This is a genomic window from Stagnihabitans sp. (assembly GCF_964946895.1).
Window position 1 is genome coordinate 1 of record NZ_CBBQHX010000010.1, and the last position, 56,102, is coordinate 56,102.

Here is a 56,102-nt window from a genome sequence, read left to right on the forward strand (position 1 = left end):
ATCCCGCCACCGCCGCCGCCGCTCAAGACCTAGAACATCGCCACGCATCACCAGCCTCCGCATAAGACACGTCGCTAACGACGTCGTTATGCACGTGCCTTACCCCGTAACTGACCATTCTGGCAGGCGGTCCCAACCGGGTGATTACCATGTTCCTTGCCACCGCATACACGCTAACGCCCTTGCGTAGCGCCTGCACGGCGTAGAGGTGACGCAAGCTGTACAAGGTGAACTTCTTGTCGAAGGTATTGGTGACGATCTTACCCGCCTCCAGCACAGCGTTGAACTGGTCACCCAGTGAGATAATTTGACCACCGCTGGGCATGACAAACAGATAGTCATTTTGGACTGCACCCTCGGCCTTGCGCCGTGTTAGCACGCGGTCGATCCATGCCTTGCAGTTGACGCGGGGAATCACATCGCGTTCGCCCGTCTTGCCACGCACTACCAACCGATAGTTTTCGCGACCTTCATCGTCTTTGAATGGATGGATATCGCGCAGCTTGAGTCCGTTGAGTTCCCCGACACGCATGCCCGTGTTGGCAAGGATCAGCACGTAGTCTCGCAACATCGTTCGGCTGTCCACCCATGGCCGGTGGTGCACCTCTGTGATGCGTCGGCGCAGCGTCTTGTACAGGGTGGTGTACTCGGCCAATTCAAAGGCCGGGCGGACTATGCGACGCTCGATCTTGAACTGGTATGTGGGCAAGGGCAGCGTACCTCTGTAGCCGCGCTCTGTGGCCCACCTGATCAGGGTCTTGCCATGTGTAAGGTCAAAGGCCAGCGTCTTGTCCTGCGGGTGCAGCTTGGCATTCTTGGGCATAACTTTGAACTTGGAATAGTAGGCTTTGCGCCAAGGGATAAAGTCGGCCAACTCCTTGTTGCCGATTCTGTCGATGCGCAGCTTGCCAGCATACTCGAGCCAAAACTTGTTGACCCGTTTGATCTGGCGCAGCATTGCGTCGCTGGTCTTGCCACGTTGGTTATCCAGCTCACGCACCTTGGTGTATTCGTCGATGACCTGCTTGAACGTGGGTGCTGTGTATTGCTCACCACGTTCCTGCTTGATCTCAAACTCCACCAGCTGCCGACGTGCAAGTTTGCGTGCTTCAGCTTGGCTGCTGGTCTTCAATGACCGGTAAACGTATTGCTGCGGCGCTGTCTTCAGCCGCATGTAGTAGGTGCTCTCGCGCTTGTAGATTGCGAGGTTGTCTTCCAGATAAATCGAACTCATGCCCTAAAATCCTTTTGCTTGGCTATGATCTGTTTGAGACAGACCAAGCTTGGCACGTTGAAGGATGGGCTACGTGTGGACGCATCATCGTTACGGGCACAGATGCTTGATCTGCCTATAACGCATGGTTGGTGCAGCTAGGGGTTGCCTATACTTTGCCTATAAACACGTTACTTTACAGTATTGTGCAGGGTTTGTGCATAGGCAAGAGGCCGGAAAAAATATCCTAACCTATTGATTTTATTGACTTAAGCCAGCTTGCCGTGGCAGTGCTTGAACTTCTCGCCCGAACCGCATGGGCAGGGATCGTTGCGTGACGGATTGCCCCAAGTCGAAGGGTCCGCTTCCACGAAACCTGCGGCTGCTGCGGCCACGGCGGGCGTTGCGACCGCGGCTGCCACAGGGGCCGGCGGCGCTTCGACTTCGGTGGCTGCACGGGCGGCTTGCTGTTGCGCCATCATCTGCGCCATCATCGCCTGCTGCTCTTCCGCCGTCATCGGACGGATCAGCCCCAGCTTTTGCGTCACTTCCTGGCGCAGCGAATTCAGCATCGATTCAAACAGCGCAAAGGCCTCGGTCTTGTATTCGTTAAGAGGATCGCGTTGCGCGTAGCCACGGAAGCCAACAACTGTGCGCAGGTGCTCCAACGTCACCAGATGCTCGCGCCACTTGGCGTCAATTGTCTGCAGCAAAAGCTGCTTTTCGATCGAGCGCATGGTGTCGGGGCCAAAGGCCTCCAGCTTGCTCGCCATCAGCTTGTCGCTTTCGGCGATCAGACGTTCCAGCATGACGCCTTGGTCAACGCCTTCCTCCGCGGCCCATTTGATGATGGGCAAATCCATGTTCATCTTTTCGATGACCGCGGCATATAGGCCGGGGGCATCCCATTGGTCAGCGTAGGATTTCGGCGGCAGGAAGAAGGTCACCAGATCTTCGGCCACTTGATGGCGCATGTCTTGGACGATCTCGCCGAGGTCTTCCGATTCCATGATCTCCAGCCGCTGGCCGAAGATGGCCTTGCGCTGGTCGTTCATCACGTCGTCGAACTTCAAAAGCTGTTTGCGGATGTCGAAGTTGCGGCCTTCCACCTTGGCTTGGGCACGCTCCAGCGATTTGTTCACCCAAGGGTGAACGATGCTTTCGCCTTCCTTGAGGCCAAGGGTAGACAGAACCTTGTCGAGCCGTTCCGACCCGAAGATCCGCATCAGATCGTCTTCCAGTGACAGGAAGAACGAGGACCGGCCCGGGTCGCCCTGACGGCCCGAACGGCCCCGCAGCTGGTTGTCGATTCGGCGGGATTCGTGGCGTTCGGTTGCCAGAACGAACAGACCCCCGGCGGCCAGAACGCGGGCCTTTTCCTCGGCATGTTCGGCTTCGATCTTGGCGCGCACTTCGTCGGGGTGCAGATGCGGGTCGGCGGCGATGGCCTCCAGCACTTTCAACTCGACATTCCCACCCAACTGAATGTCGGTGCCGCGGCCGGCCATGTTGGTGGCGATGGTCACCGCACCAAATTTGCCGGCGTCCGCAACGATCTGCGCCTCTGCCTCATGCTGGCGGGCATTCAGGACGTTGTGGCTGATGCCTGCGGCTTTCAACATGTCCGACAGCGCCTCGGATTTCTCAATCGAGGTGGTGCCGACGAGGATCGGCTGTCCCTTCTCATGCGCGGCGCGGATCGACTTGACGATGCCTTCGTACTTTTCGCGCGCGGTGCGGAAGACCTGATCATGATCGTCAATCCGGCTGACCGGGCGGTTGGTCGGCACTTCGACAACGCCCAGCTTGTAGATTTCCATGAATTCATCGGCCTCGGTGGTGGCCGTGCCGGTCATGCCCGAAAGGCGGGTGTACAGGCGGAAGTAGTTCTGGAAGGTCACGGAAGCCAGCGTCACGTTTTCCGGCTGAACCTTGACGCGTTCCTTGGCTTCGATGGCCTGGTGGAGGCCTTCTGACAGGCGGCGGCCGCGCATCATGCGGCCGGTGAATTCGTCGATCAGCATCACTTCACCGTTCTGGACGATGTAGTGCTGGTCTTTCTGGTACAGTTTGTGCGCCCGCAGGGCTTGCGTGACATGGTGCACGATCGTCGTGCTTTCGGGATCGTAAAGGGATTGGCCGTCAGGCAGCAGGCCAGCGGCGCGCAGGCGAAGTTCGATGAACTCGTTGCCTTCCTCAGTATAGGTCGCCGAGCGGGTCTTTTCGTCCAGCTTGAAATGATCTGCGGTCAGCTCCGGGATCAGCGCGTCGATCTTCTGGTACAGGTCGCTGCGGTCCTGGCTGGGGCCGGAGATGATCAGTGGCGTGCGGGCTTCGTCGATCAGGATCGAGTCGACCTCGTCGACGATCGCAAAGTTGTGGCCGCGTTGGGCCATTTCGGCAATCGAGGCCTTCATGTTGTCGCGCAGATAGTCAAAGCCCAACTCGTTGTTGGTCGCATAGGTGATGTCGGCGCGGTAGGCGGCCATCTTTTCGTCGTCAGGCTGATAGGGATACACTACGCCCGTGGTCAGTCCCAAAGCCGAATAGACCTTGCCCATCCAGCCCGCATCACGTTTGGCCAGATAGTCGTTGACGGTGACGACATGGACACCCTTGCCGGACAGTGCATTGAGATAGGCCGGGAAGGTCGCAACCAGCGTCTTGCCTTCACCCGTGCGCATCTCGGCGATATTGCCTTGGTGCAGGAAAATGCCACCCATCAACTGCACATCGAACGCCCGCAGACCCAAGGCACGGCGCGCGGCCTCACGGCAGTTGGCGAAGGCTTCGGGCAGTACGGCGTCAAGGCTTTCGCCGCCTTCCTGCACGCGCCGCTTCAACTCGGCCGTTTTGGCTATGATGCCGTCATCGCTCAGCGCGGCGAATTGCGGCTCCAAGGCATTGATCTTCGCCACCAAGGGGCGCACCGTTTTGACTGCGCGGTCGTTGGGCGTGCCAAAGACTTTCCGTGCAAGCGTTCCAAGACCCAGCATCATCACTCCGCCCGACCAATTCAATTCCGCCAGCGAGGTGCTGACACGTTCGTGTGAGGCTTGGCCTTGCCCGCACCCATGTCACCCAATAGAAGAGCCGGGCAGGTTGGCCACCCTGTGCCCGGACCATTCCAATGGGACGTGTGCGATTTAAGGTCTGGCTGTGCCATAGTCAACGCTGCGCGGTGCCGCAGCCACATCAGGAGCGTGTGAGATGACAAAACTTTACGGGTTCTGTGCCGCATTGGCACTGACAGCAGCCTTGGCGCTGCCGGCGCGGGCCGAAGATCCAACGGCGGCGACGGTGCTTGCGACGGTCAACGGTGTGAATATCACGCTGGGCGATGTCATCGTCACGCGGGACGGTCTGCCGGCGCAATACCAATCCCTGCCGGATGATCAGCTGTTCAAGGGCATTCTGGACCAACTTGTCCAGCAAGAGGCCCTCAAGCAATCGTTGGGCGATACCCTGTCCAAGAAGGACAACATGGCGCTGGATGGGCTGAAGCGCAGCTATCTGGCCAATGAGGCGATGATCGCCGGCATCAAGGACTCCACTTCGGAAGCGGCGATCCAGAAGGCCTATGACGCCAAGTACAAGGACATGGCCCCGTCGCTGGAATACCACGCCTCGCACATCCTGGTGGACAGCGAAGACAAGGCCAAGGCAATCCTGGCCGAAATTCAGGGTGGCAAGGCTTTCGCGGACGAGGCCAAGGCCAACTCCAAGGACGGTTCAGCAGCCAATGGCGGCGACCTTGGCTGGTTCGGTCTTGGCGCGATGGTCAAGCCGTTTGAAGATGCTGTGGTTGCTGCGCCGGTCGGCAAGGTTGTTGGGCCGATCAAGACGGATTTCGGCTGGCACCTGATCCTTGTGACCGAGACGCGCAACAAAGCCGCGCCGGCTTTGGCCGATGTGCATGACCAGATCGCGCAAGAGGTCCAGAAGGCCGCCATCGCGGACTTCATCAAGGGCGTGACCGATAAGGCCAAGATCACCCGGGCCGACACGACGGGCATTGACCCGGCGATCATCAAAGACCTTACTCTGTTGGACAAGTAAGCGAGGACCCCATGGGCAAGACCGATTGGAAAGCTGAAGCAAAGGCTTTGAAGAAAGAGCTGAAGGCGCTGCACGCAGGCGCCGAGGTGACGGATGCTTCAACACCTGCTCCGGCCAAGAAGGCCAAACTGGTCTCGCCCTTGGCGCCCGAGCGCTTTCCTGACCTGCCCTTGATCCGCGGCGTCGAATTCGCCGCGGTCGAGGCCGGGGTGCGTTATCAGAACCGCAAGGACGTGATGCTGGTCCGTCTTGCCCCAGGCACTGCGGTAGCGGGGGTGTTCACGCGGTCGACCACAAGGTCGGCCTGCGTGCGCGATTGTCAGGCCAAGATTGCGATGAAAGTGCCCGCCGATGTCGGCGCTGCCATCATTGTGAATTCCGGCAATTCCAACGCCTTTACCGGCGCAGTGGGGGACGCCTCTGTGGCCGCCATCACCGAAGGTGTGGCTGCGGCACTTGGCATTCCCGCCTCCCGTGTCTTTTCTTCATCGACGGGCGTCATTGGCGAACCTTTGCCGCATGACCGTATCCTGACGGCCATTCCAGCCCTGCAGGCGGGGCTGCGCGAGGATGCCATCGTGATGGCGGCCCAAGCCATGATGACCACCGACACCTTCCCCAAGGGCGCTGCAGCGACCATTGAGGGCGAGGGTGGCGTGATCCACATCGCCGGCATCGCCAAAGGCTCGGGCATGATCGCGCCGGATATGGCGACGATGCTGGTCTATATCTTCACGGATGCTAAAATCCCCGCCGCCACGCTGCAAAAGTTGCTGTCGCGCAATACCGATGCGACCTTCAACTCGATCACGGTGGACAGCGACACTTCAACCTCTGACACGCTGCTGCTGGCCGCGACTGGCCAGTCAGATGCAGCGCCCCTCAAGGGCGCCATCTTGAAATCCTTCGAATCCGCCCTTTCCGACGTTATGCTGAACCTTGCCCATCAAGTGATCCGCGACGGGGAAGGCGCTACAAAATTCGTCGAGGTCAACGTCACGGGGGCGACTTCCAATACGGATGCCCACAAGGTCGCATTGGCCATTGCCAACTCACCGCTGGTGAAGACTGCGGTTGCAGGACAAGACCCCAACTGGGGCCGCATTGTTGCCGCCATCGGCAAATCTGGGGCTGAGGCGGACCGGGACAAGCTGTCGATCCGCTTTGGGGATATCCTTGTCGCCGAAAAAGGTTGGCGCAATCCGAAGTACCGCGAGGAGGACGGCGCGGCCTATATGCTGCAACCCGAATTGGTCATCTCTGTCGACATGGGGTTGGGCAGTGGCAAGCGCAAAGTCTGGACCTGCGACCTGACCAACCGCTACATCGAAATCAACGCCGACTACCGGTCCTGATTTCCGTCAGGCCGAATATCAAGCGGTCCGGGGAAAGCCTGGATCGCGCAGCCGGAATCGCATCATGAAGATCGTCCTTGTTTCTGCCGTTGCCCTGATCGACTCCGATGGCCGCGTTCTTCTGGCGCAGCGGCCTGCAGGCAAGTCGATGGCCGGTCTGTGGGAGTTTCCCGGTGGCAAGGTTGAACCGGAAGAGACCCCCGAGGCCGCGCTGATCCGCGAACTGCATGAAGAGTTGGGGATCAATACCTGGAAAAGTTGCCTGGCCCCCCTGACCTTCGCCAGCCACGCCTACGAGAGCTTTCATCTTCTGATGCCGCTTTTTGCCTGTCGGCGTTGGGAAGGGATCCCCACGCCGCGGGAAGGTCAGGTGCTTTCTTGGGTCAAACCCGAGCGGCTGCGTGACTATCCCATGCCGCCAGCCGATGTGCCACTGATTCCAATTCTGCGTGACTGGCTCTGACATTCCGCCGAAAACGGATCAGGATAATCTCGTCTTTGTCGATCAAGTATGCTTTTGGATAGGGTCAGATTCGCATTTTGCCGGTATCTTAATCATTTATTTACCCTTAACATTTTAAAAAGTGACACGTTGTTGAGGGAACGGGCCGTGATCGAGAACCATCTCGATCGGAAGCAGTGTCTTCATCCAGGGTACCTTTGTCCGTGACATGAGTGACGGACAGATTGCTGTGCGTGTGTTCAGCGGCACATTTGTCGGTCGCCCGGTAGAGCCCTACAAGGCTCCCGAGCTGGCGAGCGCCTGAATTCGGGGGCGTTCGATCAGATCAACCCGAAACGCTAGCCGTGAAATGGAAAAGGCCGGGCGTTTGCCCGGCCTTTCTGTTCTCAACATTCTGATCAGGCCAGAGTGCGCTGGATTTCCTGACGTTCAAAGATTTCGATCACGTCGCCGGACCGGATGTCTTCGTAGCGTTCGAAGGCCATGCCACATTCCTGACCCATCGTGACTTCCTTGACCTCGTCCTTGAAACGCTTGAGCGTCTTGAGCGTGCCTTCGTGGATGACCACGTTGTCGCGCAGCAGACGGACCCCAGCGGACCGGCGGGCAACTCCTTCGGTAACCAGACAGCCGGCCACGTTGCCGATGTTGGTGATCTTGAAGACTTCTTTGATGGTCGCATAACCGATGAAGGTTTCGCGGATCTCGGCTTTCAGCAGGCCAGAGGCAGCCTTCTTGATGTCATCCACCAGATCATAAATGATCGAGTAGTAGCGCAGCTCGACGCCCTTCTGGGTGGCCGACGCACGCGCCATTGCATTGGCGCGGACGTTGAAGCCGATGATCGGGGCCTTGCTGGCTTCCGCGAGGCTGACATCGCTGTCGGTGATGGCACCAACACCAGAATGCAGCACGCGGACGCGCACCTCTTCGTTGCCGACTTTTTCCAAAGCCTGAACAATCGCCTCGGCAGAGCCTTGCACGTCGGCCTTGACGATAACCGGCAACTCGGCAACCGATTGGTCCGCCTTCGCCTTGGCCATCAGCTGTTCCAGCGTGGTCGCAGCCCCAACCGCAGCACGCTTGTCCTTGGTCGCCTTCTCACGATAGTCGGCGATTTCACGGGCTTCCGCTTCGGTGTTGACCACATTCAGCGTATCGCCGGCATGCGGCGTACCCGACAGACCCAGAACCTCTACCGGAACGGACGGACCGGCTTCGGTGATCGTCTCGCCCTTGTCGTTGATCAGGGCACGGACCTTGCCCCACTGCTCGCCGACGACGAAGATGTCGCCTTTGCGCAGGGTGCCGTTCTGCACCAGAACCGTCGCGACCGGGCCACGACCGGAGTCGAGCTTGGCTTCGATGACGGCACCAGCGGCCTGTCGGTTCGGGTTGGACCGCAGTTCCAAAATTTCCGCCTGCAGCGAAATCGCCTCAAGCAGTTGATCCAGACCCTTGCCGGTCTTCGCCGAAACCTCGACGTCCTGCACGTCGCCCGACATTTCTTCCACGACAATGTCGTGTTGCAGAAGGTCGGTCCGCACTTTCTGCGGGTTGGCTTCGTATTTGTCGATCTTGTTGATCGCCACGATGATCGGAACCTTCGCGGCTTTGGCGTGTGCGATGGCTTCAATCGTCTGCGGCATCACGGCGTCATCGGCTGCGACCACGAGGATCACGATGTCGGTGACATGCGCCCCACGTGACCGCATCGACGTAAACGCCGCGTGGCCGGGGGTATCAAGGAAGGTCACCAGCTGGCCATTCGGGGTTTTCACCTGATAGGCGCCGATGTGCTGCGTGATCCCGCCAGCTTCGCCCGACACCACGTTGGCGTGGCGAATGGCGTCCAGAAGCGAGGTCTTGCCGTGGTCGACGTGACCCATGATCGTCACAATCGGCGGACGCGTGATCAGGTCTTCGGACTTGTCCTTGACCGTGTCGATCGCCTGTTCGACGTCTGCATCGGTCACACGCACAGCGCGGTGGCCGAATTCCTCAATCACCAGTTCGGCAGTGTCTGCGTCAATGGCCTGGTTCATCGTGACCATCATGCCCATTTTCATGAGCGACTTGACAACATCAGCCCCACGCTCCGCCATGCGGTTCGCAAGTTCGGAGACCACGATGGTTTCCGGCAACTGCACATCGCGCACTTGCTTTTCGGGCTTGAGGCCCATGCCGAGGGCCTTTTGACGGGCTTTCTCTTGCTTGCGCTTCATCGCAGCCAGGCTGCGCTGACGGCCACCTTCATCTGCAACGGCGTCAGACAGGGTCAGCTTGCCAGCGCGACGGCCTTCTTCACCCTTGGCCTTGTTGGCGGCACGTTCGCGGTCTTCCCGCTCACGGTCCGTGCGGCGGGGCGGCAGGCCGGGCTTTGCAGAAGCCGGGCCACGCGACACGGCGTCATCCTGCGGCGCAGCCGGAGCCGGACGCCCAGCCGGAGCACGGGCAGAGGTCGCCTGGGATCCATTCTCGTTACGCGGTGCTGACCGCGGCGCGGCGGCCTGCGCCGGTGCCTTCTTGGCCTCTTCCGCGGCCTTGGCAGCCGCTTCAGCGGCGGCTTTCACGCGCTCTTCTTCTTCAGCTTTGGCGCGGGCAGCGGCCTCGGCGGCGCGGGCCTCGCGTTCCTTGGCCTCATTCTCTTCGCGCTTGCGCTGACGTTCTTCCTCGCGCGACCGTTCATCTTCGGCACGCTTGGCGTTGTCTTCTGCTTCGCGGGCCTTGGCGGCGCGCAAGGCGGACAGACGACGTTCCATCTCGGCGTCTGAAATACCAGCCGGGCGCTTGGACGGATCGCCCAGACGCGGCGAGGTGGCCACAGCCGCCCCAGTGCCAGGCGTCGGCGCGGCGCCCTTGTTCGGCACCACCGTCAGCTTGCGCTTGACCTCGACCACGACGCTTTTCGTGCGGCCATGCGAGAAGCTTTGCTTCACCTGACCGGAACGAGGTGCGCCACCCAGGCCGAGGGGTTTTTTGCCGTCTGTATCGCTCATGCGTCCTACATATCCTTCAAGGCGGCATCGTCGCCGCCATCATGCCCGGTGGTCTGCTCCCGCATACCGCCCAGCCTTGCCGCTTCCTCTACAACACGAGTCGTCAGGGTACCAGCCGCAAGCGCGGCGTGTATCGCACGTTCGCGTCCAAAGGACAAACCCAATTCCCTTGCCGTAAGGCAACCAATGAATCTGCCACCAATTTCTGGCGGCCTCAGTTTCGTCTTGCCGCGCTCGGACCCGTCTGATGCCTGAACCAGAACCCGCGCGCGGCCGTCCATCAGCCATTCCTTCACCTTCTCGTATCCCGTCACGGCGGCATTCGCCTTGCGACACAGCGAGATGGATTCCTGCACCCGTTTCAGCAGCAGCAGCTCGACCAGATCGGCCAGGCCATCGGGCACCTTCACGGGTTGCTTGGCAGCGCGGGCAAACAGGCCCTTCGCCGCCGCTTTCTCGATCGCCTTGCGATCCGCCGAGACATAGAAGCCACGCCCCGGCAGTTTCGCCAGAATGTCCGGCGTGACCACGCCCTCAGGGTCCAGACAGAACCTGATCAGTCCCGACTTTGGCTGAACTTCCCCGGTCACAATGCACTTGCGTTCGGGTTCGTCCAGATCGGTGGTGCGGCCGCCGCGGGTCAAAGGCGTTCCGGGGCTAAGTTAAGCCCCGGCCTCCTCTTCTGTGGCGGCTTCCAGCGCGGTTGGGTCAACCCAGCCGAGCATCACACGCGCCGTCATCACCAAAGTCTGGGCTTCTTCCAGGCTCATCTCGAACTTCTCAAGGATCCCTTCATCCTTCTTGCGCTGGCCATTTTCGGTGGTCCAGCCGCCCGACAGTTCCCAGTCGGCGCAAGTCGCGAAGTCTTCCAGCGTCTTGATGCCCTCTTTGCCAAGCGCTTCCAGCATCTGGGGCGTCAGGCCTTCGAAGGACAGCAGTTCGTCCTGAACGCCAAAAGCCTTAGCGTTTTCAAGAGCTTTGTTGTTGGCGGCTTCCAGGTAATCCCGCGCGCGGGCCTGCAACTCGCCAGCCGTACCTTCGTCGAAGCCGTCGATGGACAGCAGTTCGTCGGTTTCGACGTAGGCCACTTCTTCCAGATTGGTGAAGCCTTCCGAGACCAGAAGCTGCGCCATCATCTCGTCAATATCCAGCGTGTCCATGAACAGCTTGGTGCGCTGGGCAAACTCTGCCTGACGGCGGGCCGATTCGTCGGTTTCCGTCATGATGTCGATGTCCAGAGCCGTCAGCTGGCTCGCCAGACGGACGTTCTGACCGCGACGGCCGATGGCCAGCGACAGTTGTTCATCGGGAACCACCACGGTGATCTTGCCGACTTCTTCGTCGATCACGACCTTCGAGACTTCGGCAGGTTGCAGCGCGTTCACAAGGAACGTCGCCTGATCCTGGTTCCACGGAATGATGTCGATCTTCTCGCCCTGCAGCTCGTTCACCACGGCCTGAACGCGCGAACCGCGCATACCAACGCAGGCGCCAACCGGGTCAATCGAGTTGTCATAGCTGATCACGGCGATCTTGGCACGGCTGCCCGGGTCGCGGGCGACGGCCTTGATCTCGATGATGCCGTCATAGATTTCCGGCACTTCCATCTTGAACAGTTCGGCCATGAACTGCGGGTCGGTCCGGCTCAGGAAGACCTGCGGGCCACGGGCCTCGCGGCGGACGTCCTTGATATAGGCGCGGATGCGGTCGTTCGGGCGGTATGATTCGCGGCCGATCTTCTCGTTCCGGCGCAGGATGGCCTCACCGCGACCGATGTCGACGATGATGTTGCCGTATTCCTCGCGCTTGACCTGACCGTTGATGATCGTGCCTTTGCGGTCCTTGAATTCGTCATATTGGCGATCACGCTCGGCTTCGCGGACCTTTTGCAGAATCACCTGCTTGGCCGATTGGGCGGCGATTCGGCCCAAGTCGACTGGCGGAACCTCGTCGATGATCTCGTCGCCGATCTTGGGGTCGACCTTCAGGGTCGCCGCCTGTTTCAGCGTGATCTGCGCGTGGTGATTCTCCAGCAGTTCTTCTTCCACCACGGTGCGGATGCGGGCGAAGGTCGCGCGACCGGTCTTGCGGTCGATCTTCACCCGGATGTCCATCTCGGCGCCGTAACGCGACTTGGCGGCGCGGGCGAGGCTGTCTTCCATCGCCTGGATCACCAGATCCGGGTCGATCATCTTTTCGCGCGCAACGGCCTCGGCGGTTTGCAGAAGCTCCAGCTGGTTGGCAGAGGTAATCGCCATCGGTACTCTCCCGGCTTAGTGATTGGGCTTAGTGTTTGGTGACTTCAGGTTTTGTCTGATCGGCGGAATCTTCTTCCTCGCCGTCGGACTGTTCAATTTCGTCGAATTCGGTCTCATCGATGTCCAGCACTTTGCGCTGGCGCAGCATTTCGGCGATCAGTTCATCGGTCAGGATCAGCTTGGCATCTGCCAGCCATTCGAAGTTGAGGCCGATGGTAACGTCTTGGCCACCCTCCTCAATCTCGATCAGCACGTCGTCGCCTTCAACGCCCATCAGTCCACCCTTGAACCGCCTACGGCCGTCGATCAGTTCTGTCGTCTCGATCCTGGCTTCCCAGCCCTTCCACATCTCGAAATCCTTGAGACGGGTCAGCGGCCGGTCGATGCCGGGGGAGGAAACTTCCAGCACGTAGTTTTCTTCGATTGGATCTTCGACGTCCATCACGGCAGAAACGGCGGTCGAAATGTCGCCCAGTTCATCCACGCCGATGCCACCCTCGGGACGGTCTGCCATGATCTGCAGGATGCGGGTCGCCCCGCCCATCAAGCGAACGCGCACCAGTTCGAAGCCCAAGCCTTCAATCACCGGGGTGATGATGTCGGCCAAGCGGCGGTCCATTGCGGTTTTGGCGATAAGGTCAGACATGCAGGGTGTCCCAAAAACAAAAAACGGGCCGAGAGGCCCGTGTGACGATCGGTAGCTTCAGGTTTGGACCCTGAAACCTCTGTTGAAGGCGATATAGGCGCGATGCCCCTTGGTTGCAAGACAAATGCGCAAGGTCCGGGTGGCGGGTCGGGTCTGGCCCCGTCAGACTGGCCAAAACAGGAGGCCAAGATGCGCTTTACCCCGATTCTGACCCAGACTGTCCGCGCCTATCAATCCGGTGCATTGGATGCCAACGGGCAGATGCCCGAACGGCATGTCAGCGATGGCGATGGCAACCCATGCCGGCATTGTTTGCGAATGATTCCCGAAGGCGCCCCGATGCTTGTCTTGGCCCACCGTCCCTTTCCGGCGCCACAGCCCTATGCCGAAGTGGGACCGATCTTCCTCTGCGCCGAACCCTGCGAGGCCGGCGGCGGGGAGGCGCTACCAGAGGTTCTGAAATCGCCGAGCTACATCCTGCGGGGCTATGGGCCGAATGACCGGATTGTCTACGGCACCGGTGCCGTGGTGGCGACCGACAATCTGCAGGCCGAGGCTCCTGCCCGCTTGGCGGACCCGCGCGTGGCCTATCTTCACGTCCGGTCGGCCCGCAACACCTGCTTTCAGGTGCGCATCGACGCCTAGCGCCGAAAGGGCTTGGGGCGCAGCCCCTGATCCGCGCTGCCCGCGACCTCTGCAATGCGGGCGGCGCGGGTTTCGGCTGTTCTGGCCGTCTTGACCCACTCCAGCGCGCCACGCTTGATGGTTCTGGGGTGGCTTTCCCAGACAGCGCGTGCCTTGTCCGTCAAGGCGGCGTCAAGGTCAGGCGGGATGATCAGCGCCTCGACATCATTCAGGAAATCCCACATGCCGTTGGCCTGTGCCATGGCGATCTTCGCCTCGCCCGCTTCGGTCATGGCCCCTGAGGCGCGGGCGCGTGCGACATGGGCCTTGTTGACCGCGGACCAGGCCGACTTCGGATTGCGCGGCGCAATCAGGATCATCGAGCGATCCGCATCAAGCACCCTGACGACGGAATCGATCCAGCCCCAGCACAGCAGCTCTTCCGTGATCGGACCGGTCGGGCCAAGGAAGTCCGGGTGGTGCTTCTTGTAACTGGCCAACCAGACCGGGCCCGGCGCGCCATGGTTCTGCGCAAGCCAGGTATGCAGGTCCGCCCGTGAGCGGATGGTCACGATCGGCGCAGTGTCGGCAGCACCCATCAGATTGGCCTTTCTCCGCGTGCCAGCATCGCCACGAACTCTTCCAGCTTGCGCGCGCGGGTTTCCGGGCGCTTGGCGGTTGTCAGGCGATAGTAGATGGCAAAACGGTTCTTGCGATCAAGGGTCGGCAATGCCGCTGCCGCCGCCGGGTTCTGCGCAATGGCTTGCAGAAAATCGTCCGGCAGGTCCGCCCCTCGGCCCCCGGAATAGGCGCGTTCCCAGCGCCCATCGGACTTTGCTGCGGCGACATGGGCCAGACCGGCCAAAGTCATCCGCCCCGCCGCGATCAGTTTTTCGGCATGGGCGGTGTTCTTCGCGCTCCATGAAGACCCTGTCTTGCGGGGGGTGAAGCGCTGCATCCACTGAGTTTCGTTTACGGTCTTGCGGATGCCGTCGATCCAGCCATGGGCTATGGCCCCGATCACGGCCTGCTCCCAGTCAATCGAGGGCGGGCCGCCCTTCTTGTGATACAGGACCCAGACCTCCGTCGCATCAGGATGGGCGGCAAGCCAGCGCCACCAGTCATCCGGTGTGGCGAAGGGAAGGGGGCTGGTCATCCCCAGCAACTGCCGTGGGTGCTGACCGTGCCAAAGACCACGTCGTGCATGATCCGTCCCGGCATCAGGGTGAATGCCCCTGCGATCACCAATGCACCCAAAAACAGCAGTTTCATCCCGCGGGCGTGTTGGGCAATCCGGTGTTGTCGGGCGCGGTGGATCGCGAAGGGCAGCGTTGCGAGGGTCAGGATCGACAGCAGGTGGATGATCGAAAAAGGGCCAACGGTACAGATCGTGTGGATGAAGAAGGAAGAGCCCGCAACAACCACCATCAGGATCGCCCAAGCCCAGCCCATCACGCGATGCGATGGGGTGCCTTTGGGACGGTACAACTGGACCGCCCCCAAGACGATGGCCAGCAACGCGGGAAAAGCATGCATGCGAACGGCAAGACCTGCGGACAAAAGCGGGGAAAGCGTCATGCGAAGGGCTCCTTTCCTAAGGGAACGCCAAGAATGGCTCTGACAAAATACCGGGAGCCGAAATCGCGGGCAAGATCCTAGTGGGCCGCAGCCCAGTTAACCCCCTGCCCAGCCTCGACAATCAGCGGAACCTTCAGACTGACTGCCGGGTGTGACGCGCCTTCCATCACGGCTTTCGCCGTTTTGATCAGCACGTCGGCTGCACTTTCGTCAACTTCGAACAGCAGTTCGTCATGAACCTGCAGCAGCATCTTGGCGGGGATGTCTGCGATGGCTTGGGGCATCCGGATCATGGCGCGGCGGATCACGTCGGCCGCCGTGCCCTGAATCGGTGCGTTGATGGCGGCGCGTTTGGCGAAACCGGCACCCGGGCCCTTGGCATTGATCTCTGGCGTGTGGATCTTGCGGCCGAACAGGGTTTGCACGTAGCCATGTTCCTGCGCGAATTTCACCGTCGCGGCCATGTATTCCTTGATGCCGGGGAAGCGCTCGAAATAGCGGTCGATGAAGCCCTGCGCCTCGGCCCGCGGAATGCGCAGGTTTCGGGCAAGGCCGAAGCCCGAGATTCCGTAGATCACCCCGAAGTTGATCGCCTTGGCGCGGCGGCGAATGTCAGAAGTCATCTGGTCCAGCGGCACGTTGAACATTTCCGAGGCGGTCATGGCGTGGATGTCGATCCCATCGCGGAACGATTGCTGCAGAGCGGGGATGTCCGCGACATGGGCCAGAATGCGCAGTTCGATCTGCGAATAGTCCAGCGAGACCAGAAGCTTGCCCTTGGGCGCCACGAAGGCCTCGCGGATGCGGCGGCCTTCTTCGGACCGCACCGGAATGTTCTGCAGGTTAGGATCGGACGAGGCAAGACGCCCGGTCACAGCGCCGGTGATCGAATAGCTGGTATGGACCCGCCCGGTTTCGGGGTTGATGTATTCCTGCAAGGCATCGGTGTAGGTGGATTTCAGCTTGGACAACTGCCGCCAATCCAAGACTTTGCCGGGCAATTCATGCTCGGTCGCCAGGTCCTCCAGAACGTCTGCCCCGGTGCCATAGGCGCCATTCTTGCCCTTTTCCCCACCGGGCAGGCTCATCTTGTCAAACAGGATCTCGCCCAGTTGCTTGGGGGATCCCACATTGAACTTCTCGCCCGCAAGGGTCTGGATCTCTTCCTCCAAGGCGGCCATCTTCTGCGCGAAGGCGCCCGACATGCGGGAAAGCGTCTGGCGGTCGACCTGAATGCCCGCCATCTCCATCTCGGCCAGAACCGGGACGAGTGGGCGTTCAAGCGTCTCGTAGACCGTCGTCACCCGAGCCTTGTGCAAGGTGGGCTTGAACGCTTGCCACAGGCGCAGCGTCACATCGGCATCCTCGGCGGCATATTTGACAGCGGTGTCGATGGCGACCTTGTCGAAGGTCACAGCACTTTTGCCGGAACCGATCAAGTCTTTGATCGGGATGGGTTTGTGATTCAAATAACGCTCGGACAATTCATCCATGCCATGGTTGTGAATGCCCGCGTACATGGCGTAGGACATCAGCATGGTGTCGTCGATGGGTGCCACGTTCACGCCAAGCCGGGCGAAGATCTTGGCGTCATATTTCATGTTCTGTCCGATCTTGAGGACGGCATCATCCTCCAGCAGCGGCTTAAGAAGCGAGATCGCCAAATCGCGCGGCATCTGCCCTTCGGTCACGGTCAGGGCCCCCAGCAGGTCTCCGGTGCCGGTGCGATGAAACAGAGGGATATAGGCCGCCTGACCGGGGTCGACGCACAAGGAAATGCCGACGATTTCCGCCTGCATTTCGTCAAGGCTGGTGGTTTCGGTGTCCACCGCCAGATAGCCGCGTTCGCGGGCGCGGGCGATCCATCGGGCCAGCGTTTCGGCGTCCTGAATGCAGGTATAGGCGGCGTGGTCAAAGGGCATGGCCTGAGTCTCGGGCGCGTCATGGGCGCCTGCCACCTCATAGCCTTTGCCCTCGTCCAATGCTGGCGCTGCGACTTTCAGCTTGTCGGACACGCGGCGGATCAGGGTCTGGAATTCCATCTCTTTCAGGAAAGCCATGACGGTCTCCGGCTCGGGCGCGCGCAGTTCCAGACTGGCAAGGTCCAGATCAATCGGCGTGTCATCCTTCAGCGTTACCAACTGGCGCGACATGCGGATCTTGTCGGCATTGTCCACCAAAGCCTCGCGCCGTTTGGGTTGCTTGATCTCACCCGCCCGGGCCAGAAGCGTATCAAGGTCGCCGTATTCCTGAATGAGCAGCGCTGCCGTCTTCAGGCCGATCCCCGGCGCGCCCGGCACGTTGTCCACCGAATCCCCCGCGAGGCTTTGCACGTCCACCACCCGATTGGGGGCAACGCCGAACTTCTCCATCACCTCATCCAGACCAAGGCGCTTGTTCTTCATCGGATCATGCATGTCGACGCCATCGCCGATCAACTGCATCAGATCCTTGTCCGAGGACAGGATGGTCACCGTCCCACCTGCGGCACTGGCGCGCTTGGCCAAAGTGGCAATGATGTCATCCGCCTCGTATCCCGGCAGTTCAATGCAGGCGACGTTGAAGGCGCGGGTGGCGTCGCGGGTCAGGGGGAACTGCGGGCGCAGATCCTCGGGCAGGGGCGGGCGGTTGGCCTTGTACTCGGGGTAGATGTCATTGCGGAACGTCTTGGCCCCGGCATCGAAAATGACGGCGATATGGGTGGGGGCGTTCTGGTTGCGGGTCGTCGTCAGCTCTCCCCACAGCAGGTTGCAAAAGCCCGCCACCGCCCCGACAGGCAGCCCATCCGACTTGCGGGTCAGCGGCGGCAAGGCGTGATAGGCCCGAAAGATGAAGGCCGAGCCGTCGATGAGATGAAGATGGTGGCCTTTGCCGAACGTCATGGGGGTCTTCCTTGGTCAGAACGAGGTCAATACTGCCACGAACCGGGCGGATCTGCCACTGGCACCCGGGTTGAAGGTGGCAACACCCTAAGGCTTGGACAATCCGGCCGCCTTCATCAGATCGGCCGTGAGCGGCGCATGCAGGATCGTGGCGTCAGGCTGCATCAGTTTGTCGCCATCTTCGGTCGACAGTGTTGCGGCGTCCGTCGACAGCGCCGGGGCGAGAAGCTTGGGGTCAAAGGGGCACCGGGCATAGGACATAGCAAAGGCGCCATCTGCCTGCCCCGTGGCGGAGTACTGGTTCGCATGGGCCACCGTATCGAACGTGGTGGTCTTGATGAAATCCGGCGTGATCTGGTCGATCACGTCATGCAGGAAAGAGCCGACATCCGGCAAGATCCCGTTCAGCGTGCTGCCGCAGGTTTCAAGCCTGTGCGCCGCGTCGTAGGTGCACTGCCCCTTGTCCATGACCAGATAGTGCAAGGATTTGCTGGCCTTGAACGCCTCCAGGTCCACGACGTAGAAGATGTAAGAGCCCGACTTGTCCTGCGTGAAAAAGCTCAGGGCACAGCGGGTAAGATCGTCGGGGCTGGGTGCCGCTGGCGTGCCCGCCGTGGTGAAAGTGCCAGTGAAAGGATAATCATCGGCCTTTGCCGGCACCGTCAAGGCCATAGCCACCCAGAAAGCCAAACTCGCAGATCGAATGAAGTGCATGGCCAAATCCTTTTTGCTGCCGTCGTCAGATTGGCACAATCGGGATGGCCGGGCTATGGTTTCAGTGGTCGCTGTGGGCGTGGGCGCGGTCGATTTCAAACCGCTTGTCGCAGTAGCCGCATTCAACGAAACCTGTGTCCTCGGGAATGGTCAGCCAGACGCGGGGATGCCCCAAGGCCCCTACACCGCCATCGCACGCGACTTTCCAAGAGGTCACCAGTTCGGTTTTCGGCGCGGCTTGGGTCATGGACTTATCCCGGATCATGTTGTCGACCTTGCCATTCTAACCGCTGGAACGCTGGCCACAAGGCCCGGTGATCCCCCGCCCGTCATCGGCAGGATCCCGTCTTGGGGTGGGCTTTGCTGTGTCGGACAGTTGCCGTCGGTCCTGCTTTGTGTCAGTCGCACACTTTCGCTTCACAACGATCACAAAGACGATGACACACATGCTTCTTTCCACCGAAGACCAAGCCATGCTGATGAAGGCCCTGCAAAGCAAATCCGCGGATGTCGTGCAGGCCCGGATGGCCAACGCCCTGCTTCTTTTGTCCGATGGCCTGTCGGTCGAGGATGTGGCCGGGCTGTTGTACCTGACCGAGGATGTTGTGGCGGGCTGGCAGAAGATATTTGCCAAACGGATCGGGAAGGCCGCCTGATGGCGCAGTTCCTCGTCACCCATTCCGGCGGATTTCATGCGGACGAACTGATGTCCACCGTGATCCTGACCCGGCTTTACCCGGCGGCGCGCGTGGTTCGCAGCCGCGCGGCAGAGTGGATCACGCCGGCCAGCGACCGCATCATCTACGATGTGGGTGGCAAGTATGATGCGGCGGCGCGGATTTTCGACCATCACCAGCGTGGCGCGCCCCTGCGGTCGGATGGCCAGCCGTTCAGCTCTTTCGGATTGATCTGGAAGCACTTTGGCCGATCCTATCTGGTGGCCTCTGGCGTGCCAGATCCGCAGGTCGAGGCGATCTGGGCCTCGTTCGACGCCAGCTTTGTCCTGCCGGTGGATCTGGTGGACAATGGCGCTGTCAGTCTTTCCGTCGCAGGTCCCTTGGCCGGTATGACCCTGCCCGGCCTTTTGGAAACGCTGAAACCCGATTTCGACGAGACCGACCCCGAGGCGGAGACGCGCGCCTTCCACTCGGCCCTGACCATCGCCCGCGCCTTCGTCGAGGCGCGCGTGTCGCGCAGTGCCGCCAAGTTGCGTGCCGAAGGTGTGGTCCATCAGGCCATCGTGACGGCAGGCGCTGGCCGTGTGCTGGAATTGCCGATGGGCATGCCCTTCCGCCCGGCAATCGTGAAGTCCGGCGCCGATCATCTGCTGTTCGTTGTTCACCCCCGCGACAAGGACTGGTGCCTCACCGGCATCCGCCGTGCGGATGATGGGTTTGAACTGCGCGCGGATTTGCCCCTCACCTGGGCAGGGCTGACCGGGGCCGACCTTGAGGCGGCCTGTGGCATTGCGGGCGCCATCTTCTGCCACAACGGCCGTTTCATCGCCGCGGCAAAGACACGCGAAGCCGCTTTGGCGATGGCTGACCTTGCGGTGGCCGAGGCTGTCGGGCGCGCCGCCTAAGCGCCCATATACAGGCGGCGGCTGATCTGATCCTCAAGGCTCAGCCAGCGCCGGCCAATCTCGCCACTGGCGCGGTGATCGGCGGCAGTCCGGCGCAGGGTGTCAAGGCGGTCTGGCGGCAGAGATTGCGCGGCATCCAATTCCTCGGCGATAGCGATGAAGGTTTGCGCCGCCTCCAGCCCGCCCAGGCGGGGGGCGGCGTCCTGCGTGACGAAATCCTCAAACGTCAGGCTTGGGGTCCAGCTGAAGCGGGCAAATGCCAGATAGGACAGTTCTACAGTGGCCTGATAGGGCGAGGGCTCGCCCCAGATCGTGAGGCCATTCATCCCGGTCCTGTCACAGACCCGTGCCATGTCAGCAAAGACGCGGGCGTTCAGGGCGTAGCGCTCTGACCTTTCATCGCCGTTCCACTGACTGGCAAACTGGCAGCGCAGGACATTGGGCTGCGTGGGCAGGCTTTCGACATAGCCGCGCTTCAGGCCTTGCTGGATGCGCGACCAGTAGCTGCGGTTGGTCGTGTGCTGGTAGATACCACCCTTGGGCAGGCGGCGCTGCGCTTCGTGGGCGACAGGGTCCAGCAGGTTATCCCACTGGATTTCCGAGTAAATCCACAGGTCCGGCTTGATCGCCTTGGCGGTGCGGTACAGCCTTGGAAAGTTGTCGGCCATGTCGGTGTGGGACCAGTAGTCGCCATGCACCTCCCGCCGCCGCGCCGCCTCGCGTTCATTATCCCGCCGCGCCACGCAGCGGGCACAGCCGCAGACGCCATAGTCGCCAGCCTCGATGTTGATGCCGCCGATGTCGAAGGTCTCGGTCAGCCAAGCTACGCCCTCCTCCATCCAAGCCATGGTCTCGGGCGCGGAGGGGCAGGCGGAGAGGGTGTAATCCGACTTCGGGAAGTTGAGCGGGAAGGCGAGGTCGGCGATCTGGAAGCCCACGCCCTTTTCCAGCGTCGCTGCATGCTGCGGGTTCTGGCGCAGCCAGGTGGCGAGGTTGTATTTGCTGGCGCCCTCCCAATAGACCCCGCCATAGGATCCAATCGCAATGCCCGGCAGGATGCGCACGCCGCGCTCGGTGGCGTAGCGGCAAAGCTCCTGCGCGGCTTCAACGCCTCCGTGCGGGTCGCGCAGGAATCCGTAGATCACGATGGCGGCGATCTTGTTCCGGCTGCAGAAATCCACGCAGCGCTTGTAATCGCGCAGGAAGCCCGAGGGCGGCTTGCCATAGGGGTTGAAGACGCCGATTTCCTGCTGGCCAATCTGGGACAACTCCCAGTTGGTCGAATGATCCCAGGTCCAGAAGGTGCGGTAGGTCAGGCCGGGGGTCTGATCGGTCTGGGTGACGGTCAGGCGGGCGGGGTTCTCGCCGCCCTTGGCGATCAACTCCTCCACCCCGAAGATGACGCCCGAGAAGGGGCCGCCGGTCACCGTGACCTCTGGCCCGTTCACGGTGATGCGGAAACTGCCTTCGGGGCGGGATGGGTCCGTCTTCAGATGCAGTGCTGCCCGCCCGCTGGCCTGCCCTGACTGCCAGTCCAGACCCGGAAACGCTTCCGTCAAGCGCCGAAAAGCATGCGGAGACTGGCCAACCCCGCTGACGATGACCGTTCCTGACAGAGCCTGTTCCATTCAGATCCCTCCGGTTCTGTCGGAAGGCTAGGACGGGTTCGGGCACCTGTCCAGTTCAGTGATCGTCGTCGTCCTCGCTGCGCAGCAGCCCCATGATCTCGCGTTTCATGGCGATGAAGGCGGGGTCGAGGACGATATCCCCAACGCGCGGCCTTGGGAAATCGACCGTCAGCACCTTGCGGATTTGCCCAGGACGGCCGGACATGACGAAGACGCGGTCGGCCAGCAGGATGGCTTCCTCGATGTCATGGGTGACGAACAGGACCGTCTTTTGGCTGTGATCCCAGACCCTCAGCAGCAGACGCTGCATGGTGTGGCGGGTTTGGCTGTCGAGCGCGCCGAAGGGTTCGTCCATCAACAGGACGGCCGGGTCATTGGCCAGCGCCCGCGCAATCGCCACGCGCTGTTTCATGCCGCCGGAAAGCTGCGCGGGGTAGTGGTTGCGGAAGGTGGCAAGGCCCACCTCCTCAAGATAATGATCCACAAGCTTCTTGCGATCCGCCTCTGCAAGGCCGCGACGGCGTGGCCCGTATTCCACATTCTGCGCCACGGTCAGCCAGGGGAACAGGGTATAGCTTTGGAACACCATCCCGCGGTCTGGTCCCGGTCCGGAAATGCCTTTCCCGTCAACGGTGATCGACCCGCCCGTCCGCGTCTCAAGTCCCGCGATCAGGTACAGCAGGCTCGACTTGCCGCAGCCCGAAGGCCCGACGATCACGGCAAACTCGTTGGGCTTCACGTCCAGTGAAATGCCGTCCAGCGCCAGAACGGTCTTTGCGCCGCGGCCATAGCGCAGCGTGACATCGGAAATGGTGATATCGGCGGAAGTGGTCATGTCAGGCAGCCCAAGGGGCGATCACCCGGCGCAGCAGACGGAAGCCCTGATCGGTGATCAGCCCCAGAATGCCGATCATGGCGATGGCGAGGAAAATGATATCAACCTGAAAGCCGCGCATGGCTTTCAGGCTCATGTAGCCCAGACCGGCCTTGGCGGCGACCAGTTCGGCCACGACAAGATAGGTCCAGGCCCAGCCGACCGTCACGCGCAGGATGTCCAGAACGGCGGGCAGGGTGGCTGGAAAGACAATGTGGCCCACCGTGGTCGACCGTTTGGTGCCCAGCGTATAGGCGGCGTTCACCAGGTCTCGCGGCACCGAACGCGCCGCGTCGGCAATCATCACCAGCTGTTGGAAGAAGGTGCCGAAGATGATCACCGCCACCCGCTCGTTCAGGCCAATCCCGATCCACAGGATGAACAGCGGCACAAACGAGGTCACCGGCAGATAGCGGATGAAGTTCACCAGCGGGTCCAGCGCGGCCTGCACCGCCTTGTAGGTGCCCATGTAAAGCCCCAGCGGCACCGCCACGATTGACGACACCACAAAGCCTATCAGCACCACCTGTGCAGAGGCGATCGTGTTGTCCCAAAGCGAACCGTCCGCGGCCAGCTTTGCTGCGGTTTCCAGCACTTTGCCGGGGGTGGGCAGGAACATCGACGGCACATGGTCGCCATCGGCCAGAAACATCCAGCCGCCGATGACCAGACACCAGACCAGCGCGCCCAGCGTCACCGACAGGCCCGCAGAAATCGGGTGATACGGCACGAGGGCCGCAGAAAGTGCGGATTTTTCAGCCACTTGTGGCACCTTGTGTGAAAGAGCCGGGGTCAAGGCCCCGGCACCCTGTCATTTCGCCAGGAAGGAGGTATCGACGAGATCGTCGTATTTCACATCCATGTGCAGCTTGCCAAGCCCGCCCCAGATCTCGCTGCCCAAGGCCACCAACTTGCCGGATTCGCCCGTGGTGCCGTCCTTGAAGAACGCGGCATTGCGGTCCTTGCCGTAGAACGCCACCCCGGCGGCAGAGGCCGCGAAGTCCTTCGGGTCTGACAGCCAGCCACCGACACCCTTGGCCATGATCGCATAGGCCTTGTCCTGATTGGCCAGAAGGTATTCGTGAGCCTTCTCCAGCCCGGCCACCAGCGCCTTCACATCATCCGGATGGTCCTTGATGGTGTCACAGCGCAGCGCGATCACGTCCACGATCAGGCCCGGGGTCTTGTCGGAAGAAATCAGCACCTGGCCCACGTGTTGATCCTTGGCCAGCGTCAGATGCGGCTCCCAGGTCACGGCGACCGGAACCTGCCCGGCCATGAAGGCGGCGGCGGCATCGTCGGCGGTCATGTTGACCACGTTGACGTCCTTTTCCGACATTCCGTTTTGTTTCAACAGGATGTTGAACCAGAACTGGCTGACCGAGCCTTCGTTCATCGCCACATCCTTGCCCTTCAGATCGGCGAAGGTCTTCACATCCGTACCGGCCAGAATGCCGTCACCGCCGTGGCTGTCATCCAGCGCATAGACGGCCTTGAAGCACATGTCGGGGGTGCGGTACTTCATGATCTCGTCAATCGTGGCGGCGGTGCCCTGCAACTCGCCACTGGCCACGCCCGCCATCGTCAGAGAGCCTTCCTCGATGATCTGCGGATCGACGGTCAGGCCCAAGTCACTGAAATAACCCAGTTCTTTTGCCAGAAAGATTTCGCCATAGCCGACCCATGTCGTCATGCCGAGCTTGATTTCCCCAGCATCCGCCGCACCCGGCAGGGCCATCAGGCCCGCCAGCGCCACGCCGGACAGAAACGCGGATTTGGTCATCCTAAACTCCCTGTTCATCGCATCCTTGCGACGCATTCGTTGGCGCAGAAAGCAAACATGCTTCCTTGCAGGACACAATGACGGAATTTCACCCCGATGATAAGGCTTTTCCTTCGCAGGAGTTTGCCCGAAAATTAGGCAGACGCTGGGGTGGAGCGTCTTCCGGCGGCCCGCAAGACCCAAGGCTGCGCAACACCCCGGTACGGGGCGCAAGGGCTTGCGGACGCTGGATTAATCGGCATGATTTGGGGGGAAAACGCTGTCTTCTTTGCGTCTTCCTTCTGTCTTCCTTCCGTCTCTACGCGCGGAGGGGGTGGGGTGTGTTAACCATGATTGGCGAATCGGGGGAGAACATGGATTTGAGGGTCCGTCTGTTTCAGCTTTTCGGTAGGGTCGGGCGCCAAGATGGCAAGTTAGTGCTGTGCTGCGCTTTTCTTTCCTGCCTTTGGCTTTCTGTCCTTTCGGGACTTCTTCCAAAGGCGAATGCGTACACGTCCCGGCCAGTTTCTGAGGCTCCGGAAGGGCCGCAATTTCTTTGTGCATTTGTCATCAGCGATATGATCAAGATTGACGCCAGACTTGGCATCATGGGGGAGTGTCGCAAACCTGAGGCGCAGGTCGTCAAGCTTTCGGACTCTCGGATCGACGTTGAAATGTCATTTCAAAGTACCGATTGGCGCACCAGTCCACTTGGGTTCACAGGAGAGTTGACCAAACCCTCGTCCGATTTCCCGGCCATCTCCGACGATCTCAACTCGGTTTTGGAATGCTTGCGTCGGCCCGTTTCCAACTGCCAGCAGAAGTCATTTCCCGCAGAAGCGGTTGCGTTTCTGGAGCGTGCTTCGCAAGGGCCGGATTTCGTTTCGCATCTGACCGGGACGGTGGACAAAGACGGGAAAGTTGCCTCAGACATCACTCTGAACGCTTTTGTCTACTTAACGGATGCAGGGAGCGCCGTTCTAATCCCCATGGAACCCATTCAGGTTGGTTCGTACGCTTCACGCCCCTACTGGCTTTTCATCAAGAGCCGCTTGAAGGTTGGGTCTTAGCATTGATGGCACGGCGTGATGTCGACCGCCGAACAGGCGGTCACCGAACCCCCTTCCGCTTGCCTTGAAACCCTCGCAAGATGCCTCCGGAGGTGATCCATGTCGCAACTTTTCTCACTCTCGGGGCGGGTGGCTTTTGTGACGGGGGCCAGTCGGGGGCTGGGGGCTGCCATGGCCTTGGGGCTTGCCGAGGCGGGGGCGGATTTGATTTTGACGGCGCGGAGTTTGGCGGCGTTGGAGGGGACCACCGCGCGGATCAGGGCTTTGGGGCGGGGGGTGAGGTGCCTCGCGCTGGATCAGGCGGAGGTGGCGGCGATTGGGCCGGCGCTGGAGGGGCTGGAGGTGGATATTCTGGTCAACAATGCGGGGGTGGAGGAGGTGATGCCCTCCACCGAGGTGACGCCGGACTTGTGGGACAGGATTGTCGATACCAACCTGAAGGGCGCGTTTTTCACGACGCAGGCGGTGGGCAAAGGGATGCTGGCGCGGGGGCGGGGGGCGGTGGTTAATCTGGCCTCGCTCACCTCGTTCGTGGGGGTGCCGACGGCGGTGCCTTATGGGTCTTCGAAATCGGGGATCTTGGGCATGACGCGGGCTTTGGCTGCAGAATGGGCGGGGCGGGGGGTTAGGGTCAATGCGATTGCGCCGGGGTATTTCCGGACGGATTTGACAGACGTGTTTTACCGGGACGCGGCCTGGGCCGAGGCGATGCTGGGCAAGATCCCGCAGGGGCGCTTTGGGCAGGGGCAGGATCTGGTGGGGGCGGTGGTGTTCTTGGCCTCTGACGCATCGGCCTATATCACCGGCCAGTGCATCGGCATTGATGGTGGTTATCTCGCCTCGATCTAGGGGCTTTGCGGGGGAGGGTGCGAACATGGTGCAGGTCAATGTGGTGAAGCTGGCGGGGCTGTCAGCCGAGGGGCGCGCGGCCCTGCTGCGCCGGTCGGAAACCGATCTGAGCGGGTTTTTCGATACGGTGCGCCCGATCATCGCGGCGGTGCGGGCCGAAGGTGACGCAGCCCTCGCCCGCTTTGGCCGCGATCTGGACGGCGCAGAGGGGCTGACCGCTGCCACCCTGAAGGCCTCGGAGGCGGAGTTTGACGAAGCGTTTGCGCTTCTGGAGCCGGACCTGATCGAGACGATCCGCTATGCCCTGACCAACATCCGCAGCTTCCATCAAGAGCAGCTTCCGGACCCGATGGTCCTGAAGGAAATCCGCCCCGGCGCTTTTGCGGGGGACCGTTTCACGCCCTTGCGGTCGGTCGCGCTGTATGTGCCGCGCGGCAAGGGCAGCTTTCCCTCGGTCACCATGATGACCTCGGTTCCCGCTGTGCTGGCAGGGGTGACGGATGTGGCGATCTTCACGCCACCAACCTCGGATGGAAAGGTGGATGCCGCGACGCTGGTGGCGGCGCGGTTGGCGGGGGTGAACACGGTCTACAAGGTGGGTGGCGCGCAGGCCGTGGCGGCGGCGGCTTACGGGACGCAGACGGTGAAGAAGGCGATCAAGATCGTCGGGCCCGGCTCGCCCTATGTCGTGGCGGCCAAGCGGTTGCTGTCGGATGTGATCGACCCCGGCCTGCCGGCGGGGCCTTCCGAGTGCATCATCTTCGACGATGGCACGGTGCATGGTGGATTGGCCGCGCTGGACCTGCTGATCGAGGCCGAACATGGCCCGGATTCCTCGGCCTGGCTGGTGACGACGTCGCAAACCGTGGTGGCGCAGGCGCTGGAGGCGCTGCCGGCCCATTGGGCGCAGATGACCCCGCAGCGCCAGTCATTCTCGCAGACGGTTCTGACCGGGCGGTCCGGGGGGATCATTCTGGCGCCCTCGCTGGCCGAGGCTTACGCGTTCATCAACGACTATGCGCCCGAGCATCTTGAGGTGCTGTCCACCCGTCCCTTCGAACACCTTGGCGAACTGACCGAGGCTGCCGAGATTCTGCTGGGGCCGCATACCCCGGTGACGGTGGCCAACTTCTGCCTTGGGCCCAACAATGTGCTGCCGACCTCTGCCGGTGCGCGCAGTCACGGCCCGCTGTCGGTCAGCGATTTCATGAAGCGCAGTTCGATCGGCTATGTCACGGCCAAAGCCTGGCCGGAATTGGCGTCACACGCCCGCAAATTGGCCGAGTACGAGGGGTTCCCCGGCCATGCCAATGCCGCCGGCCCGATGCGGACGCCTTATCTTGGGCAGGGGTGAGGCTGTTACAAAACCTTCACTGGTGCAGCGCCCGCAGGCTTCTATGGTCGGCGCATGACCACGCAACCTGACAGCGGACTGCGCGCCTATGCGGCGGTGACGGCGGCCTATTGGGCCTTCATGCTGTCGGATGGCGCTTTGCGGCTGCTGGTCTTGCTGCAGTTCAACGGCCTGGGCTTCAAGCCCGTGCAACTGGCCTGGCTGTTCGTGCTGTATGAACTGGCTGGCGTGGTGACCAATCTTTATGCGGGCTGGATCGCGGCGCGCTTTGGCCTTGCCGCCACGCTTTATGGCGGTCTGGCCCTGCAAATCGCCGCCCTTGTGGCCCTGGCGCAGCTGGACCCGGCGTGGAGCATCCCGGCCTCGGTCGCGTTCGTCACGGCGGTGCAGGGCGCCTCGGGGGTGGCGAAGGACTTGGCCAAGATGTCCTCCAAATCCGCCGTGAAAGTTCTGGCCCCGACGGGAGAGGGTGCGCTGTTTCGCTGGGTTGCGGTGCTGACCGGGTCCAAGAACGCGGTAAAGGGGTTGGGCTTCTTCCTTGGTGCCTCTTTGCTGGCTTTGGCGGGGTTCAAGGCGTCCGTCTGGGGCATGGCCGGGGTCTTGGCCCTGATCCTGCTGGCGGTGGTGGTCTTGTTGCCCAAGGGTCTGCCCCCGGGCCGCAAGGCGGCGAAAATTGCGCACATCTGGTCAAGCGACAGGCGGATCAACCGGCTTTCCTTGGCCCGCATGTTTCTGTTCGCCGCGCGGGATGTTTGGTTCGTGGTTGGCATCCCTGTGTATTTTCAGGCGGTTCTGTCAAACGGCACGCCTGAAAGCCAGCGGACGGCGTTCTATCTGATTGGCGGGTTCATGGCCGTCTGGACCATCGCCTACGGCGCGGTTCAGGCCGCCGCCCCGCAGCTTTTGCAGGCCAAGGGCAGGCCCGAGGCGGCGATCGTCGCCCAAGCCGTTCTTTGGGTGGCGCGCCTGACGCCGATTCCTGTGGTGTTGGCGGCCCTGTCCCTGGCCGCCCCCGCCGCTTGGTTCACCCTGACTTTGGTGCTGGGCCTGTTGGCGTTCGGATTTGTCTTTGCGGTGAACTCCTCGGTCCATTCCTACCTGATCCTCGCCTTCTCGCGGTCCGAACGGGTGACGATGGACGTGGGCTTTTACTACATGGCCAATGCGGCGGGACGGCTTTTGGGCACCGCGCTGTCGGGGATCAGCTATCAGGTCGGTGGGTTGCCGTTGTGCCTTGCCACGGCCGGAGGGATGGCCGCGGCAAGTTGGGCAGCGATGCGCCGGCTTTAAAGCCCGTTGGCCTTGGCGATGAAGTCGGACAGATGCGGCACGTAATCCTCTGCCCCATCCCCGCCCGTCGCCATCGCCAAAGCGTAGGAATTCTTCACCGCACTGGCCATCGGCGTGGCCACGGTATTGGCGTTGGCCATCGATTCCACATAGCGCATGTCCTTGTAGGCATTGGCCAAGGTAAACCGATGCGCCTCGCGGTTGCCTTCCAGGGCGTAGCCCATGAAGGTCTGATAGAAGCCGCAATCCATCCGCCCGCCACGGATCACCTTGTCGAACTCGGACACCGGAATGCCTACCTTGCGCGACAGGGCCAGCGCCTCGGAGTAGAGCGCGGCGTAGCCCAGGGACAGGAAGTTGTTCAGAAGTTTCATCTTGTGGCCATCGCCCACCGCCCCGATGTGGACGATCTTGCCCGCCCATGTCGCGATGATTGGCTGCACCCGGGCGAAGACCGCGTCCGACGCCCCCACCATGCAATCCAGCATCCCGGCCCAAGCCTCTTTCGGTGTCCGGCTCAGCGGGGCGTCAATGAAATCCACCCCAACCTCGGCCAGTTCGGCCGCCAACCGCAGCGTGATGGTCGGATCAGAGGTGGAGCAATCGACGATCAGCGCCCCCTTGGCCAGCCCCGGTTTCAGCGCGGCAACGGCGGCGGCCACCTCGGGCGCGCCGGTGAGGCACAGAAAGATCACGGTGCAGGCCTTGGCCATCTGGTCCAGCGAAGCGACCTCGACAGCGCCCCTTGCGACCAGATCCTCCACCGCTTCGCGCTTGCGATGCGCGATGACGGTCAGGGGGTAACCCTTTTCCACGATGTTCTTGGCCATGCCGTGGCCCATCAGGCCGGTTCCGATAAAGCCTATGCGTTCAGTGGTCATGATGGGTCTCCGGGTCAGGCAGGTTGAAACGATGGCGCAGGTCGGCCAGTTGGGCCGGGGTCAGGGTGCGCAGGGCGTGGTTTTGCAGCAGAAGGAACAGCTTGGCGGTCTCCTCCAGCTCTTCTGTCGCATATTGCGCGTTTGCCAGCGAGGTTCCAGCCACCACCGGCCCGTGATTGGCCAAAAGCACCGCGTGGTGACGGCTTGCCAAGGCGCGCACGGCATGGGCGAGGTCGGGATCACCGGGCGCAAAATAGGGCACCAGCGGAAGGCGGCCCACGCGCATGACGTAATAGGCGGTCAGGGCGGGCAGCACATCGCCCGGGTCCGCATCCCGCAAGATGCTGACAGCGGTGGCGTGGGTGGAATGCAGATGCACAACCGCCGCGGCGTCCGGCCTTTCGCCATACATGGAAAAGTGCAGGACGGCTTCCTTGGTCGGCGCATCCCCCGACACCAGCCGGCCCTTGGCGTCAAACAGCGACAGCCTGACCGGGTCGAGCGCGCCGAGTGAAGCATTGGTCGGTGTCATCAGCCAGCCCCCGTCCGGCAGGCGGACCGAGATGTTCCCGCTTGACCCCGCCGTCAGGCCCCGGTCGAACAGCGAGGCGCCAACGCGGCAGATTTCGTCCCGTGCCTTGGTGACGTCAGTCATCTTCGGTCTCCAGCAGCGACCAGGCCTTCAGCAGGAAATCCGGCCCGCCGAAATTGCCCGATTTCAGCGCCAGCGCCAGATCTGGTCCGCCGATGGACCGCGTCCAGGGCACCCCGGGGGAAATCTCTGGCCCGATCTGCAACTGGCTCACGCCCAACGCCGCCACCACCGCCCCCGAGGCTTCGCCACCGGCGATGATAAAGCGTTCAAAGCCCCGCGCGTTCAGCATCTGCGCCACTGTGGCCAGGGTGGCTTCGACCAGACTGCCGGACTGCTGCGAACCAAGCCGGGCCTGAATGGCTTGCAAGACGGCAGGTTCGACGCTGGAATAGATCACCGGGGTGCTGTCGGAGGGCTGTGCGTTGACCCAATCCGCCAGATCCGCAGCGCTTTGCCGCCCTGCCGCCAAGGCCTCGACCTCCAATGCCAGCGTTGGCAGGCCCGCCGCCTTGGCCGCAGCGATTTGCCCCCGGGTCGCCTGCGAGCAGGACCCCGCCAAGACCGCTGCACGGCCCCGCGGCGCGCGCATCCGGGTTTGCGGCGGGGTTGGCTTGGCCACGAACTGCGGCGCAAGACCAAGGGCAATGCCAGACCCGCCTGTCACCAGCGCCATATCGGAACAGGCGGCCCCAAGACTGCGCAGATCGTCATCCTCCAACGTGTCGACGATCAGGATGCGCTGTCCGGCATCCCGCGCGGTGGCGAAGGCGTCGCGCAGGGCGGCCGGCCCTTTGCGGATCGTGGCAATCGGCACCAGTCCGACGGCAAGGCGGGTCTGCCGCCCCAGCACCCGCACCAGGTTGGCGTCGCGCATCGGGTTCAGCGGGTGGTCCTTCAGCGGGCTGTCCGACAAAAGCTGGTCGCCGACAAAAAGGTGCCCCCGGTAAACCGTCCGCCCCGCCGCCGGGAAAGAGGGGCAGGCGATGGTCAGCGTGGTGCCCAACAGGTCCATCAAAGCCTCGGTGACGGGGCCTATGTTGCCGGCGTCGGTGGAATCGAAGGTCGAGCAGTATTTGAACAGGATCTGCACCGCCCCCGCCGCCTTCAGCGCCCGTGCGGCGGCGACCGACATCGCCACCGCCTCTGTCGCGGGAATCGAGCGGGATTTCAACGCGATCACGATGGCGTCGGCCTTGGGGAAAGGCTGATCGGCCTTGGGCACGCCCATGATCTGCACAGTGCGCAGCCCGGCCCGGGACAGCATCAGGCACAGGTCGGTGGCCCCGGTAATGTCATCGGCAACTGCGCCAAATCGCATGGCTTTTCCTCAAGCTCCGACGAAAGCCTTGCTTTCCGGTCCCAAATCCGATGGCAATGCCGACAGCCCTCCATTGTCAAGCGGGCACCTCTCAGACTGGAAAGCCGAGGCCTGACATGACCGCCCCTTTGAAGATTTGCGTGATCGGTCTGGGCTCGATGGGGTTCGGCATGGCGGCCTCGTTGCTGCGCGGCGGCTTTGCGGTGACCGGAGTCGATGTGAATGCCGAGGCCATGGCGCGGTTTGCCGCCTTGGGTGGGGCGGTTGCGACCCATCCGGCAGAGGGCGCGACGGGGGCGGATGTGATTTTGTCGGTGGTGGTCAACGCCGCGCAGACCGAGGCGGTGCTGTATGGTCCGCAAGGCGCTGCAAGCGCCATGGCACAGGGGGGTGTGATCCTGTCGTGCGCCACCATGGCACCCGACGCGGCGCGCGGTTTTGCCGGGCGGGCCTTGGCTTTGGGTCTGGGCTATCTGGATGCGCCGATCAGCGGGGGCGCGGTGCGGGCGGCCGCGGGAGAGCTGACCGTCATGGCCTCGGGTGCGCCGCAGGTCTTTGCGCAGGTCCGCCCGGTGCTTCAGTGCATCGCGGCCAAGGTCTACGAACTGGGGGACGAGGCGGGGACCGGGGCGGCGTTCAAGATGGTCAACCAGTTGCTGGCCGGCGTCCATATCGCGGCAGCCTGCGAGGCGGTGACCTTTGCCAAGGCGATGAATCTGGATCTGGAAAAGGTCTATGAGGTGATCACCGCCTCGGCGGGGAATTCGTGGATGTTTGAAAACCGCGTGCCGCATATTCTGGAGGGCGACTATACCCCGCGTTCGGCGGTGGATATCTTCACCAAAGACCTTGGCATTGTCACCGACATGGGGCGCGGGATGAAGTTTCCCACGCCGATCGCGGCGATGGCGCTGCAGATGTTCGTGATGACGGCGGCGGCGGGGATGGGGCGCGATGACGATGCCTCGGTTGCCCGGATGCTGGCCGGGTTGGCGGGGCTGGACCTGCCACAGAAGGAGTAAGCCATGCCGCGCTTTGCCGCCAACCTGTCGATGATGTTCACCGAAGTCGATTTTCCCGAGCGCTTCGCTGCTGCCGCCAAGGCGGGATTTGACGCGGTGGAATATCTGTTTCCCTATGCCCACCCGCCCGCCCAGATGGCCGAGGCGTTGCAAGCCAACCACTTGACGCAGGCCCTGTTCAACCTGCCCCCCGGCGATTGGGCCGCCGGAGAGCGCGGTCTGGCCGCACTGCCCGACCGCATCGACGATTTTCGCGCTTCGGTCGCAACGGCGCTGGCCTATGCGGCGGCGACGGGGGTTGGGCGGGTCCATGTCATGGCCGGGATTGCCGAACGGTCTGACCCTGCGGCGCAAGGGGCCTACCGCGAGTCCCTGAGATTTCTGTGTGACAAGGCCGGGACGGCCGGGCTGGATGTGGTGATCGAGCCGATCAACCCGCGGGACATGCCGGGATATTTCCTCAACGATTTCAAGCAGGCCACCGATCTGATCGCCGATCTTGGCCTGCCGAACCTGAAGCTGCAGTTCGACATCTACCACCGCCAGATCCTGCATGGCGATGTTCTGAAGGGTCTGCAGGCGTTGATGCCGGTGATCGGCCATGTCCAGATCGCCGCCGTTCCGCACCGGCACGAGCCCGGCACCGGAGAGTTGGACGACCAGCGCGTCCTGCGGGCCTTGGATGACCTTGGCTACATGGGCTTTGTCGGCTGCGAATATCGCCCGGCTGCCGAGACGGTGGCAGGCCTTGGCTGGTTGCGCCCGTTCCGCCGTTAGGTCCTGCCAAGACCGAAGCGCACCACCCGGGTGATTTCGCGGTTCAGCGCCTCAAGGTCCATCGGCTTGGAGACATAACCATCCATCCCCGCCTGCAGATAGACCAGACGGTCGCGCTCCGAGGCGTCTGCGGTCATGGCGATGATGGGCCGAGGGCGGGTGCCGGGCGACGAGGCCCGGATCCGGCGCAGCGTCTCGATCCCGTCCATCTGCGGCATGTTGATGTCGAGCAGGACCAGATCAATGTCTGATCGGGTGGCTAGAATGTCGAGCGCGGCTTCCCCGCTGCTGGCCTCGACGGCGCGGCAATGCAGCAGTCCCAGATACGAGGCCGCCACCAGCCGGTTGGTGCCGATATCGTCGACGATAAGGACGGTCCGCCCCTTCACCGCCTCGTCCACGACCAGCTCGGGCTGCCGGGCCGCCTGATTCGAGGGCGCCTCGACCGGAACCCACAGCTGAAACGCGGCCCCTTGCGCCCGGCGATCTGCGGTGATGTCGCCCCCCATCCGGCGCGCAATGGCGCGGCAGATCGTCAGGCCCAGACCATAGCCCTGCGGCGCCTTGGTCGCCCGTTCGTAGCGGTTGAAGATCGTTTCTTCGTGACCCGGGGGAATGCCGCTTCCGGTATCTTCCACCACGATCCGCAAAAGATGGGGCGCCTCGAATCCGACGTGCAGGGTGACCTGACCGACCTGCGTATGTTTCAGCGCATTCGAGACGAGGTTTGACAGGCATTGCCGCAAACGGTCGAAATCCAGACAGGCCGATCTTGGCAGCGCCGGATCGAACAAAAGGACAAGACCCAGTCCTGCGGCTTCCGCCTGTGGCCGGAACAACGCCACGGCAAGGCCAATTTCTTCGCGCAGTTCGGCCTGCCGGGCGCGCAGGGCTATGCGGCCCTCTTCGATGGCCGAAAGATCCAGCACATCGTCCAGCACCAGACCCAGTCCCTTGGCCGATGTCACCAGCACGCCAAGCTGCTGCTTCACCGCCGCGTCGGGCACTGCCTGATAGGCCGAAAGTCCCATGCCGATGATGGCGTTCAGGGGCGTGCGCAATTCGTGGCTCATCTGTGACAGGAAATGGCTTTTTGCCTCGCTGGCCCGTTGCACGGCCATCCTGCCAAGGGCGGCCTGCTGCTGCTGGCGGTGGTTTTCAACAATGGCCGCAACCACATAGCCGATCGAGACGACGGCGATGACCGAGGTGAAGGCAAATCCGGCGACGTTGCCGGCGTGCAGCCAGTAATAGCTGTTCGAAACAGAAATCAGCGTCGCGATGGCCGCGGTTCCGGCAAAGCCGGTGACCGGATGGATTGAGCGAATGGTGGAAAGTCGCATCAAGGCCGCCGACATCACCCCCACCGAAATTGCCTTCGAGAAGGCATCCTCGACCTGCCAGATCAGGGCGGAGGGGACGGAATAGAAGACTTCGCCCAGATAGACCGCAAGCAGGGCCCCCCGGTAGGCGGGCGGTCGTCCGGTGGTGCCAAGCCCCTGCCGGAACAGCCGTGCTTCGACGCGGTCGCAGACAAAGACCCCTGCCGCCCACAGTGCGACAAAAACCGGCGGCAGGTACAGCAGGAAGATCGCCGCCAAAAGCGCGATGACGATGATGCGGATCGGGCGCTCCCGTCCCAGCGCGTCAAGTTGGGCGCGCACCTCGGACAGGCGCAACTGTGCCTGCTGATCCGGAGTCGGCACCAGATCCTGCGAGCGGATGCCATAAAGGAACGACGCTGCCGCTTTGGCCCCGGTCCGGGCGACAAGGACCCAGTGGCCGACAGAGTGCGGTGGACGTCTCGACATGGCCAACGGTCCTGCGGGCGACGCCCAGACCAAAATGCTCCGGGCGCGGTGGTGACTGTTTCCAGCGGACAGGCAAACCCGACCGGCCAGAGACTTTTGGATACCCTATCAAGAGGCTATTGCGTTTGTCCTCACAAGGGTTCTGTTCGCGTCGGGTTGCGGCGCTGCCGGGGGCAACGCGCGAAGCGGTGAAACGGCGGGAGTCTAGACCACCTCTTGCCAGAACGAGGATTTGCGGGCGTGCAGGGTTCGCAGATGGCCAAGGTAGGCGGCGTGGCTTTCTGCCGTGCCGTAGTCGGCGATGTGGGCATCCAGCCGGGCGCATTCGGCAAGGTGGCGGGCCGCGTGGCCATAGCGGCTGGACCGACCCTTGGTCAGGGTGAAGTCGATCAGGCAGCGCAGGACCCGCACGGCAGACAGCGGATACCGATCGGCCAAGGCCTCGGCTGCCGGGGTCAGGATCTCGAAGTGATCGCCGTCAAGATCGCTGGTCCTTGCGTTGACCAATGCCGAGGCGTTGGCGAGCGCGGGCCAGTTGGTGAAGAACCACAGCGCCAACGTGGCACTGGGATAGGCGGCGGCCAGCGCCATGGCGCGTTCTTCGGCTTCGACATCGTCAAAATCGGGCAGGCGTTTGAGGTAAGCGCGCAGCGGCACGATGGCGAGGCTGCGGGAAAAGCATTGCCAGCGAAAGGCTTGCGCCTCTTGCGTGCGGCCAAGCGCCTCCAGCGCGGTCAGACGTGCGTCATGCCAATCGTCCGGCACCCGGGCGTCCAGACTGGCGGCGTCAAGGGCGGTCAGCGCCTCGGCTGCCCGGCCGACGGCCAGCAGGCGGGTGGCGATTTCGGTGGCGACGGCGGGCAATGTGCGGGCCGCAGGGGCGTACCCGGCGATGAAGGCATCCACGTCGCCCTCCGCATCGGCAATGTCCTTCAGCGCCATCTCAATCACCTGACGGCGATGGCGGTCCTCCAGCTGGTGGGCGTAAACCGGGCCGCCCAGACCCAGGCCGACCTTCTGCCACTCGGATTTCGGCGGGGGGATCACCGTCTTTGCGGCAAGCGCGTGAACCAAGGCCTTGAGATGGCTCAGCCCCTCGGCCCCAAGGGTGGCGGAAAGGGCGGCGATCAACCCATCAAACTGGCCATAGCCGTTGTCCAGCAAGGCGTCGAGGCTGCGGTCCGCCAACCGGTCAACCGCGACACCGGCCGCCGCCGCCAGCGGGCCGATCTGGGTGCAGGCGTCGCGAAACAGGCCAATCAGCGCGCCGCTGCTGTCCTCGCAGCGGTCAAACACCGGATTGGCCAGCGTCAGGAACTGCCAAAGCAGGTCCAACGCCTCGGCCGGGTCGGCGGGGGCGATCTGCTCGACAATGGCGCGGTGCTGGGCGGCAAGATCATTGGTCAGCGTCTTGCGCTGCCGCCAGCCAACCCGCGCCCGGGATTTTGCGAGCGTGATCAGGCGTTTGCGCACCTCGGCCGCCGCCTCTTTCGCCCCTTGCCCGCCCGCCAGCGCCAACCGCAGGCGACGCTTGGCGGCAGCGTTTCCGGCGCTGACCTCGATCAGCAGTTCAGCCAAGGCCGGAGCCCCAAGCGTTTCAAGGTTCTTGGCGTTGAGGGTGGTCTTGGAGGCCATCTGCTTGTCCTGCTTGTGTCGCAGCGGACCGTAGCGGCGATGCGGGCGATGGTAAACCGCAAGCCCCCGGGGCTGCCCGCCACGCAATTAAGGCGATTTGCCGCAATCATGAAGAATTGCCTTGGGATTTCCACGTTTGGGTCGCGACAGAGCCCGGTTTGGGGCGGAAATCCTTAACGGAAGTTTGGGAACATCCGCGATGGCATTCTCTTGGTCCAGTCTTTCGACGTTTCCGGTCCGCAGGGTCGGCCGCCTGCTGGCGGTCTTGGCGATTGCCATTGCTGCGGGCCATCTGGTGCAAACGCTGGCGGCCCGGCAGGGGCGGCCTCAGGTGGCGGCGGCCAGCCTGCCGACCAAGATTGTGCAACTCTCGGCCTCTCCCGATGACAACGGGGTGACGACGGCGCCTGCGCTCGATCTGTCCAAGCCATTGCCGCAGAACCATATTATCAGTCTTGTTCCCCTGGCGCCGCCGGCCGAAGGCACGGAAGCGCGCGATTGTCGTCCGGCCCTGAAGGCCGCCGAGGGCGCCGGCGCCGTGGTGACCTTGACCCTGCGGGCGCCCTGCGATGGCGGCGCGCGGGTCGTGCTGAGCCATGCCGGGCTGACGGTGACCGGGCGTCTGGCGGCGGATGGCGGTTTGTCGGTGACGATTCCCGCGCTGGATCAGGCTGGCCGATTCGAGATTCGATTCGCCGATGGTCGCACCGTTGAGGCCGTGCAACCGGTGCCCGAGCTTGCCACGATGCGCCGCTTTGCCGTGCAATGGCTGGGGCCGGACGGTTTCATCCTGCATGGCTTTGAAAACGGGGCCGATTTTGGCCAGCCCGGCGATGTTTCCCCCCAGCAGCCCGGTTCTGTGCCAACGGGTGCGGCGCGCGGTGGCTGGCTTGGGGAGTTGGGCGACCGCAGTGTTGACAACCCCTTGCTGGCGCAGGTCTACACCTTTCCCCTGCAAGGCACGGCAGATGTGGTGGTTGAGGCGCCGGTGACCGCAGGAAATTGTGCGCAGGACATGCTGGGGCAAACGGTCAGCAGCGTCGAAGGGGTGGCCCAGGTGGTTGATCTGACGCTGGCCATGCCCGATTGTTCTGCGGTCGGTGATTTTCTGGTGTTGAAGAATCTCGCTCAAGACACGAAAGTCGCCACCAAGTAGGAACGGCGGGTTAAATGGCTTGGATGGTGTGGCGCGCGGCGGTTTTCGCCGCGTTTGTGTTTCCGGGACTGGCAGCGGCGCAGGATGTCACCCTGACCTCGCGCGATGGGGCGCTGTCCATTTCTGGAACGCTGTCCGGTTACGACGGAGAATTCTTCCGGATTTCATCGACTTACGGGCCCTTGACCATCGACGCGCAGGGCGTTGTCTGTGACGGGCCGGCCTGCCCGGACCTGACGGCCCCCAAGGCGCTGATCACGATCACCGGGGCCTCGGATGCCGGGGCCAAGTTGTTGCCGCCCTTGCTGGCCGCCTTTGCCAAGGCCAAGGGACTGACGCTGCAAGCCGGACAGCCGACGATTCTGGCCGATCCAACCTCGGGCGAGACCTTGGCGGAGGTGTCTTTCACCGCCTCCTCCCCGCAGACGGCGCATGATGCCTTGCTGGCGGGCGGGGCGACGCTGGCATTTGCCTCGGCCACCGAGCCGGATCTGGGCGCGCAATCGGTGGCTTTGGACGCGATGGTGCCGATCGTGGCGCGGGACAATCCCTTGCCGCGCATCTCGACCACCGATCTGGCGCGGGTTCTGTCGGGCGACGTGACGAACTGGAAAGAGGTGGGCGGGCCAGATATGCCGTTGATTCTGCACGGTTTGGCGGCAGACAGCGATGTGGCGCGGGCCTTGAAGGCGCGGTTGGGCAAGGACCCGGCGGTGACGGTACCGCATGAAACCCTGGCCGAACTGGCGGCGGCGGTGGCCAAGGACCCCTGGGCGATCGCGGTGACCGGGCGGTCTGTGACCGGCGCGGCCAAGCTGTTGCCGCTGACGGACAGTTGCGGCTTTCCCCTGCTGCCCTCGCGGTTGGCGGTGAAAGCGGCGGATTACCCGCTGACGCTGCCGGTGTTCTTTCTGACTCCACGGCATCGGCTGCCGCTTATGGCGCGGGAATTGCTGGATTTTCTGTCCACGCCCGAGGCGCAGGCGGCGGTGGCCGGGGCGGGCTATATCGACCGCAGCGTGGAACGGCAGCCGATGACGGCTGATGGCTTGCGGCTGATCAATGCGATCAAGGGGGCCGGGCAGGCGACCTCGCTGGAGGATTTGCAGCGGCTGGTGGGGGTGATGGATGGCGCGGACCGGCTGTCTTTGACCTTCCGCTTCGAGGATGGCACCAACACGCTGGACGCGTCCAGTCAGGACAATCTGGCCGATCTGGCGCAGATGCTGGAGGCCGGGATGTTCAAGGGTAAGTCTTTGACCTTGGCCGGTTTTTCCGACGGGCAGGGTGACGCCGCGGCGACGATGGCGCTGGCGCAGGTGCGGGCGGATGCGGTGCTGGCGGCGCTGAAGGCGCTGGTGCCGGGCATGCCGCTGGACCAGTTGCCGGGCGTTGCGGCCTTTGGCGCGGCATTGCCGATTGCCTGTGACGCCGTGCCGGCCGGGCGACGGTTGAACCGGCGGGTGGAGGTCTGGCTGAAGCCGGTTTTCGGCGGCGACAGCCCTACAAATAGCCTTGTGCCTTGAAGGAAAGCTCTCTCGACTTGCCGATGATCAGGTGATCATGCAGAACGATTCCAAGGACTTGCGCGGCGTCCTGCACCTGGATGGTCATGGAAATATCGGCCTCTGACGGCGTTGGGTCGCCGGAGGGGTGGTTGTGCACGAGAATGATGGCGGAGGCGTTGAGTTCGAGGGCGCGCTTGACGACTTCGCGTGGATAGACGGGGACGTGATCAACGGTGCCCTTGGCTTGCTCCTCATCCGCGATGAGGACGTTCTTGCGGTCCAGGAACAGGATGCGGAATTGTTCGGTTTCGCGGTGCGCCATGACCGTCTGGCAATAATCCAACAGGGCGTTCCACGAGGACACGACGGGACGGTTGAGGACCTTGGCGCGCATCAGGCGGCCTGCAGCCGCCTCGACCAATTTCAGTTCGATAACAACGGCTTCGCCGACGCCTTTGACCATCTGCAGGCGCTGCGGCGCGGCAGAAATCACGCGGTTGAAATCGCCGAACGTGTCGAGAAGCAGGCGGGCAAGCGGTTTGACATCCATCCGGGGAATGGCGCGGAACAGGATCAGTTCCAGCAGTTCGTAATCTGGCAGCGCCGCCGCCCCCCCCGCCATGAAGCGGTCGCGCAGGCGTTTTCGGTGGTCGGCGATGTAGGAGGGCAGCTTGGCAGGAAGGCCGGGTGAAACCGCCTCATCCTCGTCCCCGGGGGGGGCGAAGAGGGGGAGATGCGAGTCCTGAAAGCCCTTCTGTGCCATGGGGACAGATTGCCATGGGGTTGGTGAAGGAAGGGTTAACGGGATAGGGCGCTGCGGCGCGAATCGGGGGGATTTTCCGGGGTTAACTGGGGAAAACAGCGGGTTGGGGGTGTATGTTTTCCGTATTTTCCGCGTCGGTTTTGCGTAAGTTTTCTGTAACGACAGACCGTGCCGGGGGGATAGGTTAACGCAACGTTCTGTCACTGCGCAGGACGCGATGCTGCGCGCGATCGGGAAGGGGATATTTGGCCTGCCGATCGGCGTTTTGCTGGTCTGGAGCCTGTTTCCGCTATGGTATGCGGTGGTGGCACTGTTGTGTCGGCACACGCCGCAGGATCAGCCTTGGGCGACGCTGATGGCGGCCTGCGTCGTGCTGACGCTGCCCGTGGCGGGGCTGGTGCTGCTGTTTCAGCGGCGGATTGTGGTGATGCTGGGGTGACGGAGGATGGGCAGATTGCCCATCCTGCGGGTCATGCCCGGCGGGGTCAGCTTTTCATGCCGTCCCAGAAGCCTTTGACCTTGGCGAAGAAAGAGGAGCCTTCGGGGTTGTTGTCCTCGGCCTCAAGCTTCTCGAACTCGCGCAGGAGTTCCTGTTGGCGTTTCGAGAGGTTGACCGGGGTTTCGACCGCCAGTTCGATCAGCATGTCGCCCGAACCGCCGCCGCGCAGGGCGGGCATGCCCTTGGCGCGCAGGCGGAGTTGCTTGCCGGTTTGCGTGCCCGGCGGGACTTTGACGCGGGACTTGCCGCCGTCGATGGTGGGGACCTCGACCTCTCCGCCAAGCGCGGCGGTGATCAGGGACACCGGGACGCGGCAGAACAGGTTGACGCCGTCGCGCTGGAAGATCGGATGTTCGCGGGTTTCGATGAAGATGTAGAGGTCGCCCGCCGGGCCGCCGCGCATGCCGGCTTCGCCTTCGCCGGCGAGGCGGATGCGGGTGCCGGTTTCAACGCCTGCCGGGATGTTGACCGAGAGGGAACGCTCCCGCTCGATCCGGCCGGCGCCGGCGCAGGATTTGCAGGGGTTCTTGATGGTCTGGCCCGCGCCGCCGCAGGTGGGGCAGGTGCGTTCGACCGTGAAGAAACCTTGCTGGGCGCGGACCTTGCCCATGCCCGAGCAGGTGGGGCAGGTGACGGGTTCGGCGCCGCCTTCCGCCCCGGTGCCGTGGCAGACATCGCAGGCGACCGAGGAGGGGACGGTGATGGTCTTCTGGACGCCCTTGAAGGATTCTTCGAGCGAGACGCGCAGGTTGTAGCGCAGGTCCGATCCGCGCTGGGCGCGGCGGCGGTTGGCTTGACCACCCTGACCCCCGCGACCCATGAAGTCGCCGAACAGGTCTTCGAACACGTCCGAGAAGGCCGAGGCGAAATCGGCGTTGCCGCCGCCACCACCGCCATTGCCGCGACCGCCTTCGAAGGCGGCGTGGCCATAGCGATCGTAGGCGGCCTTCTTGTCGGCGTCTTTCAGGACGTCATAAGCCTCGTTGATCTCTTTGAACTGGGCTTCGGCTTCGGGATTGTCGGAATTGCGGTCGGGGTGCAGCTCTTTGGCCTTGGTGCGGTAGGCTTTCTTCAGCTCTTCCGCCGAAGCGCCTTTGGCAGCCCCCAAGACGTCGTAATAGTCACGCTTAGCCATGGCAGGACCTTCTATCGAGAACGCGTTTGGGCGACCCCATCACAGGGCCGCCCAGTTCAGGTTCCGCGCGGGTTACTTGCGCTTGTTGTTGCCAAGGTCTTCGAAATCGGCGTCGACGATATCATCGTCGACATCGCGCGGGGCATCTTCGTCCTTGCCTTCGGACGCCGAGGCTTGGGCTTTATAGATCGCCTCGCCCAGCTTCATGGCGGCGTCGGTCAGGTTCTGGATGCCGCCCTTGATCTTGCCGGCGTCTTCGGTCTTGAGCGTGTCTTCCAAGGCCCCCATCGCCAGTTCGATGACTTCGACCGTCGAGGGATCGACCTTGTCGGAATGTTCGGACAGCGACTTCTTGGTCGAGTGCAGCAGGCTTTCGGCCTGGTTCTTGGCTTCGACCAGTTCCTTGCGGGCCTTGTCGGCGTCAGCATTGGCTTCGGCGTCCTTGACCATGCGTTCGATTTCGGCGTCGGACAGACCGCCCGAGGCCTGGATCGTGATCGCCTGTTCCTTGCCGGTGCCCTTGTCCTTGGCCTTCACGGTGACGATGCCGTTGGCGTCGATGTCAAAGGTGACCTCGATCTGCGGCATGCCACGGGGCGCTGGCGGGATGTTTTCAAGGTTGAACTGGCCGAGCATCTTGTTGTCAGCCGCCATTTCGCGTTCGCCCTGGAAGCAGCGCAGGGTCACCGCGTTCTGGTTGTCTTCGGCGGTCGAGAAGATTTGCGACTTCTTGGTCGGGATCGTGGTGTTGCGGTCGATCAGGCGGGTGAAGACGCCGCCGAGGGTTTCGATCCCGAGGGACAGCGGGGTCACGTCCAGCAGAACCACGTCTTTCACGTCGCCTTGCAGAACGCCGGCCTGAATGGCGGCACCAGCGGCCACGACTTCATCGGGGTTGACGCCCTTGTGGGGGTCTTTGCCGAAGAACTTGGTCACTTCCTCGATCACGCGGGGCATGCGGGTCATGCCGCCGACCAGAACCACTTCGTCGATGTCGCCGATGGTCACACCAGCGTCTTTCAGGGCGGCCTGGCACGGCTTGATCGAGCGCTTGATCAGATCGTCGCAGAGGCTTTCCAGCTTGGCGCGGGTCAGCTTGACCACGAGGTGCAGCGGCTGGCCCGAGTTGCGGTCCATGCTGATGAAGGGCTGGTTGATTTCGGTCTGGGTGGCCGAAGACAGCTCGATCTTGGCCTTTTCCGAGGCTTCCTTCAGGCGCTGCAGGGCCATCTTGTCCAGCGTCAGGTCAACGCCATGCTCTTTCTTGAACTCATCCGCGAGGAAGTTCACGATGCGCATGTCAAAGTCTTCGCCGCCCAGGAAGGTGTCGCCGTTGGTGGATTTGACTTCGAACAGGCCGTCGTCGATTTCCAGAATGGTGATGTCGAAGGTCCCGCCGCCGAGGTCATAGACCGCGATGGTTTTGGTTTCTTTCTTGTCGAGACCGTAGGCGAGGGCAGCCGCCGTCGGCTCGTTGATGATGCGCAGCACTTCGAGGCCGGCGATCTTGCCCGCGTCCTTGGTGGCCTGGCGCTGGGCGTCGTTGAAGTAGGCCGGAACGGTGATGACGGCCTGGGTGACGGTTTCACCCAAGTAAGCTTCAGCCGTTTCCTTCATCTTTTGCAGGATGATGGCGGAGATTTGGCTGGGCGAGTACTTTTCACCGCGGGCTTCCACCCAAGCGTCGCCGTTCGGGCCGGGCACCACCTTGTAGGGCAGGTTCTTGAGGTCTTTGGCGATCAGCGAGTCGTCGGCGCGGCGGCCGATCAGACGCTTGACGGCGTGAATGGTGTTGGTGGAGTTGGTCACGGCCTGACGCTTGGCGGCCTGACCGACAAGACGCTCATTCTCGGTGAACGCAACGATGGACGGCGTGGTGCGCGCGCCTTCGGAATTTTCGATGATGCGGGGTTGGCTGCCATCCATGATGGCGACGCAGGAGTTCGTGGTCCCGAGGTCAATGCCGATGATCTTGGCCATATCTGTTCCCTTTTCTTAGGCGATGTTGTGGGGCGGACCCAATCAGGCATCCTGCCCCGATCCCAAACTGAACCATCCGGCTGGCCCTTGCGGGCGTCCTCTTCTGGCTTCGCAGGGTATATAAGGGGGGGCAATCCGTGCTGCAAGCGGCGTGGTTGCGGGAAAGATCAAGGATTGTGATGAAAGCTGCAGATTTTCCCCGAGGCGGTGAAAACCCGCCGGTCAGCCGCGCGCGCCCCAGCTGAGCGAGGCGTATTTGCGGGTGAAGGTGTCGCCCATCAGCCCGATGATGATCAGCCCGAAGGTCACCAGGACCGGGTAGAGGATCGAGCTGTAATGCGGGTGGTAGTTGAGGAAGACGAAGCCGCGGGTCTGGTCGATGATGTGGAACAGCGGGTTCCACCAGAACCACGCCAGTTTCGAGGTGGGCATGGCATTGGCCAGAAACATCTTGCCCGACGCGATCATGTTGGCGCGGGTGTAGACGGTGTTGGCGACATGCATGAAGTTTGGCGCCCAAGGCGTTGCCGCCTTGAACACCATGCCGATGCCGATGCCCGAGACCCAGGCGATCAACAGCATGCACAGCGCCATGACCGGCTGTTCGATGGTGATGCGGTTGAAGACGGTGTTGTAGAAGAACATGATCACAAGGATCGACAGCACCTGCTGATACAGCGTGGCCAGCGACTGCCCGACGATGGAAACGATGGTGTTCATCGGCGCGTGTTTCATCATCGACGAGGTGGGGCCTTCGGCTGCGGCGACGGCTTTGATGGTCTTGATATGCGTCATGTACATGAAGATGCCGGACATCGAGTAGACCATGAAATCGCCGCGCACCGCCGAGCCGCGCATCTTGAGCACGGTCATCATGAACCAGAAGAACAGCACCATGACGACCGACTGCATCATCGACAGGATCAGTCCCATGATGGCGTTGCCGTGGTTCTTGCGGATGTCGCGCACCGCGACGTGGAAGATCAACTCTCCGGTCGCGATGAGGCTGCCGACGTGCGACTTGGGGACGGTGGGTTGGAACATGACCGAGGTCTCTGACGCCTTTTGGGGTGATCCCCTTCTACGACGGGAAATCTTGCTGTTCCCTTTATCTTTCATGATAAGGGCGGAAACATGGTTGTTCAATCGCGGGACGCGGGAAATTCCCGGCCCACTTAGGAGATTGCATGGATTTCGACCGTCTTGTGCCCGTCATTCGCCGCCTTGCCCTGCAGGCCGGGGATCGAATCATGCAGGTCTATAATGGGCCCGATTTCGCGGTGAAGTCGAAAAGTGACGCCAGCCCGGTGACCGAAGCCGACGAGGCGGCCGATGCCATCATCTCGGCCGGTTTGCGCGCGGCCTTTCCGGATGTGGTGCTGATCACCGAGGAACAGGCATCCAGCCATGCGCTGACGGCGGAGACCTTCCTGATCGTTGACCCGCTGGACGGCACCAAGGAGTTCGTGCAGCGGCGCGGCGATTTCACGGTGAACATCGCCTATGTCGAGAAGGGCGTGCCCCTGCGCGGGGTGGTCTATGCCCCGGCGCAGGACCGGCTGTTTTACACGCTGCCCGATGGCACGGCGGTGGAGGAGCTTGGCGCTTTCGACAAGGATGTGGTGGGGACGCTGAAGCGGATCGGCGTGTCCAGGCCGGACAACGCGGCCCTGATGGTGGTGGCCTCGAAAAGCCACCGGGATCAGGCGACGGACGATTATATCGGCAAATATGCGGTCAAGGACATGACATCGGCGGGGTCGAGCCTGAAGTTCTGTCTGGTGGCGACCGGCGAGGCGGATCTGTATCCGCGGCTGGGGCGCACGATGGAATGGGATACGGCGGCGGGCGACGCGGTCTTGCGTGGCGCGGGCGGCCACATGGTGCGGTTTGATGACCATTCGACCCTGGCCTATGGCAAGGCGGGGTGGGACAACCCGTTCTTCATCGCCTATGCGCCCGGCGTGGAGTTGAAGGCATGAGCGTTCTGATCGCAATCCCGGCCCGCTATGCCTCGACCCGGTATCCGGGCAAGCCCTTGGTGGTTCTGAAGGGACCGGATGGGGAAAAGACACTGATCCGCCGCAGCTGGGAGGCGGCGACGGCGGTGCGGGGTGTGGATCGGGTGGTGGTGGCCACCGATGATGCCCGCATCCGTGACCATGCCGAGGGGTTTGGCGCAGAGGTGGTGATGACCTCTTCGGAGGCGCAGAACGGGACCGAGCGCTGTGCCGAGGTGGTGCAGAAGCTGCCGGGCTTTGAGGTGGTGGTGAACTTGCAAGGCGATGCGCCGCTGACGCCTGCGTGGTTTGTCGAGGATCTGGTGGCAGGACTGCTGGCGGACCCGGCGGCGGATATTGCCACGCCGGTGCTGCGCTGCGACGGGCGGGCGGTGGCGGGGTTCCTGGCGGACCGCCGCGCCGGGCGCGTCGGCGGCACGACGGCGGTGTTTGGGGCGGGTGGACGCGGGCTGTACTTCTCGAAAGAGGTGATCCCCTACACCGGCAAGACCTATGACGATGACGAGCCGACGCCGGTGTTCCACCATGTCGGCGTCTATGCCTATCGTCCGGCGGCGCTGGCGGCCTATCCGACCTGGCCCACCGGGCCGCTGGAAAAGCTGGAAGGGTTGGAACAACTGCGCTTTCTGGAGCAGGGCCGCCAGGTCCTGTGCGTGGAAGTTGCGTCACAGGGGCGGCAGTTCTGGGAGCTGAACAACCCCTCTGACGTGCCGGTCATCGAGTCGATGATGCGGGCGATGGGCTTGCCCCGTGTTTAGGCTTTGCCACAATTTTGGCGGATTTCTGCCTTCAAAGCGTACAGGGCCTATTCGAAGGTATATAAAATTGTGCAGATTTGCACGGTACTAGCGCCTTGGGCAGAAGCATGTCACCCAAAGATCTGTTAACCTGTCATCTACTAAGTCTGAGAACGGCGAAAAAATCCGAGTGGTTGAGATGGCAGAGATCCTGAGACGCAAGATCAAGAAGGTCACCAAGGCGGTGTTCCCGGTGGCTGGCATGGGGACGCGGTTTCTTCCCGCAACCAAGTCGATCCCGAAAGAGATTCTGACGCTGGTGGACCGGCCCTTGATCCAATACGCCATCGACGAGGCGCGGGCGGCCGGGATCAAGGAGTTCATCTTCGTCACGGCGCGCGGCAAATCGGCGCTGGAGGATTATTTCGACCACTCCCCCGAACTGGAAGCCAGCCTCAGGCGCAGCGGCAAGGAAGACTTGCTGGAGATCTTGCGCGAAACCAACATGGATTCGGGGGCGATTGCCTATGTGCGGCAGAACCGGGCCCTGGGTCTGGGCCACGCGGTCTGGTGCGCCAAACGGCTGATCGGCAACGAACCCTTTGCGGTTCTGCTGCCCGATGACGTGATTGCGGCGGAAAAGCCCTGCCTGCAGCAGATGGTGGAAGCCTACGAGCAAACCGGCGGCTGCATGGTGGCCGCGATGGAAGTGCCGGTGGAGCGGACCTCGTCTTACGGCGTGCTGGATGTGGCCGAGGACATGGGGTCCATCGTTCAGGTCAAGGGCATGGTGGAAAAGCCGAAATCCGACCCGCCGTCGAACCTTGCGGTCATCGGGCGCTATATTCTGACGCCGCAGGTGATGACGAACCTGAACAAGATGAAGCAGGGCGCGGGCGGCGAAATTCAACTGACCGACGCGATCGCCGAAGAGGCGGCGACGCCGGGGCAGGTGTTTGGCTTCCGGTTTCGCGGGCAGCGCTATGACTGCGGCAGCAAGGCGGGGTTCTTGCAGGCGACGGTGGCGTTTGGCCTGAGCCGGCCTGATCTGCGCGACGAATTCTCGGCCTATATCAACGATATGGTCGCCATGCAGAAGGCGGCGCAGTAGCAATTGGCGTTTTGGGATCGGTTGCGTGCGGGGGCGCGGCGGATCTGGGGGCCGATCTGGGGGCCGGGGCAGTTGCCGCATGCCGTGGGGCCATGCGAGCTGGCGCCGGTGGAAATCTCGATCATGGCGATGTGGCGCGCTTACCGGCTTCGGCTGCGACGGCGCGCCTTTTTGCTGCGCGCCTATGCCAAGCGGCGGGAACTGAGCCGGGTGGCGGACCGCAGCGGCCAGATTGCGCCGGGTTCGGTGCTGGCCTTCATGACGGTGCGCAACGAGGCGCTGCGGCTGCCCTATTTCCTGCAGCACTATCGCAAGCTGGGCGTCGGGCATTTTCTGATCGTCGACAATGCCAGCACCGACGGCACGGCAGAGATGCTGAGGGATCAGCCGGATGTCTCGTTGTGGCGGAGTGCGGCGGGGTACAAGGCCTCGCGGTTCGGGCTGGACTGGTTGACGTGGTTGATGCGGCGGCATGGCGCGGGGCATTGGTGCCTGACGGTGGATGCCGATGAGTTGCTGGTCTATCCCTATTGGGAAACCCGCCCGCTGCCGGCGCTGACCGCGCGGCTGGAGGCGGAGGGGCGGCGGTCGTTCGGGGCGATGATGCTGGACCTTTACCCCAAGGGGAAGCTGCAGGATCAGAGCTATGCCGCGGGGCAGGACCCGGTGGAGGCGCTGGGCTGGTTCGATGGCGGCAATTATGTCGTGCAGGTTCAGCCCAGAATGCGCAACCTGTGGATTCAAGGCGGGGTGCGGGCCCGGCAATTCTTTGCGGCGGACCCGCGCCGGGCGCCGACCTTGAACAAGGTGCCGCTGGTGCGGTGGCGCAAGGGCTATGCTTACGTGAACTCGACCCACGCGGTTCTGCCGCCGCAGTTGAACGCGGTGTTTGACGAGATGGGGGGCGAGGTGCTGTCGGGCATCTTGCTGCACACCAAATTCCTGCCAGTCATCGTGGAGAAATCGGTCGAGGAGCGCGAGCGGCGCGAGCATTTCGCGAACTCGGCCCTGTACGACACCTATTATGCCGGCCTGAGCGCCAACCCGGATCTGTGGAGCCCCACCTCGTGCCGCTATGGCGGCTGGCGGCAGCTGGAGGCGCTGGGCCTGATGTCACGCGGGGGCTGGGTGTGACCCCGGGCCCGAGGCTTGGCGGCCAACCGCGCAGAACTGTTGTGAATTTAGGCATAAAATGCTGGAAACCGCCGTCTTTAGGCCCCAAATATAACCTAAATGGCAGGTGTCCGGACGTCTTGGGAGGAGTCGGGGCAAGACGCATCAAGGCTTCTTCAAGCTTTGGGGCTTATGCAAGAAGAGGGCCTGCCACGCCGCAGGCCAGCGGAGACGTCGGGTGAGCATTCTGGGGGCCATCAAGCTGAGGGCGCGGCGGCGGCGGGCGCATTGGCGCGCGTTCCGCAAACGCCGCGAGTTGACGGTGGTTCAGGATCACACGGACCGGCTGACGGGCGATGCGATCATCCTGCTGTGCACGCTGCGCAATGAACGCGTCCGACTGCCATTCTTCTTGCGGTATTACCGCGATCTTGGCATCGAGCATTTTCTGTTCGTCGACAATGACAGCGATGACGGCAGCCGGGACTATCTGGCGGGGCAGCCCGATGTCTCGTTGTGGACGACCAAGGCCAGCTACAAGGCCTCAAGGTTTGGGGTGGATTGGCTGACGCATCTGCAGCGGCGGTTCTGCCACGGCCACTGGTGCCTGACCGTCGATGTCGATGAATTCTTCGTCTATCCGTTCTGCGAGACGCGGCCGTTGCGGGCCTTGACCGACTGGCTGGATGCATCAGAGGTGCGGTCTTTTGCAGCGATGATGCTGGATATGTATCCCAAGGGGTCGATTCACGCGCGACCCTATCAAGAGGGGCAGAATCCGTTCGAGATTGCGCAGTGGTTTGACAGCGGCAACTACACGATCCACCGCAATGCCGGTTTCGGCAATTTGTGGATTCAGGGCGGGCCGCGGGCGCGGGTGTTCTTCGGCGACAAGCCGGAGATGGCGCCGGCCCTGAACAAGGTGCCGCTGGTCAAGTGGCACCGGTCCTATGCCTATGTCAGTTCCACCCATATGCTGCTGCCGCGCGGGCTTAATCTGGTCTATGACGAATGGGGCGGGGAAAAAGCGTCGGGTTGCCTTCTCCATGCCAAATTTCTGGATACATTTGCAGTGAAGGCGGCCGAGGAGATGGCGCGCGGTCAGCATTATGGGGCGAGTGCCGAATACAAGGCCTATCAGGAAAGTCTGGCGAAACACCCTGACATGTGGTGCAAGTTTTCCGAGAAGTACATCAACTGGCGTCAGCTTGAGATCCTTGGGCTGATGTCGAAGGGCAACTGGGCCTGAGGAGGGCGGGGTGACTGCAGGCTTCGTCATGTTGTGCCACACCGCGCTGGAGCGTGCCGCTGAAGTGGCGCGCCACTGGGCGGAACGCGATTGCCCGGTGGTCATCCATGTCGATGCCCGCGTGAAGGCGCCGGCCTATGACGGGCTGGTGCGGGCGCTGTCGGATCTGGGCAATGTGCGCTTCTCGGGGCGCTTTGCCTGCGAGTGGGGGACTTGGGGCATCGTGGCGGCGACGCAGGAAGCCTCGGCCCTGATGCTGAAGACGTTTTCGGCGGTGCGCCATGTTTATCTGGCCTCTGGGTCCTGTCTGCCGTTGCGCCCGGTGGAGGAGTTGGTGGCCTATCTGGACAGCCGCCCGCGCGTCGATTTCATCGAAAGCGTGACGACGCAGGATGTGGGCTGGACCGTGGGCGGATTGAATCTGGAGCGGTTCACGCTGCGGTTTCCGTTCAGCTGGCGCAAGCAGCGGGCGCTGTTTGACGGCTATGTGCGGCTGCAACGCCGCCTGAAGATGCGCCGCAAGATCCCCGACGGACTTGTGCCGCATCTGGGCAGCCAGTGGTGGTGCCTGACACGGCAAACCCTGTCGGCCATTCTGGAAAGCCCCGACCGGGCCGAGATCGACCGCTATTTCCGCAAGGTCTGGATTCCGGACGAAAGCTATTTCCAGACCATGGTGCGGCAGGTGTCGACCAACGTGGAAAGCCGCTCGCTGACGCTGTCGAAGTTCGATTATCAGGGCAAGCCGCATATCTTCTATGACGATCATCTGCAGCTTCTGCGGCGGTCTGATTGCTTTGTGGCGCGCAAGATGTGGCCGCAGGCGGACAAGCTGTATGACAGCTTCCTGCGCGGCGCGGGGCCTGGGCAAGTGGCGGCGGAACCCAATCCGGGCAAGATCGACCGGCTGTTTTCCAAGGCGGTGGAGCGGCGGACCAAGGGCCGCACCGGGCTTTACATGCAAAGCCGGTTTCCCAATGCCAATTGGGGCCATGGCCGGACGGCCGCGCCCTATTCGGTGTTCGAAGGCTTCTCGGAGGTGTTCGAGAATTTCGAGGCCTGGTTGGGCAAGGTGGCGGGAACCCGCGCCCATGGCCATCTGTTCGCGCCCGGCCGGGTGGAATTTGCCGGCGGCGAACGCGTGTTCAGCGGGGCTTTGTCAGACAGTGCGGCGCTGCGCGACTATGCCCCGAAGAATTTCCTGTCGAACCTGATCTGGAACACCCGGGGCGAGCGGCAGTGCTTTCAGTTCGGGCCGCATGATCTGCAGGAGTGCAGCTGGATGATGGCCTGCGATCCGAATGCGCAGATCTCGGTCATCTCGGGGGCGTGGTCGATTCCGCTCTTTCATGCGAACCAGAACTTTGGCGACATCCGCCGCGAAGCGGCGCGGTTGCAGAAGATCGAGGCGGATCATCTGGCGATATTGCGGTCGCATCACGCCAAGGCGCGCATCCGGATCTGGACCTTGGCCGAGTTTGTCGAAAACCCGATGGAGCCGTTGCAAAGCATCGTCGACGAGATCAGCCCGCGCAGCCTGCGCCGGCTGACCGAGGCGCCGACGCTGACGGACCTGAAAGGCTTTGGCCAATTCCTGCAGAACCTGCGCAATCAGGGCATGCAACCCGTTCTGATGGGCGATTTCCCGACCGGGGAGGGGGTGACGCCTGCCGCCTCGCGGCGTGGGCGACCCTATCTGGTGAAGTAAAGGACTGATCTTTTGGCCAAATCCCGGTTCCAATCCTTTGTCGTCTTTGCGGAAATGCGGACGGGGTCGAATTTTCTGGAAGCCAACCTGAACGCCATTCCCGGTGTGATGTGCTATGGCGAGGCGTTCAATCCGGCCTTTGTCGGATCAGAAAAGAAGCAAGAGCTGCTGGGGGTGTCGATCCACCAGCGCGACCTGTCGCCGGATGCGCTGCTGAAGGCGATGAAGCGGCAGACCGAGGGGTTGCCGGGCTTTCGCTATTTCCACAACCATGATCCGCGGGTGTTCGAGCTGGTGGTGGACGATCCGACCGTGGCCAAGGTGGTGCTGACGCGCAACCCGCTGGAAAGCTACATCAGCTGGAAGATCGCCAAGGAAAGCAACCAGTGGCGCACGACCTCGGCGGCCAATATCAAGACCGCGCGGCCGAAGTTTGATCTGGCGGAGTTTCGGGACCGGATCGACGAATGTCAGGCCTTTCAGGTGCAGTTGCTGAACCGGTTGCAGGTTTCGGGGCAGACGGCGTTCTATATTGATTACGACGATGTGCTGGATCTGGCGGTGATCAACGGGCTCGCGGCGTTTCTGGGGGTGGAGGGGCGGCTGGAAAAGCTGGACCTGACGATCAAGAAGCAGAACCCGGAGCCGCTGCGCGAAAAGGTCTGCAATCCGGCGGACATGGTTGCCGGGTTGGGCAAGATTGATTTCTTCAACATCGCCCAGACGCCGAGTTTTGAGCCGCGCCGGCAGGGAGCGATCAACACCTATGTGGCAAGCATGGCGGTGGGGTTGCTGTTCCAGCCGATCCGCGCCTCGGTCGAGCAGCCGGTGCGCAAGTGGTTGCAGGGCTATGGCGGGGTGGAGAACGCCTTTGACCGGCAAAGTTTGAAGGCGTGGCGGCAGGATCGGCCGGGGCATCGCAGTTTTACCGTGGTGCGGCACCCTTTGACGCGGGCGCATGCGGGGTTTTGCGATTATCTGGAAAAGGACTGGATGGCGGAGCTGCGCGGCCATCTGAAGCGGGTGCACAAGGTGGAATTGCCGGCCAAGGGCAAGGGTTATCCTGATGCGGCGGCCCATCGTGCCGGGTTCCTGAAATGGCTGGAGATGGTCAAGCATCTGCATGCCGGCCGGACCGAGTTGCGGACGCCGCCGCATCTGGCCTCGCAACTGGCGACGGTGACGGGCTTTGCGCAGTTGCAGGCGCCCGACCATCTGCTGCGGGAAGAGCGGTTGGAAGAGGGGCTGGCCTTCGTATGCGCCGAGGCGGGGATGGCGATGATGCCGTTGCCGGTGGTGCAGGACAAGGAGCCCTTCGTCCTGGCCGAGATTTACGGGCCTGACCTGGAGGCCGCGGCGCGCGACGCCTATGGCAAGGACTACGTGGCCTTCGGGTATGGGGATTGGCGGTAGGCCATCAGGCGCGATTGCCCGCGTTGGACGATGGTGCCGTGCTGGTTTTCAACCGCGATGGCAAGGGTCAGCAGGCCCTTGTCGGCAGCGTTGCGCTTGGCCGTGACGGTGAGCTTGGCGCGGATGCGGTCACCGGCGAAAACAGGGGCGCGGAAGCTCCAGTCGTAGCCGAGGCTGGCGAAGGTGTTGATTTGCGCGGGGGCGGTGGATTTGAGGCCCTCGATCAGCGACAGGATCAGAAGGCCGTGGGCGACGCGTTTGGGGAAGCCGTGGGCTTTGGCGCCTTCGTCTGACAGGTGGATTGCGAAGCGGTCCTGGGTGAGGGTGGCAAAGGTATCGATGGTTTGGGGCGTGATTTCGGCCCAGTTGGTGACGATTTCGTCGCCAATCGCCAGCGCGTCGAATTCGTGCAGGCCGGGGGGCAGCATCAGTTGAGGCCGGTGCGTGCGACCGTCCAATCGGGGTTGAGCAGCAGAAGGTCGTTCAGGCTTTGGCCGATGATGAAGGGATTGCGGCCGATCACCCTGGCAGGGATGGTGGAGGCCATGCGCAGGGCGGCGGCGGGGTCAATGTGCAGGACGTTGATCAGGCGGGCGACGCTTTCGGCCATGGTGATGTGGGCCCCGGCGAGGGAGCCTTCGGCGTTCACAAGGCGGCCGTTCACGAGGCGGATTTCTTGGCCGTAGAGCGTGAAGTGGTCTGAGCCGCCCACGGTGGACATGGAGTCCGAGACGAGGAAGGTCCGGTCCGGAACAGGCCTGGCGCGCAGCGCCAGCGCGACCATCTCATCCGCCACGTGGATGCCATCGCAGATGATGCCGGAGAAAGCGGTGGAGTTGATGCAGGCGCCGGTGACGCCAGCCGTGCGGTTCAGCATCGGCGACATGGCGTTGAAGAGGTGGGTGAAGCAGGTGGCCCCCTCGGCCAGGCAGGCGCGGACGTGTTCCGCTGTGGTGTCGGAGTGGCCGAGCGAGACGATGGCGCCGGTTTTGACGAGGGCGGCGATGTCGCCGGGCGCAACGCCTTCTGGGGCGACGGTGATCATGACCGGGACGCCGGCGGCGCGCAGGCGTTGGACGATGGTCAGGGTGCGTTGGTCGAAGGGGCGGATGTAGCGGGCAGCGTGGGTGCCGCGGCGGGCGATGGAAAGGTGCGGGCCTTCGATATGCAGGCCGAGGATGCCGGGTTGGCCGTGGGCGGCAAGGGCGGCCTCGGCGGCGCGATCGAGGATTTCCGGCGCGTCGGTGATGACGGTGGGCAAGACGGCCACGGTGCCGAAGCGGCGGTGGGCGGCTGCGATGGTTTGCATCGCGGCAGCGGTGGGGGTGGTGTTGACCAGCGCATCGCCGCCGCCGTTGACCTGCAGGTCCAGGTAGCCGGGGGTGATGGTGCCCTTCAGGCGCTGGGCGTCGGGGGCTGCATCAACGATGGCGGTGACGGTGCCGTTTTCGATGGCAAGGACGCCTTGGCGCAGGCTTTGGCCGTCGAAGATCTGGTCGGGGTGCAGGTATGTCGTCATGGCTCATCCCTTCCGCTGCGGTGCGGCGTGGCGGCTCTATCGGGGAAAGCGGCGGCGAAAGGAAGGGGAGTCATGGATTGGCCCCCTCAAGATAGGCGGCATAGGCGGCCCCGCGTGCGCCGGTGGTGTCGCCGCCTTGGGCGAGGAGGAGCGGCGGATAGGGGAAGCCGGGCAGGGCGGTGTGGGTGAGGGCCTCTTGCAGGTCTTGGATGAGGCCTTCGGCGCGGGACAGGCCGCCAGCGAGGACGATGCAAGCGGGGTCGACTGTGAGGGTCAGGGTGTGGATCAGTTCGGCGGTCAACTCGCACCAGATGGCCCAGCATTTGGCAATGTCAGGGTCTGTTTGGCGCAAGCGCACGATGTCTTCGGGCGGGAGGGTGCGGTTGGTGATGTGGGTGACGATGCGGGCAAGGCCGGGGCCGGCGATGAGGGTCTCGGTGCAGCCCATGCGGCCGCAGCCGCAGCGGAGGATGGGGAGGTTATGTTTGGCGACGGTCGGGGCGGGGAGGGTGAAGTGGCCGAATTCGCCGCCGAGGCCGGAGGGGCCTTGCAGGAGGCGGCCGTCGACCACAATGCCGCCGGCGAGGCCGGTGCCGAGGTTGAGGGACAGGGCGGTGCGGTAGCCGATGGCGGCGCCGAATTGCGCCTCGGACAGGGTCTGGGCGCGGCAGTCGTTGACGTAGGTGATCTTGCGGCCTGATGCCGCCTCGATGTCGGCGGGGAAGGGTTTGCCGGTGGCGGGCAGGTTGGCGGTGAGGGCGAGGCCGGTGGTGGGGTTGATGAGGCCTGCGGCGGCGACTCCGATGGGGAGGTTTGCGGTGTGGCTTTCGACCCATGCGATTTGGGTGGCCATGGCGGCGACGAGCGCTTCGTAGGTTTTCGGGGTCGCTGTGCGGTGGGATGTGACCCGGTTCCAGCCAGAATCGAACAGCTGCGCCTCGATCTTGGTGC

50 protein-coding genes (1 of these 50 running past the window's edge) are annotated in these 56,102 nt (G+C 62.8%); 22 read left to right on the forward strand and 28 right to left on the reverse strand.

Annotated elements, in window-relative coordinates; all coding sequences use genetic code 11:
* Positions 1-22 precede the first annotated feature (22 nt).
* The gene (locus AC1Y2B_RS08435) at positions 23-1,234 is read right to left on the reverse strand and encodes a tyrosine-type recombinase/integrase (RefSeq protein WP_482252634.1); all 1,212 of its coding nucleotides are present in this window, start codon (positions 1,232-1,234) and stop codon (positions 23-25) included.
* 248 nt (positions 1,235-1,482) lie between these two features.
* Positions 1,483-4,209 carry a preprotein translocase subunit SecA gene (secA, locus tag AC1Y2B_RS08440; RefSeq protein WP_482252763.1) on the reverse strand — a complete coding sequence of 909 codons (2,727 nt, stop codon included), beginning with the start codon at positions 4,207-4,209 and terminating at the stop codon, positions 1,483-1,485.
* Positions 4,210-4,423: 214 nt separating this feature from the next.
* Here secA and AC1Y2B_RS08445 point away from each other — a divergent pair, with 214 nt between their 5' ends.
* The 3 genes from AC1Y2B_RS08445 (at position 4,424) to AC1Y2B_RS08455 (ending at position 7,090) form a co-directional block, all read left to right on the forward strand.
* Complete coding sequence (locus AC1Y2B_RS08445) at positions 4,424-5,272, forward strand: peptidylprolyl isomerase (protein WP_482252635.1); 849 nt, start codon at positions 4,424-4,426, stop codon at positions 5,270-5,272.
* Between the two features lie 11 nt (positions 5,273-5,283).
* The gene (gene argJ, locus AC1Y2B_RS08450; RefSeq protein WP_482252636.1) at positions 5,284-6,627 is read left to right on the forward strand and encodes a bifunctional glutamate N-acetyltransferase/amino-acid acetyltransferase ArgJ; all 1,344 of its coding nucleotides are present in this window, start codon (positions 5,284-5,286) and stop codon (positions 6,625-6,627) included.
* A 64-nt stretch (positions 6,628-6,691) separates the two neighbouring features.
* A complete protein-coding gene (locus tag AC1Y2B_RS08455) occupies positions 6,692-7,090 on the forward strand; it encodes a (deoxy)nucleoside triphosphate pyrophosphohydrolase (RefSeq protein ID WP_482252637.1) in 399 nt (132 codons plus the stop codon).
* 398 nt (positions 7,091-7,488) lie between these two features.
* Here AC1Y2B_RS08455 and infB read toward each other — a convergent pair whose 3' ends face one another.
* From infB to rimP, 4 genes are read right to left on the reverse strand one after another with little or no spacing between them, the layout of a single operon-like run.
* Positions 7,489-10,089 carry a translation initiation factor IF-2 gene (gene infB / locus AC1Y2B_RS08460; protein ID WP_482252638.1) on the reverse strand — a complete coding sequence of 867 codons (2,601 nt, stop codon included), beginning with the start codon at positions 10,087-10,089 and terminating at the stop codon, positions 7,489-7,491.
* Between the two features lie 5 nt (positions 10,090-10,094).
* Positions 10,095-10,733: an RNA-binding protein gene (locus AC1Y2B_RS08465; protein ID WP_482252639.1), complete on the reverse strand. Its 639-nt coding sequence runs from the start codon at positions 10,731-10,733 to the stop codon at positions 10,095-10,097.
* Positions 10,734-10,751: 18 nt separating this feature from the next.
* Positions 10,752-12,347 carry a transcription termination factor NusA gene (nusA, locus tag AC1Y2B_RS08470; RefSeq protein ID WP_482252640.1) on the reverse strand — a complete coding sequence of 532 codons (1,596 nt, stop codon included), beginning with the start codon at positions 12,345-12,347 and terminating at the stop codon, positions 10,752-10,754.
* 28 nt (positions 12,348-12,375) lie between these two features.
* Positions 12,376-12,993: a ribosome maturation factor RimP gene (gene rimP, locus AC1Y2B_RS08475; protein ID WP_482252641.1), complete on the reverse strand. Its 618-nt coding sequence runs from the start codon at positions 12,991-12,993 to the stop codon at positions 12,376-12,378.
* A gap of 189 nt (positions 12,994-13,182) precedes the next feature.
* On the opposite strand from rimP, the gene AC1Y2B_RS08480 reads away from it, so the two are divergent.
* Positions 13,183-13,638 (forward strand): DUF1203 domain-containing protein, encoded by a 456-nt coding sequence (locus AC1Y2B_RS08480; RefSeq protein ID WP_482252642.1) that lies wholly within the window; start codon positions 13,183-13,185, stop codon positions 13,636-13,638.
* Here the strand turns inward: AC1Y2B_RS08480 and AC1Y2B_RS08485 are convergent.
* From AC1Y2B_RS08485 to AC1Y2B_RS08510, 6 genes are all read right to left on the reverse strand, one after another.
* Positions 13,635-14,216 (reverse strand): YdeI/OmpD-associated family protein, encoded by a 582-nt coding sequence (locus AC1Y2B_RS08485; protein WP_482252643.1) that lies wholly within the window; start codon positions 14,214-14,216, stop codon positions 13,635-13,637. The two genes, AC1Y2B_RS08480 and AC1Y2B_RS08485, sit on opposite strands and share 4 nt — an antisense overlap.
* Complete coding sequence (locus tag AC1Y2B_RS08490; protein WP_482252644.1) at positions 14,216-14,773, reverse strand: YdeI/OmpD-associated family protein; 558 nt, start codon at positions 14,771-14,773, stop codon at positions 14,216-14,218. Before AC1Y2B_RS08490 ends, AC1Y2B_RS08485 begins: the two co-directional genes overlap by 1 nt.
* Positions 14,770-15,195 carry a DUF2306 domain-containing protein gene (locus tag AC1Y2B_RS08495; protein WP_482252645.1) on the reverse strand — a complete coding sequence of 142 codons (426 nt, stop codon included), beginning with the start codon at positions 15,193-15,195 and terminating at the stop codon, positions 14,770-14,772. The genes AC1Y2B_RS08490 and AC1Y2B_RS08495 overlap by 4 nt, the downstream gene beginning before the upstream one ends.
* Positions 15,196-15,272: 77 nt before the next feature.
* Positions 15,273-18,077 (reverse strand): DNA polymerase I, encoded by a 2,805-nt coding sequence (gene polA, locus AC1Y2B_RS08500; RefSeq protein WP_482252646.1) that lies wholly within the window; start codon positions 18,075-18,077, stop codon positions 15,273-15,275.
* A gap of 87 nt (positions 18,078-18,164) precedes the next feature.
* Positions 18,165-18,791, reverse strand: coding sequence for a hypothetical protein (locus AC1Y2B_RS08505; protein WP_482252647.1), 627 nt, complete (start codon positions 18,789-18,791; stop codon positions 18,165-18,167).
* A 61-nt stretch (positions 18,792-18,852) separates the two neighbouring features.
* Positions 18,853-19,038, reverse strand: a complete 186-nt coding sequence (locus AC1Y2B_RS08510) for a zinc-finger domain-containing protein (protein WP_482252648.1) — start codon at positions 19,036-19,038, stop codon at positions 18,853-18,855.
* 199 nt (positions 19,039-19,237) lie between these two features.
* On the opposite strand from AC1Y2B_RS08510, the gene AC1Y2B_RS08515 reads away from it, so the two are divergent.
* The gene (locus tag AC1Y2B_RS08515; protein WP_482252649.1) at positions 19,238-19,447 is read left to right on the forward strand and encodes a hypothetical protein; all 210 of its coding nucleotides are present in this window, start codon (positions 19,238-19,240) and stop codon (positions 19,445-19,447) included.
* Positions 19,447-20,373: an MYG1 family protein gene (locus tag AC1Y2B_RS08520; protein WP_482252650.1), complete on the forward strand. Its 927-nt coding sequence runs from the start codon at positions 19,447-19,449 to the stop codon at positions 20,371-20,373. The genes AC1Y2B_RS08515 and AC1Y2B_RS08520 overlap by 1 nt, the downstream gene beginning before the upstream one ends.
* Here the strand turns inward: AC1Y2B_RS08520 and AC1Y2B_RS08525 are convergent.
* The 4 genes from AC1Y2B_RS08525 to AC1Y2B_RS08540 are packed head-to-tail and all read right to left on the reverse strand — an operon-like array spanning position 20,370 to position 24,658.
* Positions 20,370-22,001, reverse strand: coding sequence for a hypothetical protein (locus tag AC1Y2B_RS08525; protein ID WP_482252651.1), 1,632 nt, complete (start codon positions 21,999-22,001; stop codon positions 20,370-20,372). The two genes, AC1Y2B_RS08520 and AC1Y2B_RS08525, sit on opposite strands and share 4 nt — an antisense overlap.
* A 55-nt stretch (positions 22,002-22,056) precedes the next feature.
* Positions 22,057-22,836 (reverse strand): ABC transporter ATP-binding protein, encoded by a 780-nt coding sequence (locus AC1Y2B_RS08530; RefSeq protein ID WP_482252652.1) that lies wholly within the window; start codon positions 22,834-22,836, stop codon positions 22,057-22,059.
* Between the two features lies 1 nt (position 22,837).
* Positions 22,838-23,638, reverse strand: a complete 801-nt coding sequence (locus AC1Y2B_RS08535) for an ABC transporter permease (protein WP_482252653.1) — start codon at positions 23,636-23,638, stop codon at positions 22,838-22,840.
* A 48-nt stretch (positions 23,639-23,686) separates the two neighbouring features.
* On the reverse strand, positions 23,687-24,658 hold the full coding sequence (locus tag AC1Y2B_RS08540; RefSeq protein ID WP_482252654.1) for an ABC transporter substrate-binding protein: 972 nt from the start codon (positions 24,656-24,658) through the stop codon (positions 23,687-23,689).
* 329 nt (positions 24,659-24,987) lie between these two features.
* Here AC1Y2B_RS08540 and AC1Y2B_RS08545 point away from each other — a divergent pair, with 329 nt between their 5' ends.
* The 4 genes from AC1Y2B_RS08545 to arsJ all read left to right on the forward strand — a co-directional run bounded on the left by AC1Y2B_RS08545 (position 24,988) and on the right by arsJ (position 29,200).
* Positions 24,988-25,707: a hypothetical protein gene (locus AC1Y2B_RS08545; RefSeq protein ID WP_482252655.1), complete on the forward strand. Its 720-nt coding sequence runs from the start codon at positions 24,988-24,990 to the stop codon at positions 25,705-25,707.
* A gap of 99 nt (positions 25,708-25,806) precedes the next feature.
* Positions 25,807-26,556: an SDR family NAD(P)-dependent oxidoreductase gene (locus AC1Y2B_RS08550; protein WP_482252656.1), complete on the forward strand. Its 750-nt coding sequence runs from the start codon at positions 25,807-25,809 to the stop codon at positions 26,554-26,556.
* Between the two features lie 25 nt (positions 26,557-26,581).
* A complete protein-coding gene (gene hisD, locus AC1Y2B_RS08555) occupies positions 26,582-27,910 on the forward strand; it encodes a histidinol dehydrogenase (RefSeq protein WP_482252657.1) in 1,329 nt (442 codons plus the stop codon).
* Between the two features lie 54 nt (positions 27,911-27,964).
* Complete coding sequence (gene arsJ / locus AC1Y2B_RS08560; protein ID WP_482252658.1) at positions 27,965-29,200, forward strand: organoarsenical effux MFS transporter ArsJ; 1,236 nt, start codon at positions 27,965-27,967, stop codon at positions 29,198-29,200.
* On the opposite strand, the gene AC1Y2B_RS08565 is transcribed toward arsJ, so the two are convergent.
* Genes AC1Y2B_RS08565 through otnK form a run of 3 tightly spaced genes read right to left on the reverse strand, consistent with a single transcriptional unit; the run spans position 29,197 to position 31,994 of the window.
* A complete protein-coding gene (locus AC1Y2B_RS08565) occupies positions 29,197-30,081 on the reverse strand; it encodes an NAD(P)-dependent oxidoreductase (RefSeq protein ID WP_482252659.1) in 885 nt (294 codons plus the stop codon). The genes arsJ and AC1Y2B_RS08565 overlap by 4 nt on opposite strands.
* On the reverse strand, positions 30,071-30,736 hold the full coding sequence (gene otnC, locus AC1Y2B_RS08570) for a 3-oxo-tetronate 4-phosphate decarboxylase (RefSeq protein WP_482252660.1): 666 nt from the start codon (positions 30,734-30,736) through the stop codon (positions 30,071-30,073). The genes AC1Y2B_RS08565 and otnC overlap by 11 nt, the downstream gene beginning before the upstream one ends.
* Positions 30,729-31,994 carry a 3-oxo-tetronate kinase gene (otnK, locus tag AC1Y2B_RS08575; RefSeq protein ID WP_482252661.1) on the reverse strand — a complete coding sequence of 422 codons (1,266 nt, stop codon included), beginning with the start codon at positions 31,992-31,994 and terminating at the stop codon, positions 30,729-30,731. Before otnK ends, otnC begins: the two co-directional genes overlap by 8 nt.
* A 116-nt stretch (positions 31,995-32,110) precedes the next feature.
* On the opposite strand from otnK, the gene ltnD reads away from it, so the two are divergent.
* Together ltnD and otnI are read left to right on the forward strand one after the other, a co-directional pair.
* Positions 32,111-33,016 carry an L-threonate dehydrogenase gene (ltnD, locus tag AC1Y2B_RS08580; protein WP_482252662.1) on the forward strand — a complete coding sequence of 302 codons (906 nt, stop codon included), beginning with the start codon at positions 32,111-32,113 and terminating at the stop codon, positions 33,014-33,016.
* A gap of 3 nt (positions 33,017-33,019) precedes the next feature.
* Entirely contained in the window at positions 33,020-33,793 is a 774-nt protein-coding gene (otnI, locus tag AC1Y2B_RS08585; protein ID WP_482252663.1) for a 2-oxo-tetronate isomerase, read from the forward strand.
* On the opposite strand, the gene AC1Y2B_RS08590 is transcribed toward otnI, so the two are convergent.
* Both AC1Y2B_RS08590 and AC1Y2B_RS08595 read right to left on the reverse strand, forming a co-directional pair.
* Entirely contained in the window at positions 33,790-35,604 is a 1,815-nt protein-coding gene (locus AC1Y2B_RS08590; RefSeq protein WP_482252664.1) for a response regulator, read from the reverse strand. The two genes, otnI and AC1Y2B_RS08590, sit on opposite strands and share 4 nt — an antisense overlap.
* 204 nt (positions 35,605-35,808) lie before the next feature.
* Positions 35,809-37,239, reverse strand: a complete 1,431-nt coding sequence (locus AC1Y2B_RS08595; protein WP_482252665.1) for a DUF6880 family protein — start codon at positions 37,237-37,239, stop codon at positions 35,809-35,811.
* 199 nt (positions 37,240-37,438) lie between these two features.
* Here AC1Y2B_RS08595 and AC1Y2B_RS08600 point away from each other — a divergent pair, with 199 nt between their 5' ends.
* Together AC1Y2B_RS08600 and AC1Y2B_RS08605 are read left to right on the forward strand one after the other, a co-directional pair.
* A complete protein-coding gene (locus AC1Y2B_RS08600; RefSeq protein ID WP_482252666.1) occupies positions 37,439-38,395 on the forward strand; it encodes a hypothetical protein in 957 nt (318 codons plus the stop codon).
* A gap of 14 nt (positions 38,396-38,409) precedes the next feature.
* Complete coding sequence (locus AC1Y2B_RS08605) at positions 38,410-39,921, forward strand: phosphate ABC transporter substrate-binding/OmpA family protein (protein ID WP_482252667.1); 1,512 nt, start codon at positions 38,410-38,412, stop codon at positions 39,919-39,921.
* Here the strand turns inward: AC1Y2B_RS08605 and radC are convergent.
* The gene (gene radC / locus AC1Y2B_RS08610; RefSeq protein ID WP_482252668.1) at positions 39,899-40,666 is read right to left on the reverse strand and encodes a RadC family protein; all 768 of its coding nucleotides are present in this window, start codon (positions 40,664-40,666) and stop codon (positions 39,899-39,901) included. The genes AC1Y2B_RS08605 and radC overlap by 23 nt on opposite strands.
* Positions 40,667-40,883: 217 nt before the next feature.
* Between radC and AC1Y2B_RS08615 the strand changes: the two genes are divergently transcribed.
* Positions 40,884-41,105, forward strand: a complete 222-nt coding sequence (locus AC1Y2B_RS08615; RefSeq protein WP_482252669.1) for a hypothetical protein — start codon at positions 40,884-40,886, stop codon at positions 41,103-41,105.
* Positions 41,106-41,151: 46 nt separating this feature from the next.
* On the opposite strand, the gene dnaJ is transcribed toward AC1Y2B_RS08615, so the two are convergent.
* The 3 genes from dnaJ to AC1Y2B_RS08630 form a co-directional block, all read right to left on the reverse strand.
* Positions 41,152-42,300 carry a molecular chaperone DnaJ gene (gene dnaJ, locus AC1Y2B_RS08620; protein WP_482252670.1) on the reverse strand — a complete coding sequence of 383 codons (1,149 nt, stop codon included), beginning with the start codon at positions 42,298-42,300 and terminating at the stop codon, positions 41,152-41,154.
* Between the two features lie 72 nt (positions 42,301-42,372).
* The gene (dnaK, locus tag AC1Y2B_RS08625) at positions 42,373-44,280 is read right to left on the reverse strand and encodes a molecular chaperone DnaK (RefSeq protein WP_482252671.1); all 1,908 of its coding nucleotides are present in this window, start codon (positions 44,278-44,280) and stop codon (positions 42,373-42,375) included.
* Between the two features lie 222 nt (positions 44,281-44,502).
* The gene (locus AC1Y2B_RS08630) at positions 44,503-45,324 is read right to left on the reverse strand and encodes an ABC transporter permease (protein ID WP_482252672.1); all 822 of its coding nucleotides are present in this window, start codon (positions 45,322-45,324) and stop codon (positions 44,503-44,505) included.
* A 143-nt stretch (positions 45,325-45,467) separates the two neighbouring features.
* Between AC1Y2B_RS08630 and cysQ the strand changes: the two genes are divergently transcribed.
* The 7 genes from cysQ to AC1Y2B_RS08665 all read left to right on the forward strand — a co-directional run bounded on the left by cysQ (position 45,468) and on the right by AC1Y2B_RS08665 (position 53,632).
* Positions 45,468-46,262, forward strand: a complete 795-nt coding sequence (gene cysQ, locus AC1Y2B_RS08635; RefSeq protein ID WP_482252673.1) for a 3'(2'),5'-bisphosphate nucleotidase CysQ — start codon at positions 45,468-45,470, stop codon at positions 46,260-46,262.
* Entirely contained in the window at positions 46,259-47,059 is an 801-nt protein-coding gene (locus tag AC1Y2B_RS08640; RefSeq protein WP_482252674.1) for a 3-deoxy-manno-octulosonate cytidylyltransferase family protein, read from the forward strand. The genes cysQ and AC1Y2B_RS08640 overlap by 4 nt, the downstream gene beginning before the upstream one ends.
* 178 nt (positions 47,060-47,237) lie before the next feature.
* The gene (gene galU / locus AC1Y2B_RS08645; protein ID WP_482252675.1) at positions 47,238-48,149 is read left to right on the forward strand and encodes a UTP--glucose-1-phosphate uridylyltransferase GalU; all 912 of its coding nucleotides are present in this window, start codon (positions 47,238-47,240) and stop codon (positions 48,147-48,149) included.
* A 123-nt stretch (positions 48,150-48,272) separates the two neighbouring features.
* Positions 48,273-49,283 (forward strand): glycosyltransferase family 2 protein, encoded by a 1,011-nt coding sequence (locus AC1Y2B_RS08650; protein WP_482252764.1) that lies wholly within the window; start codon positions 48,273-48,275, stop codon positions 49,281-49,283.
* 241 nt (positions 49,284-49,524) lie between these two features.
* Complete coding sequence (locus AC1Y2B_RS08655) at positions 49,525-50,511, forward strand: glycosyltransferase family 2 protein (RefSeq protein ID WP_482252765.1); 987 nt, start codon at positions 49,525-49,527, stop codon at positions 50,509-50,511.
* A gap of 10 nt (positions 50,512-50,521) precedes the next feature.
* The gene (locus tag AC1Y2B_RS08660) at positions 50,522-52,219 is read left to right on the forward strand and encodes a DUF5927 domain-containing protein (protein WP_482252676.1); all 1,698 of its coding nucleotides are present in this window, start codon (positions 50,522-50,524) and stop codon (positions 52,217-52,219) included.
* Positions 52,220-52,231: 12 nt separating this feature from the next.
* The gene (locus AC1Y2B_RS08665) at positions 52,232-53,632 is read left to right on the forward strand and encodes a nodulation protein NodH (RefSeq protein WP_482252677.1); all 1,401 of its coding nucleotides are present in this window, start codon (positions 52,232-52,234) and stop codon (positions 53,630-53,632) included.
* Here the strand turns inward: AC1Y2B_RS08665 and AC1Y2B_RS08670 are convergent.
* The 3 genes from AC1Y2B_RS08670 to AC1Y2B_RS08680 all read right to left on the reverse strand — a co-directional run.
* Positions 53,599-54,060, reverse strand: coding sequence for a MaoC family dehydratase (locus AC1Y2B_RS08670; protein WP_482252678.1), 462 nt, complete (start codon positions 54,058-54,060; stop codon positions 53,599-53,601). The two genes, AC1Y2B_RS08665 and AC1Y2B_RS08670, sit on opposite strands and share 34 nt — an antisense overlap.
* Positions 54,060-55,151 carry an N-acetylglucosamine-6-phosphate deacetylase gene (locus AC1Y2B_RS08675; protein WP_482252679.1) on the reverse strand — a complete coding sequence of 364 codons (1,092 nt, stop codon included), beginning with the start codon at positions 55,149-55,151 and terminating at the stop codon, positions 54,060-54,062. Before AC1Y2B_RS08675 ends, AC1Y2B_RS08670 begins: the two co-directional genes overlap by 1 nt.
* 70 nt (positions 55,152-55,221) lie before the next feature.
* Positions 55,222-56,102, reverse strand: partial view of an ROK family protein gene (locus AC1Y2B_RS08680; RefSeq protein ID WP_482252680.1) — the 3' portion only. 43 nt of this gene lie beyond the right edge of the window; 881 of the gene's 924 nt are visible here — the last part of the coding sequence; the start codon falls outside the window, past its right edge; it ends in the stop codon at positions 55,222-55,224.

Excerpts from the sequence above, each read along its gene's own strand:
- AC1Y2B_RS08435 (WP_482252634.1), bottom strand. The coding sequence starts at position 1,234 with ATGAGTTCGATTTATCTGGAAGACAACCTCGCAATCTACAAGCGCGAG.
- secA (WP_482252763.1), bottom strand. The coding sequence starts at position 4,209 with ATGCTGGGTCTTGGAACGCTTGCACGGAAAGTCTTTGGCACGCCCAAC.
- AC1Y2B_RS08445 (WP_482252635.1), top strand. The coding sequence starts at position 4,424 with ATGACAAAACTTTACGGGTTCTGTGCCGCATTGGCACTGACAGCAGCC.
- argJ (WP_482252636.1), top strand. The coding sequence starts at position 5,284 with ATGGGCAAGACCGATTGGAAAGCTGAAGCAAAGGCTTTGAAGAAAGAG.
- AC1Y2B_RS08455 (WP_482252637.1), top strand. The coding sequence starts at position 6,692 with ATGAAGATCGTCCTTGTTTCTGCCGTTGCCCTGATCGACTCCGATGGC.
- infB (WP_482252638.1), bottom strand. The coding sequence starts at position 10,089 with ATGAGCGATACAGACGGCAAAAAACCCCTCGGCCTGGGTGGCGCACCT.
- nusA (WP_482252640.1), bottom strand. The coding sequence starts at position 12,347 with ATGGCGATTACCTCTGCCAACCAGCTGGAGCTTCTGCAAACCGCCGAG.
- rimP (WP_482252641.1), bottom strand. The coding sequence starts at position 12,993 with ATGTCTGACCTTATCGCCAAAACCGCAATGGACCGCCGCTTGGCCGAC.
- AC1Y2B_RS08480 (WP_482252642.1), top strand. The coding sequence starts at position 13,183 with ATGCGCTTTACCCCGATTCTGACCCAGACTGTCCGCGCCTATCAATCC.
- AC1Y2B_RS08485 (WP_482252643.1), bottom strand. The coding sequence starts at position 14,216 with ATGGGTGCTGCCGACACTGCGCCGATCGTGACCATCCGCTCACGGGCG.
- AC1Y2B_RS08490 (WP_482252644.1), bottom strand. The coding sequence starts at position 14,773 with ATGACCAGCCCCCTTCCCTTCGCCACACCGGATGACTGGTGGCGCTGG.
- AC1Y2B_RS08495 (WP_482252645.1), bottom strand. The coding sequence starts at position 15,195 with ATGACGCTTTCCCCGCTTTTGTCCGCAGGTCTTGCCGTTCGCATGCAT.
- polA (WP_482252646.1), bottom strand. The coding sequence starts at position 18,077 with ATGACGTTCGGCAAAGGCCACCATCTTCATCTCATCGACGGCTCGGCC.
- AC1Y2B_RS08505 (WP_482252647.1), bottom strand. The coding sequence starts at position 18,791 with ATGCACTTCATTCGATCTGCGAGTTTGGCTTTCTGGGTGGCTATGGCC.
- AC1Y2B_RS08510 (WP_482252648.1), bottom strand. The coding sequence starts at position 19,038 with ATGACCCAAGCCGCGCCGAAAACCGAACTGGTGACCTCTTGGAAAGTC.
- AC1Y2B_RS08515 (WP_482252649.1), top strand. The coding sequence starts at position 19,238 with ATGCTTCTTTCCACCGAAGACCAAGCCATGCTGATGAAGGCCCTGCAA.
- AC1Y2B_RS08520 (WP_482252650.1), top strand. The coding sequence starts at position 19,447 with ATGGCGCAGTTCCTCGTCACCCATTCCGGCGGATTTCATGCGGACGAA.
- AC1Y2B_RS08525 (WP_482252651.1), bottom strand. The coding sequence starts at position 22,001 with ATGGAACAGGCTCTGTCAGGAACGGTCATCGTCAGCGGGGTTGGCCAG.
- AC1Y2B_RS08530 (WP_482252652.1), bottom strand. The coding sequence starts at position 22,836 with ATGACCACTTCCGCCGATATCACCATTTCCGATGTCACGCTGCGCTAT.
- AC1Y2B_RS08540 (WP_482252654.1), bottom strand. The coding sequence starts at position 24,658 with ATGACCAAATCCGCGTTTCTGTCCGGCGTGGCGCTGGCGGGCCTGATG.
- AC1Y2B_RS08545 (WP_482252655.1), top strand. The coding sequence starts at position 24,988 with ATGATTGGCGAATCGGGGGAGAACATGGATTTGAGGGTCCGTCTGTTT.
- AC1Y2B_RS08550 (WP_482252656.1), top strand. The coding sequence starts at position 25,807 with ATGTCGCAACTTTTCTCACTCTCGGGGCGGGTGGCTTTTGTGACGGGG.
- hisD (WP_482252657.1), top strand. The coding sequence starts at position 26,582 with ATGGTGCAGGTCAATGTGGTGAAGCTGGCGGGGCTGTCAGCCGAGGGG.
- arsJ (WP_482252658.1), top strand. The coding sequence starts at position 27,965 with ATGACCACGCAACCTGACAGCGGACTGCGCGCCTATGCGGCGGTGACG.
- AC1Y2B_RS08565 (WP_482252659.1), bottom strand. The coding sequence starts at position 30,081 with ATGACCACTGAACGCATAGGCTTTATCGGAACCGGCCTGATGGGCCAC.
- otnC (WP_482252660.1), bottom strand. The coding sequence starts at position 30,736 with ATGACTGACGTCACCAAGGCACGGGACGAAATCTGCCGCGTTGGCGCC.
- otnK (WP_482252661.1), bottom strand. The coding sequence starts at position 31,994 with ATGCGATTTGGCGCAGTTGCCGATGACATTACCGGGGCCACCGACCTG.
- ltnD (WP_482252662.1), top strand. The coding sequence starts at position 32,111 with ATGACCGCCCCTTTGAAGATTTGCGTGATCGGTCTGGGCTCGATGGGG.
- otnI (WP_482252663.1), top strand. The coding sequence starts at position 33,020 with ATGCCGCGCTTTGCCGCCAACCTGTCGATGATGTTCACCGAAGTCGAT.
- AC1Y2B_RS08590 (WP_482252664.1), bottom strand. The coding sequence starts at position 35,604 with ATGTCGAGACGTCCACCGCACTCTGTCGGCCACTGGGTCCTTGTCGCC.
- AC1Y2B_RS08595 (WP_482252665.1), bottom strand. The coding sequence starts at position 37,239 with ATGGCCTCCAAGACCACCCTCAACGCCAAGAACCTTGAAACGCTTGGG.
- AC1Y2B_RS08600 (WP_482252666.1), top strand. The coding sequence starts at position 37,439 with ATGGCATTCTCTTGGTCCAGTCTTTCGACGTTTCCGGTCCGCAGGGTC.
- AC1Y2B_RS08605 (WP_482252667.1), top strand. The coding sequence starts at position 38,410 with ATGGCTTGGATGGTGTGGCGCGCGGCGGTTTTCGCCGCGTTTGTGTTT.
- radC (WP_482252668.1), bottom strand. The coding sequence starts at position 40,666 with ATGGCACAGAAGGGCTTTCAGGACTCGCATCTCCCCCTCTTCGCCCCC.
- AC1Y2B_RS08615 (WP_482252669.1), top strand. The coding sequence starts at position 40,884 with ATGCTGCGCGCGATCGGGAAGGGGATATTTGGCCTGCCGATCGGCGTT.
- dnaJ (WP_482252670.1), bottom strand. The coding sequence starts at position 42,300 with ATGGCTAAGCGTGACTATTACGACGTCTTGGGGGCTGCCAAAGGCGCT.
- dnaK (WP_482252671.1), bottom strand. The coding sequence starts at position 44,280 with ATGGCCAAGATCATCGGCATTGACCTCGGGACCACGAACTCCTGCGTC.
- AC1Y2B_RS08630 (WP_482252672.1), bottom strand. The coding sequence starts at position 45,324 with ATGTTCCAACCCACCGTCCCCAAGTCGCACGTCGGCAGCCTCATCGCG.
- cysQ (WP_482252673.1), top strand. The coding sequence starts at position 45,468 with ATGGATTTCGACCGTCTTGTGCCCGTCATTCGCCGCCTTGCCCTGCAG.
- AC1Y2B_RS08640 (WP_482252674.1), top strand. The coding sequence starts at position 46,259 with ATGAGCGTTCTGATCGCAATCCCGGCCCGCTATGCCTCGACCCGGTAT.
- galU (WP_482252675.1), top strand. The coding sequence starts at position 47,238 with ATGGCAGAGATCCTGAGACGCAAGATCAAGAAGGTCACCAAGGCGGTG.
- AC1Y2B_RS08650 (WP_482252764.1), top strand. The coding sequence starts at position 48,273 with ATGGCGATGTGGCGCGCTTACCGGCTTCGGCTGCGACGGCGCGCCTTT.
- AC1Y2B_RS08670 (WP_482252678.1), bottom strand. The coding sequence starts at position 54,060 with ATGCTGCCCCCCGGCCTGCACGAATTCGACGCGCTGGCGATTGGCGAC.
- AC1Y2B_RS08675 (WP_482252679.1), bottom strand. The coding sequence starts at position 55,151 with ATGACGACATACCTGCACCCCGACCAGATCTTCGACGGCCAAAGCCTG.